Annotated in this window: 53 protein-coding genes and 2 tRNA genes (1 of these 55 running past the window's edge); 34 read left to right on the top strand and 21 right to left on the bottom strand. The window is 61.7% G+C overall.

Annotated elements, in window-relative coordinates; genetic code table 11:
- The 7 genes from RBA40_RS30190 to RBA40_RS30160 form a co-directional block, all read left to right on the top strand.
- Nucleotides 1-549, top strand: the 3' portion of a protein-coding gene (locus tag RBA40_RS30190) for a hypothetical protein (RefSeq protein ID WP_306652322.1). The gene continues 381 nt to the left of window position 1, outside the view; the window shows 549 of its 930 coding nt (coding positions 382-930); its start codon lies beyond the left edge, outside the window; it ends in the stop codon at nt 547-549.
- A 25-nt stretch (nt 550-574) separates the two neighbouring features.
- The gene (locus RBA40_RS30185; protein WP_306652320.1) at nt 575-1,015 is read left to right on the top strand and encodes a hypothetical protein; all 441 of its coding nucleotides are present in this window, start codon (nt 575-577) and stop codon (nt 1,013-1,015) included.
- A gap of 148 nt (nt 1,016-1,163) precedes the next feature.
- Entirely contained in the window at nt 1,164-2,288 is a 1,125-nt protein-coding gene (locus RBA40_RS30180; protein WP_306652318.1) for an acyltransferase family protein, read from the top strand.
- 904 nt (nt 2,289-3,192) lie between these two features.
- Entirely contained in the window at nt 3,193-4,191 is a 999-nt protein-coding gene (dusA, locus tag RBA40_RS30175; protein ID WP_306652317.1) for a tRNA dihydrouridine(20/20a) synthase DusA, read from the top strand.
- 500 nt (nt 4,192-4,691) lie between these two features.
- Entirely contained in the window at nt 4,692-6,443 is a 1,752-nt protein-coding gene (locus tag RBA40_RS30170; RefSeq protein ID WP_306652315.1) for a methyl-accepting chemotaxis protein, read from the top strand.
- A gap of 121 nt (nt 6,444-6,564) precedes the next feature.
- Nucleotides 6,565-6,906: an energy transducer TonB gene (locus tag RBA40_RS30165; RefSeq protein ID WP_306652314.1), complete on the top strand. Its 342-nt coding sequence runs from the start codon at nt 6,565-6,567 to the stop codon at nt 6,904-6,906.
- Between the two features lie 128 nt (nt 6,907-7,034).
- Nucleotides 7,035-8,258 (top strand): MFS transporter, encoded by a 1,224-nt coding sequence (locus tag RBA40_RS30160; protein ID WP_306652313.1) that lies wholly within the window; start codon nt 7,035-7,037, stop codon nt 8,256-8,258.
- Nucleotides 8,259-8,266: 8 nt separating this feature from the next.
- Here the strand turns inward: RBA40_RS30160 and RBA40_RS30155 are convergent, their stop codons facing one another.
- Entirely contained in the window at nt 8,267-10,312 is a 2,046-nt protein-coding gene (locus RBA40_RS30155; protein ID WP_306652312.1) for an acyltransferase family protein, read from the bottom strand.
- Between the two features lie 240 nt (nt 10,313-10,552).
- On the bottom strand, nt 10,553-11,044 hold the full coding sequence (gene soxR, locus RBA40_RS30150) for a redox-sensitive transcriptional activator SoxR (protein WP_306652310.1): 492 nt from the start codon (nt 11,042-11,044) through the stop codon (nt 10,553-10,555).
- Nucleotides 11,045-11,127: 83 nt separating this feature from the next.
- On the opposite strand from soxR, the gene RBA40_RS30145 reads away from it, so the two are divergent.
- Nucleotides 11,128-11,466, top strand: coding sequence for an antibiotic biosynthesis monooxygenase (locus RBA40_RS30145; RefSeq protein WP_306652309.1), 339 nt, complete (start codon nt 11,128-11,130; stop codon nt 11,464-11,466).
- Here RBA40_RS30145 and RBA40_RS30140 read toward each other — a convergent pair.
- From RBA40_RS30140 to RBA40_RS30125, 4 genes are all read right to left on the bottom strand, one after another.
- Nucleotides 11,451-12,275 carry a DUF4349 domain-containing protein gene (locus RBA40_RS30140; RefSeq protein ID WP_306652308.1) on the bottom strand — a complete coding sequence of 275 codons (825 nt, stop codon included), beginning with the start codon at nt 12,273-12,275 and terminating at the stop codon, nt 11,451-11,453. The genes RBA40_RS30145 and RBA40_RS30140 overlap by 16 nt on opposite strands.
- Nucleotides 12,276-12,464: 189 nt before the next feature.
- Complete coding sequence (locus tag RBA40_RS30135) at nt 12,465-12,686, bottom strand: hypothetical protein (protein WP_306652306.1); 222 nt, start codon at nt 12,684-12,686, stop codon at nt 12,465-12,467.
- Between the two features lie 81 nt (nt 12,687-12,767).
- Entirely contained in the window at nt 12,768-13,478 is a 711-nt protein-coding gene (locus tag RBA40_RS30130) for a hypothetical protein (RefSeq protein WP_306652305.1), read from the bottom strand.
- Between the two features lie 2 nt (nt 13,479-13,480).
- The gene (locus tag RBA40_RS30125) at nt 13,481-13,891 is read right to left on the bottom strand and encodes a hypothetical protein (protein WP_306652303.1); all 411 of its coding nucleotides are present in this window, start codon (nt 13,889-13,891) and stop codon (nt 13,481-13,483) included.
- Between the two features lie 433 nt (nt 13,892-14,324).
- Between RBA40_RS30125 and RBA40_RS30120 the strand changes: the two genes are divergently transcribed.
- The 5 genes from RBA40_RS30120 (at nt 14,325) to RBA40_RS30100 (ending at nt 31,068) form a co-directional block, all read left to right on the top strand.
- Nucleotides 14,325-16,358, top strand: coding sequence for a peptidase domain-containing ABC transporter (locus RBA40_RS30120; RefSeq protein WP_374710565.1), 2,034 nt, complete (start codon nt 14,325-14,327; stop codon nt 16,356-16,358).
- 7 nt (nt 16,359-16,365) lie between these two features.
- Nucleotides 16,366-17,787 carry an HlyD family type I secretion periplasmic adaptor subunit gene (locus RBA40_RS30115; RefSeq protein WP_306652300.1) on the top strand — a complete coding sequence of 474 codons (1,422 nt, stop codon included), beginning with the start codon at nt 16,366-16,368 and terminating at the stop codon, nt 17,785-17,787.
- Nucleotides 17,784-19,073, top strand: coding sequence for a glycosyltransferase family 4 protein (locus RBA40_RS30110; RefSeq protein ID WP_306652299.1), 1,290 nt, complete (start codon nt 17,784-17,786; stop codon nt 19,071-19,073). Before RBA40_RS30115 ends, RBA40_RS30110 begins: the two co-directional genes overlap by 4 nt.
- A gap of 885 nt (nt 19,074-19,958) precedes the next feature.
- Nucleotides 19,959-29,642: a putative Ig domain-containing protein gene (locus RBA40_RS30105; RefSeq protein WP_306652298.1), complete on the top strand. Its 9,684-nt coding sequence runs from the start codon at nt 19,959-19,961 to the stop codon at nt 29,640-29,642.
- 166 nt (nt 29,643-29,808) lie between these two features.
- The gene (locus RBA40_RS30100) at nt 29,809-31,068 is read left to right on the top strand and encodes a glycosyltransferase family 4 protein (protein WP_306652296.1); all 1,260 of its coding nucleotides are present in this window, start codon (nt 29,809-29,811) and stop codon (nt 31,066-31,068) included.
- 58 nt (nt 31,069-31,126) lie between these two features.
- Here RBA40_RS30100 and RBA40_RS30095 read toward each other — a convergent pair whose 3' ends face one another.
- The 6 genes from RBA40_RS30095 to RBA40_RS30070 all read right to left on the bottom strand — a co-directional run bounded on the left by RBA40_RS30095 (nt 31,127) and on the right by RBA40_RS30070 (nt 36,549).
- Entirely contained in the window at nt 31,127-31,537 is a 411-nt protein-coding gene (locus RBA40_RS30095) for a tellurite resistance TerB family protein (RefSeq protein ID WP_306652295.1), read from the bottom strand.
- Nucleotides 31,538-31,859: 322 nt separating this feature from the next.
- The gene (locus tag RBA40_RS30090; protein ID WP_306652292.1) at nt 31,860-32,924 is read right to left on the bottom strand and encodes an acyltransferase family protein; all 1,065 of its coding nucleotides are present in this window, start codon (nt 32,922-32,924) and stop codon (nt 31,860-31,862) included.
- A 335-nt stretch (nt 32,925-33,259) separates the two neighbouring features.
- Nucleotides 33,260-33,335 (bottom strand) — tRNA-His (locus tag RBA40_RS30085).
- A gap of 101 nt (nt 33,336-33,436) precedes the next feature.
- Nucleotides 33,437-34,345: a glutamate racemase gene (gene murI, locus RBA40_RS30080; RefSeq protein WP_306652291.1), complete on the bottom strand. Its 909-nt coding sequence runs from the start codon at nt 34,343-34,345 to the stop codon at nt 33,437-33,439.
- Nucleotides 34,346-34,377: 32 nt separating this feature from the next.
- A complete protein-coding gene (locus RBA40_RS30075) occupies nt 34,378-35,919 on the bottom strand; it encodes a fumarate hydratase (RefSeq protein ID WP_306652289.1) in 1,542 nt (513 codons plus the stop codon).
- 15 nt (nt 35,920-35,934) lie between these two features.
- Nucleotides 35,935-36,549, bottom strand: a complete 615-nt coding sequence (locus tag RBA40_RS30070; RefSeq protein ID WP_306652288.1) for a YqhA family protein — start codon at nt 36,547-36,549, stop codon at nt 35,935-35,937.
- A 292-nt stretch (nt 36,550-36,841) separates the two neighbouring features.
- Here RBA40_RS30070 and acs point away from each other — a divergent pair, with 292 nt between their 5' ends.
- On the top strand, nt 36,842-38,842 hold the full coding sequence (gene acs, locus RBA40_RS30065) for an acetate--CoA ligase (protein WP_306652286.1): 2,001 nt from the start codon (nt 36,842-36,844) through the stop codon (nt 38,840-38,842).
- Between the two features lie 79 nt (nt 38,843-38,921).
- Nucleotides 38,922-39,012: transfer RNA gene (locus tag RBA40_RS30060), tRNA-Ser, on the top strand.
- Between the two features lie 56 nt (nt 39,013-39,068).
- Here the strand turns inward: RBA40_RS30060 and RBA40_RS30055 are convergent.
- From RBA40_RS30055 to RBA40_RS30025, 7 genes are all read right to left on the bottom strand, one after another.
- A complete protein-coding gene (locus RBA40_RS30055; protein ID WP_167075929.1) occupies nt 39,069-39,299 on the bottom strand; it encodes a helix-turn-helix transcriptional regulator in 231 nt (76 codons plus the stop codon).
- Between the two features lie 77 nt (nt 39,300-39,376).
- Nucleotides 39,377-39,562, bottom strand: coding sequence for a hypothetical protein (locus tag RBA40_RS30050; RefSeq protein ID WP_306652284.1), 186 nt, complete (start codon nt 39,560-39,562; stop codon nt 39,377-39,379).
- Nucleotides 39,559-39,891 (bottom strand): hypothetical protein, encoded by a 333-nt coding sequence (locus RBA40_RS30045; protein ID WP_306652282.1) that lies wholly within the window; start codon nt 39,889-39,891, stop codon nt 39,559-39,561. Before RBA40_RS30045 ends, RBA40_RS30050 begins: the two co-directional genes overlap by 4 nt.
- Entirely contained in the window at nt 39,888-40,487 is a 600-nt protein-coding gene (locus tag RBA40_RS30040; RefSeq protein ID WP_306652280.1) for a hypothetical protein, read from the bottom strand. The genes RBA40_RS30045 and RBA40_RS30040 overlap by 4 nt, the downstream gene beginning before the upstream one ends.
- Before the next feature lie 223 nt (nt 40,488-40,710).
- Entirely contained in the window at nt 40,711-41,547 is an 837-nt protein-coding gene (locus RBA40_RS30035) for a helix-turn-helix transcriptional regulator (RefSeq protein ID WP_306652278.1), read from the bottom strand.
- Nucleotides 41,544-42,119, bottom strand: a complete 576-nt coding sequence (locus RBA40_RS30030; protein WP_306652277.1) for a hypothetical protein — start codon at nt 42,117-42,119, stop codon at nt 41,544-41,546. Before RBA40_RS30030 ends, RBA40_RS30035 begins: the two co-directional genes overlap by 4 nt.
- A gap of 195 nt (nt 42,120-42,314) precedes the next feature.
- Nucleotides 42,315-42,464: an Arc family DNA-binding protein gene (locus tag RBA40_RS30025; protein WP_306652276.1), complete on the bottom strand. Its 150-nt coding sequence runs from the start codon at nt 42,462-42,464 to the stop codon at nt 42,315-42,317.
- 145 nt (nt 42,465-42,609) lie between these two features.
- Here RBA40_RS30025 and RBA40_RS30020 point away from each other — a divergent pair, with 145 nt between their 5' ends.
- Entirely contained in the window at nt 42,610-42,867 is a 258-nt protein-coding gene (locus RBA40_RS30020) for an Arc family DNA-binding protein (protein WP_306652274.1), read from the top strand.
- Between the two features lie 170 nt (nt 42,868-43,037).
- On the opposite strand, the gene RBA40_RS30015 is transcribed toward RBA40_RS30020, so the two are convergent.
- Entirely contained in the window at nt 43,038-43,757 is a 720-nt protein-coding gene (locus RBA40_RS30015) for a S24 family peptidase (protein WP_306652273.1), read from the bottom strand.
- 82 nt (nt 43,758-43,839) lie between these two features.
- Between RBA40_RS30015 and RBA40_RS30010 the strand changes: the two genes are divergently transcribed.
- The 10 genes from RBA40_RS30010 to RBA40_RS33630 all read left to right on the top strand — a co-directional run bounded on the left by RBA40_RS30010 (nt 43,840) and on the right by RBA40_RS33630 (nt 51,273).
- Nucleotides 43,840-44,382, top strand: coding sequence for a helix-turn-helix domain-containing protein (locus RBA40_RS30010; protein ID WP_306652271.1), 543 nt, complete (start codon nt 43,840-43,842; stop codon nt 44,380-44,382).
- Nucleotides 44,383-44,569: 187 nt separating this feature from the next.
- Nucleotides 44,570-44,923 (top strand): hypothetical protein, encoded by a 354-nt coding sequence (locus tag RBA40_RS30005; protein WP_306652269.1) that lies wholly within the window; start codon nt 44,570-44,572, stop codon nt 44,921-44,923.
- A 7-nt stretch (nt 44,924-44,930) separates the two neighbouring features.
- A complete protein-coding gene (locus tag RBA40_RS30000; protein ID WP_306652267.1) occupies nt 44,931-45,947 on the top strand; it encodes a hypothetical protein in 1,017 nt (338 codons plus the stop codon).
- Nucleotides 45,944-47,449 carry a DEAD/DEAH box helicase gene (locus tag RBA40_RS29995; RefSeq protein ID WP_306652266.1) on the top strand — a complete coding sequence of 502 codons (1,506 nt, stop codon included), beginning with the start codon at nt 45,944-45,946 and terminating at the stop codon, nt 47,447-47,449. The genes RBA40_RS30000 and RBA40_RS29995 overlap by 4 nt, the downstream gene beginning before the upstream one ends.
- On the top strand, nt 47,446-48,405 hold the full coding sequence (locus RBA40_RS29990; protein ID WP_306652263.1) for a toprim domain-containing protein: 960 nt from the start codon (nt 47,446-47,448) through the stop codon (nt 48,403-48,405). The genes RBA40_RS29995 and RBA40_RS29990 overlap by 4 nt, the downstream gene beginning before the upstream one ends.
- 504 nt (nt 48,406-48,909) lie before the next feature.
- Nucleotides 48,910-49,116: a hypothetical protein gene (locus RBA40_RS29985; RefSeq protein ID WP_306652262.1), complete on the top strand. Its 207-nt coding sequence runs from the start codon at nt 48,910-48,912 to the stop codon at nt 49,114-49,116.
- Nucleotides 49,113-49,601 (top strand): hypothetical protein, encoded by a 489-nt coding sequence (locus RBA40_RS29980; protein ID WP_306652261.1) that lies wholly within the window; start codon nt 49,113-49,115, stop codon nt 49,599-49,601. The genes RBA40_RS29985 and RBA40_RS29980 overlap by 4 nt, the downstream gene beginning before the upstream one ends.
- A 90-nt stretch (nt 49,602-49,691) precedes the next feature.
- Entirely contained in the window at nt 49,692-50,558 is an 867-nt protein-coding gene (locus RBA40_RS29975; RefSeq protein WP_306652259.1) for a ParB/RepB/Spo0J family partition protein, read from the top strand.
- 188 nt (nt 50,559-50,746) lie between these two features.
- Entirely contained in the window at nt 50,747-50,893 is a 147-nt protein-coding gene (locus RBA40_RS29970; protein ID WP_306652257.1) for a hypothetical protein, read from the top strand.
- On the top strand, nt 50,893-51,273 hold the full coding sequence (locus RBA40_RS33630) for a phage protein NinX family protein (protein ID WP_374710564.1): 381 nt from the start codon (nt 50,893-50,895) through the stop codon (nt 51,271-51,273). The genes RBA40_RS29970 and RBA40_RS33630 overlap by 1 nt, the downstream gene beginning before the upstream one ends.
- A 178-nt stretch (nt 51,274-51,451) precedes the next feature.
- Here the strand turns inward: RBA40_RS33630 and RBA40_RS29965 are convergent, their stop codons facing one another.
- Complete coding sequence (locus RBA40_RS29965; protein WP_306652255.1) at nt 51,452-51,748, bottom strand: hypothetical protein; 297 nt, start codon at nt 51,746-51,748, stop codon at nt 51,452-51,454.
- 515 nt (nt 51,749-52,263) lie between these two features.
- Between RBA40_RS29965 and RBA40_RS29960 the strand changes: the two genes are divergently transcribed.
- The 8 genes from RBA40_RS29960 to RBA40_RS29925 all read left to right on the top strand — a co-directional run.
- The gene (locus RBA40_RS29960; protein ID WP_306652254.1) at nt 52,264-52,422 is read left to right on the top strand and encodes a hypothetical protein; all 159 of its coding nucleotides are present in this window, start codon (nt 52,264-52,266) and stop codon (nt 52,420-52,422) included.
- Nucleotides 52,419-52,778 carry a hypothetical protein gene (locus RBA40_RS29955; RefSeq protein WP_306652253.1) on the top strand — a complete coding sequence of 120 codons (360 nt, stop codon included), beginning with the start codon at nt 52,419-52,421 and terminating at the stop codon, nt 52,776-52,778. Before RBA40_RS29960 ends, RBA40_RS29955 begins: the two co-directional genes overlap by 4 nt.
- Nucleotides 52,779-52,852: 74 nt before the next feature.
- Entirely contained in the window at nt 52,853-53,101 is a 249-nt protein-coding gene (locus RBA40_RS29950) for a hypothetical protein (RefSeq protein ID WP_306652252.1), read from the top strand.
- A 46-nt stretch (nt 53,102-53,147) separates the two neighbouring features.
- Nucleotides 53,148-53,477 (top strand): HNH endonuclease, encoded by a 330-nt coding sequence (locus RBA40_RS29945; RefSeq protein WP_306652250.1) that lies wholly within the window; start codon nt 53,148-53,150, stop codon nt 53,475-53,477.
- Nucleotides 53,478-53,684: 207 nt separating this feature from the next.
- Nucleotides 53,685-54,101, top strand: coding sequence for a hypothetical protein (locus RBA40_RS29940; RefSeq protein ID WP_306652248.1), 417 nt, complete (start codon nt 53,685-53,687; stop codon nt 54,099-54,101).
- Complete coding sequence (locus tag RBA40_RS29935; protein ID WP_306652246.1) at nt 54,046-55,800, top strand: terminase large subunit; 1,755 nt, start codon at nt 54,046-54,048, stop codon at nt 55,798-55,800. The genes RBA40_RS29940 and RBA40_RS29935 overlap by 56 nt, the downstream gene beginning before the upstream one ends.
- Nucleotides 55,801-55,803: 3 nt before the next feature.
- On the top strand, nt 55,804-57,144 hold the full coding sequence (locus RBA40_RS29930; protein ID WP_306652245.1) for a phage portal protein: 1,341 nt from the start codon (nt 55,804-55,806) through the stop codon (nt 57,142-57,144).
- The coding region (locus tag RBA40_RS29925) for an HK97 family phage prohead protease (protein ID WP_306652244.1) at nt 57,119-57,671 on the top strand (553 nt) is incomplete at its 3' end. The genes RBA40_RS29930 and RBA40_RS29925, both read left to right, overlap by 26 nt.

Raw genomic sequence — 57,671 nt, 5'->3', positions numbered from 1 at the left:
CCGGCGCCGGCGCTTGACAATCGGATGGCGGCGCCCCCCGGCAAGCAGGCGCAGCTCACGTCGGCGGCGCTCTCCACTGCCGCGGGCATGGCGGTGGCGACCTCGGCGCCGGATGCCCTCAACAGAAAACTGATTGCCATCGTGGGCTGGCAGGAAAAGAGCTGGGAATGCCGTCTCGCGCCTGATGAACAGACCATTTGCACCGGGCGCGGGGGTGGGGGAGGCGGCGACAGCGGTGGCGGAGGTGGCGGCGGCGGCGCACCCTACGGCGGCACCGGCTGGACGCCCGGCGATGGCGCTCCCTCCGGCGGCGGTGGAGACGGCGGTGGAGACGGCGGTGGCGGAAACGGCGACAGCTACGGCGGCGGCCCGCGCTACCCGACCAATTTGCCCACGCGCATGAGTTGCCTGTCCGCTGCGAGCGAAACCTTCGAGATCATGCGCGATCAGGTGTGCACCATGGTCCGGGATCCGACCATCTGCATGGAGCAGAACTTGTTGCTCTTTCAGCAGCTGTGGCAAGAATGCATTGCCAGGTTCCCCCATTAAGCCTTCGCCTGTGAGGAGAAAGACCATGATTTCCATCGGATCGGATGACCTTCGACGCATCCAATATTTCATCTTCGCGGTCCAGCGGCTCAACGGCATCGCCAACGTCCTTTCCACCTGGATGGGGAATGGCACGATGACCGCCTGGGATGGCACGCCGGCCCGCTTTGCCGACTGCGAAGCGACGGCGATGGTGTATTTCGATGCGCGCGCCGGACAGGAGGGGCTGCGGCGCGACTATCTGGCGGCACTGCGGGCTGCTCGCCAGATCGACCAGACCCTGGCCGCCTTCCTGGCCGGCGGCGCGCAGGGCGACCTGAATGCCTTGCTGGAGCAGGCCAGCGCGGCGCTGAACCAGTTTGCGGGCATGATCGAGAGGCTGCCGGACTACCCCGGCGCGGAAATGGACGCCCCCGCATTCAGGACCGAAGCGCGCCACTGCTTATCGCTGCGCCAGTCTGCATAGCGCACGGTGGCCGGTCGCGGGCGGCGCCTGCCGTCCGCCGCCTCCGGATAAGTGCTGCGCAGCCGGTTCGTGTTGGCTTATCATTGTCATCCCGGCACGGCGCGCTGCGCGCGACACGCACTTTCCCAACTCAACCAACCAAGATGGTATGCCCCCGAACAATGCTTTCATCCGCGCCAGCGGCCTGGATACCTTGCGCGCCGTCGCCATTGCGCTCGTGTTGATGTCTCATTATGGTGGTTTTGTCAGCGGCAAAGATACCTTCGGCGTGGTGGGCAGCGTCGGCTGGACCGGGGTGGACCTGTTTTTCGTGCTCAGCGGCTATCTGATCGGCAACCAGATCCTGTCGGCGATCGCGCGCAAGGAAGCATTTTCGTTGAAGGCGTTTTTCGCCAAGCGCCTGCTGCGTACCTTGCCGAATTATTACTTCATGCTGGCCTTGTATTTTCTGCTGCCGGGCTTGCTCGGCGGCTCCAGCACCCCGCCGCTGTGGCAATTCCTTACCTTCACGCAGAATTTCGGTCTGGCTTATGGGCAAACGTTTACCCATTCCTGGTCCTTGTGTATCGAAGAACAATTTTATCTGGCGCTTCCCCTGGTGACGCTCGCGGTCGTGCGCTGCAAGCGGCCGCTTACCGTCGCCTGGTGCCTCATCGTCGGCGCCATCGCCGCCGGCATGCTGGCGCGCGGCAGCGCTTTTGTGCTGCACGAGTACGATGCGTTTTCGGCGCAGACGTATTACTCCACCTGGTGCCGCTTCGACGAATTGCTGCCGGGCGTGGCCATCGCCATGCTCAAGAACTTTCATGGCGCCCTGTACGAAAAGATACTGGCAAAGGGCAACCTGCTGCTCGGTGCCGGGCTGGCCGCCGTCGTCGCCACGCTGTATTGCGTGAAACAGGAATGGCCCGATACGATGCTCTCGACCACCTTCGGCTTTTCGCTGGTTGCCATCAGCTACGCCCTGCTGGTCATGGCGGCGCTCAGCCCGACGTCGCTGCTCGGCCGCGTGCGCGTGCCCGGCGCGACCCAGCTGGCCCTGTGGTCGTACGCCATCTACCTGATCCACAAACCGATCTTCATGGTCGCCGCGCCGCGTTTGCGCGACATGAAGATCGATGTCAACGCGCCGCTGACCGTGCTGCTGCTGTTCGCCATCAGCATCTTCGCCGGCTGGCTGCTGTTTCGCTGCGTGGAGACCCCGTTCATGCAGTTGCGCGCGCGCTGGTATCCCTCGCAGCGCGCGCCGGCGGGACTGGTGCCGGCGGCCTGACGAAGGGGCGTGCGTGGCTGGACGGGAAGCAATCGATCCGGATTCGAAGGGAAACCACGGACGTAAAAACCCGCTCGGGAAGCTTGCTTCGGGAAGCGGCAACTTCGCGGGCGCAGGCGCTGCCGGTGGCGCGGCCGGCTGGGGAATGGTGATGATGGGCGGCGGCCGCACGTAAGCTTGCGACGTCGGTTTCTCCGCCATCGTTGAGACCGCAAATATGGCGCCAATGTTGGCAAGGCCAAAGCCGATGACCCACTTGACAATATTTTTCATGTCTTTGTGCATCTCGGCGCGCATTTTTTCCATCTCGGCGCGCAACTCCCCTATTTGCCTGGCCATGTCGGTACACAGTTCGGCAAAGGCAGTGCGCAGCTCTGCGAAGCCAGTCTTCACGCTGACATCGACATTCGCCAGGCGCGCATCAACCCGCGCCTCGGAGGCGTCGAGCTTTGCATCGATCTCGTCGTTGGGGTTGTCATCTGCACTGCCATTCCTGTTTGCGGAAGAGTATGCCTTGCCTGGCGCGCTTTGCCACCATCGGTATCATGTTCGACAGCGCCAACCGCGAAACGTTCGCCCGGCTTGAGCTTGCCGGTTTCCTCGGGGTGCCCGACGATCAGGCGCCGGAATGTAATAGAATTCAGGCTGCGGCCATCCTGGCAGGTAGCCGCATCCATGTCGGACCCGAAGCGGCGCGCCCACCCGGCCGCTATGGGTTTTTGTCGGGAATGATTTGCTCGCCGACTTGTGGCCCGTCCGGCGCACATCAGCCACCCAGCTTCCGTTCCTCTTTCCAATAAACGCCACCCGTCATTTCTCCGTCCTGAGCGCGCAGGAAACCACACTGCCGCACACCGAGCATGAGTGACGGAGCGATACAAGCGCAATAATAACGAAATATAGTATGAAATCAAGCACTTACCGAAGCAGAAGAGTCTCTGTCGCGCCCATGATGGACTGGACCGACCGGCACTGCCGCAAGTTCCACCGCGAGATCACGCGCCATACCTGGCTCTACACCGAGATGGTGACCACCGGCGCGCTGGTGTACGGCGACGTCGAGCGCCATCTGCGCTTCAATGAAGAAGAGCATCCGGTCGCCCTGCAGCTGGGGGGCAGCGATCCGGCCGACCTGGCCACCAGCGCCAAACTGGGCCAGCAATGGGGCTACGACGAAATCAACCTGAACTGCGGTTGCCCGTCCGAGCGGGTGCAGAAGGGCGCGTTCGGCGCTTGCCTGATGGCCGAACCGCAACTGGTGGCCGATTGCGTGAAAGCCATGCGCGACGCCGTTACCATCGACGTCACCGTCAAGCACCGCATCGGGATCGACCGCAACGAGGAATACGGTTTCGTGCGCGATTTCGTCGGCACCATCGCCGATGCCGGCTGCAATACGTTCATCGTGCATGCGCGCAATGCGATCCTGAAGGGCTTGTCGCCCAAGGAAAACCGCGAGATTCCGCCGCTCAAGTACGAGGTGGCGTACCAGCTCAAGCGCGAGTTTCCGGACCTGGAAATCATCATCAACGGCGGTATCAAGACGTCCGACGAGATCGCGCTGCACCTGGCGCATGTGGATGGCGTAATGATGGGGCGCGAGGCCTATCACAATCCGTATGTCATGGCCGAGTACGATGCGCGCTTTTACGGCGACACGGCGCCGGTCAAGACGCGCGAGGAAGTGCTGGCCGCGATGATCCCTTATATACAGGCGCAGCTGGAGCAGCATGCGGCGCGCGGCTTGAAACTGAACACCATCACGCGCCACATGCTGGGGCTGATGGCCGGGCTGGGTGGCGCGCGCAGTTTCCGCCAGGTGATGTCCGACCCGAAGCGCCTGGCCGCAGCCGATCCGCATCTGTTGCTGGAAGCGGCGGCCGGGATGCGTCGGGCGCCGTAGCGTCGGGCGCCGTAGCGTCGGGCGCCGCAGCGCCGGCCGCCGCAGCGCCGCGCCGCATGGCAGGAGCGCAGGACCGGGCCACGTCTCCCCCCGCCCGGCAGCCACGCCTGCCACCCTCGCTTTCGCCACCACCGCATGCCCGGCCTTGACTGGGCATGCGCGCTGTCTTCCCCCCGCGCTCTGTAGTTACATCCATAAAACTCTCTCAATTGCGCATATGCATTTTTGCTTGCTATATAGCAAAAAATGCCTCTATAATCCCTTCATCTTTTGCCCGTTTTGTGATTTGCGGCAACACCAATTTGCCTGTTGTTGCACTGAAACAATTCGTTCTCAAATCAACTTTTTTGCATGCGCAGTCACTGTTTTGATTTATCCTAAATGGAACGCAGATAGCCAGCGTTTCTTCAAAGACAGCATCAAGCCGGTCCCAGCAGGACCGCACAGTACGCGCGGTGACCCTGACTAATCGATCAACCGTTCCATAGAAAAGACGCGAAATGAATTTATCCAACATGAAGGTCGGCACCCGTTTAGGTCTTGGATTTCTCCTGGTCCTGTCTTTTCTGGTCGCGGTCACCATCGTCGGGATCATCAGCATGGCGCAGATCCAGGCCCGTTTGGATAACGTCGTCGGCGTCAACAATGTGGTGACCCGTCTGGTGATCGACATGCGCACCAATGTCAGCGAGCGCATCGTGTCGCTGCGGATCCTGACCCTGATGACCGATTCGGGCGACATGGAACCGGAAATGAAGCGCATCAAGGAACAGACGGCCAAGTACGATGCCGCCCAGAAAAAACTGAGCGAGAAATTCGCCAGCGGCGCCTCGGCCGAGGAAAAGAGCTTGCTGGCTCAGATCAAGGAACATGAAGCGCTGGCCATGCCGGCCCTGGCCAAGGCGTCCGAACTGTGGATGGCCGACAAGGCCGAAGACGCGACCCGCGTGATGATCAAGGAAATCCGCCCGGTCCAGAAAAAATGGATGGACGCGCTGGAACAGCTCGCCGCCCTCGAAGACAAGCTCAATAGCTCAGCCCAGAAAGATGCCGAAAACGGTTTTGAAAACGCCCGCCTGACCATGCTGATCCTGGGCGGCGTCGCCATCCTGCTGGGCGGTATCGCGGCCGTCTTCATCACGCGCGGCCTGCTCAAGCAGCTCGGCGGCGAACCGGACTACACCGCCAGGATCGCCAGCAGCATCGCCCATGGCGACCTGTCGGTCCGCATCGATACCAGCGGCGCCGACAAGGGCAGCCTGCTGATGGAAATGCGCGAAATGCGCAACAGCCTGAAAGACATCGTCGGCCAGGTGCGCGGCGGCACCGAAACCATCGGCACTGCGTCGCGTGAAATCGCGGCCGGCAATATCGACCTGTCTTCGCGTACTGAAATGCAAGCGAGCGCCCTGGAAAAGACCGCCTCGGCCATGGAAGAACTGACCTCGACCGTGAAACAGAACGCCGACAATGCCCGCGAAGCGAACCAGCTCGCCGCCAGCGCCTCGGACGTGGCCCGCAAGGGTGGCGACGTGGTGTCGCAAGTGGTCGACACGATGGGTTCGATCAACGCCTCGGCCAACAAGATTGTCGACATCATCGGCGTGATCGATGGCATCGCCTTCCAGACCAACATCCTGGCGCTGAACGCGGCGGTGGAAGCGGCCCGTGCCGGCGAACAGGGCCGCGGCTTCGCGGTCGTGGCCTCGGAAGTGCGCAACCTGGCGCAGCGTTCCGCGGCGGCGGCGAAAGAAATCAAGACCCTGATCGGCGATTCGGTCGAGAAGGTCGAGCGCGGCAGCAAACTGGTCGGCCAGGCTGGCGTGACGATGGATGAAGTCGTCGCCAGCGTCAAGCGCGTCACCGACATCATGGGTGAGATCGCCAACGCCAGCCAGGAACAGAGCGCCGGCATCGAGCAGGTGAACATGTCGATCATCGAGATGGACAGCATGACCCAGCAGAACGCGGCCCTGGTCGAACAGGCCGCCGCCGCCGCCCAGAGCCTGCAGGACCAGGCCAGCGAGCTGGCGCACGTGGTCAGCATCTTCAAGCTGATCGAAGGCGAAGAAACCCATGTCGCCGCGCCTGCCGCGCTGGCGGCGGCAGTGCCGGCCCGTCCGGCCAAGGCAGCGCCGCTGCGCGTGGCCAAGCCGGTCCTCAAGCGTCCGGCGCCGGCTGCAGCGGCAGCGCCCGCCAGGCCGAAAAAGGCGGCTGCCACGAGCGGCAGCGATGAATGGGAAGAATTCTGATCCGCTTCCCGGCCGGCCCCACAAGCCAGGGCAGGGTGGATGGACAGGTGCAGTGCAAACTGCAGCGTTAGCGCCGACGTGATACAGGCGCGCGGTTGTACCTTATTTCCAGGGAAATTGTATGTTGACCTCTACGCGTTTGATGAGTGCGATTGGCGCCTTGCTGGTGTGCGGCACCGCCGCGGCGGCCGAAGTACCGGCCAGTTTCGATGCCGGCAAGTGCAAGGCCGAGTATCCCAAGGCCTCGCTGATGAACGAGGAACAGGGCACGGTGTCGATGTCCTTCCTGGTCGGCCCGGACGGCTCGGTGGTCGAATCGAAGCTGGAAAAAACCAGCGGCTTCAAGAATCTCGACAAGGCCGCCATCAAGTCGATCAGCGCGTGCAAGTTCAAGCCGGGCACCAAGGATGGCGCCCCGGCCCAGACCTGGACCAAGGTCGACTACGCCTGGAAGCTCGACTGATCGCTTAGCCACCGTTCCACGCGACCAGCCCGCCCGGGCCGGTCGCCGCGGCAGCGCGCTCCTGCGCTGGCGGCAAAAAATAAACATTGCCGTTTACTTATTTCTGACGTGCATGTATGTTCGCGCGCATGCACATCAAACTCCTCATTGCCGCAGCCTGCTTGCTGGGGCTGTTCTCGACCATCGGCGCGGCGCTGCCATATCCCATCCTGCCGCCGCTGTTCGCCTCGGGCGCCAGCAACGGCCTCAATTCCTTCCTCGGGCTGCCGCCCAAGATGCTGTTCGGCCTGGCCCTGACCATCAATCCGCTCGGCCTGCTGATCGGCAATACCTTGCTCGGGCCGCTGTCGGACCGCTATGGCCGCCGCCCCGTACTGATGGTGACCACCTTCGGCGCCGCCCTCGGCCATGTGCTCACGGCGCTGGCGCTGCTGCTCGAATCGTATCCGCTGTTTATCCTGGCCCGCTTCGGCACCGGTCTGCTGGAAGGCAACGGCGCCGTGGTGCGCGCCATGCTGGCCGACCGCCTCGAGGGCGAGCTGCGCGTGCGCGCGCTGTCCTGGCTGAACGGCGCTTTCTACCTGGGCTGGCTGGCCGGACCGCTGCTGGCCGGCGCCACCGTGGTGTGGGGCATCGCCGTGCCATTCTGGATCGCCGCCGGCGCGCTGGTGCTGACCACGGCGCTGGTGGCGGCGGTGCTGCCGCGCGAGACGGCCTCGCTGGCCACTACCTCGTGGTGGTACGTGGCGCGCCACCAGCATGCGTTTCACCTGCTGCGCCACGCCGACCTGCGCAAGCTGTTCATCGTCCAGTTCGCCTATACCTGCGGGGTGACGGCGTTTTACGAATTCTATCCCCTGTGGCTGGTGGAATTTCCCGGCTACGGCGCGCCCGGCATCGCCTGGATCACGGCCGGTTTGTGCGCGGTGATGACGTTTACGGCCGTGTTCGCCGGTCGCCCGAGCCGCATTGCGCCACTGCAGCGGGCCGCCTGGAGCGCTTTTGGCGGCGCCGCCGCCATTGCCGCGCTGGCGCTGGGCAATGTGTGGCTGGGATTGGTGGCGATCGTGCTGTTCGGCATTCCGAATGCGTTTTATAACGCCATCGTGCCGGGCTGGTGCGCCGAGCGTTTCGGCGCCCTGGGGCAGGGTGCGGTGATGGGTTTGCTGTCGACCACGTTTTGCCTGGCCAATATTGTCATGGCGCTGGTCGGCTCGGTGCTGACCCTGGTCGATACGCGCCTGGTGCTGATGCTGGGCGCGGTGCTGTCGGCCTGGGCCGCGTGGCGCCTGCTGGGCTGGCGCGTGCAGATGGCCGGTCCCGCCGCGACGGGCGGGACCGGCGAAGGCTGAGCGGCGAATCAGCCCGCCGGTGGCGGCTTGACCAGGGCCGTCGGCAGCGGCTGGGTGACCGCGTTGGCGCCTGCCGGAGCGCGCAGCATGGTCGGATCGAGGAAGCTGGCGGCGCGCCGGCTGTAGGCGGGACGCATGTGGATGGTGTCCGTGTACAGCGGCGAACCGGTCTCGTCGAGCACCGGGCAGACATTGTCCTTGCACATGAACTGGGCCGGTTCGATGACGATGGCGCCGGTGTCGGCGGCAATCGCGGTCAGGCGGGCGAGCGGGGCGGCGTTGCGCTGGCGGTAGTCGGCCAGGTCGAACACGGGCACCTTGGGCACCGGCGCGATGGCGCCGAAACGCGAGCCGGTGTACATCGACTGCGGATCGAAGGCGGAACCGGACGGCGGCTGCAGCACCAGGAATACGCGCTTGCCGTTCTTGCGCAGGTTGGCCATGCTGGCGCGCAGCGACTCGTAGGCCAGTTCCTGCGCATCGGCCGCCGGGAAGGTTTTCTTGAGCGCGCCCTTTTCATACAGCAATTCGTGCTGGCCGGCGTTGAAGTAGCCGTACCAGGCCGCGCCCACCACCACGGTGTCGACTTCCGGGCTGTTGGCCAGCGCGTAGGCCGCCTTGACCGTCTTCGGACACAGCGGGAAGCGGAACTGCGGCAGGCGCACCGTGTGCTCGATCGGCGGGCAGCCGCCGGCGGTGGCAAAGATGACGCTGCTGAAGCGCGCCGGATCGCTGGCCACGGCGTGTTCGATGCGCGGGCCGTACTGCTGCACCACGGAGTCGCCCAGGAACACGGTCAGGCCCGGACCGCGGCTGACGGCTTTCTGGAACACCACGCCGTCGTAGCGCATCGGCGCCAGGGTCGGGCCGGGGAACTGGCTGTCGTTCAAAGCCGCCAGATACGGCTCGGCGCCATGGGTATCGATGCGTTCGCGCAGCAGGCTGGTGCTGATCGTCAGACCGAGCACGGCAATGGCGACCATGCCCAGGCCGAGCGACCAGGTCGTGCGGCTGCGGTCGCGCCGTTCGCGCAGCGGGATTTCGACCAGGCGGTAGGTCAGGTAAGCGAGCACGAAGCCGGCGCCCACGAGGACCAGCTTGACCACGATCGGCGGCTTCTGGCCGTAGATGATGTGGCCGTAAGACAGCAGCGGCCAGTGCCACAGGTACAGGGGATAGCTGATCAGCCCGATAGCGACGGGCAGGCGCCGTCCCAGCACCAGGCGGTTGAGCAGGGCGTTCTTGCCGGCCAGGATCAGCATGCAGGCGCCGCCGACCGGCAGCATGGCCCACCAGCCAGGGAATACCGACTGCGCATTGGTCAGCCAGAAGGCCAGGCCCAGCAGCAGCGCGCCGCCCAGCGACAGCGCCGTGCCGTGCCGCTCGAAGCGCTGCGGGTGATGCAGGTGCAGGTAGGCGACCACGCCGCCGGCCATCAGTTCCCAGAAGCGCGTGAGCGGCGAAAAGAACGCGGCCACCGGATGGTCGCCCACCAGCAGCACGTTGGCGCTCATCGAGATCACGAAGATCACGCCGGCGACCCACAGGAAGCGCAGCTTGCGCGAGAACACCAGCCACAGGATCAGCGGCCACAGGATGTAGAACTGTTCTTCGACGCCGAGCGACCACAGGTGCAGGAACGGCTTGGTGATGCCGTCGTTGTCGAAGTAGCCCGCTTCATTCCACAGCACCAGGTTCGACACGAAGAGCGTACCGGCCACGGCGTGCTTGCCGATCTGCTGGAACTCGCCCTGCAGCAGGATCACCCAGCCGAAGGCGAGGGTGGCCAGCATGACCACGGTCAGGGCCGGGAAAATACGGCGGATGCGGCGCACGTAAAAGTCGGCGATGCTGAACGTGCCCTTTTCGAGCTGCGAAATCAGGATCGAGGTAATCAGGAAGCCGGAAATGACAAAGAAAATGTCGACGCCCACGAAGCCGCCGGCGAACCAGGTCGGCCAGGCATGGAACACGATTACGGCGATGACCGCCAGCGCACGCATGCCATCGATATCGGGCCGGTAGGCGAGGGCGCCTGCGTGCGCGGTATGCAAATTGGTTTGAATGACTGTCTCCAGGAGGAATTGAGTAAATAACAATGCCGACAACACGCGCATTATAGAGGAAGCGCTCCGGCGGGTTGTAAATAGTTCAATCCAGTGCGCGTGTAAAGATTGTCGAAAACACCCTGTGTTTTGCCCTTTCTATTGGTTCGACAGCGCGCGTCGGGCGGCGTTCCCATTGTAAGGCGCCGGGCGCGCCGCGATCAAAGTGGGGTGCCCGTTCGGGCTTGCTCAGCCGGGCGCGTCGTCCTCGTGCGCGCTCTGGCCGATCCAGATGCGGTGCGGTCCCGGCCCCTTGCTGGCCAGCTTGTCTTGCGGATTGCGCAGCCGGCAGCGCTCCAGCGAGAGGCAACCGCAGCCGATGCAATCATCCAGGGTGTCGCGCAGTTTCTTCAGTTGGGCCATGCGCAGGTCGAGGTCCTGGCGCCATGCGGCCGACAGGCGCGCCCAGTCGTCGCGGCTGGGCGCCGTGCTGCCGAGGGTGGCCAGCGCGGCCTCGATCTCGGCCAGGCTGATCCCCACGCGCTGCGCCACCCGGATGAAGGCGATGCGGCGCAGCACGTCGCGCGTGTAGCGGCGCTGATTGCCGCCGCTGCGCGCGCTGGCGATCAGGCCCTTGGTTTCGTAGAAATGCAGGGTGGACACGGCCACGCCGCTGCGGCGCGCGACGTCGCCCACCGACAATGTCGGAAACGCTTCGCCCGGTGCGAATTTATCTGGCACGGAAGACTCCTTGACCTCAACTTAACTTGATGTTTTAGACTGGCTTGCATTGGTTCGGCAACCATTCTAAAGGAGAATTTCGCATGGCAAGGAACACAGTCAGGAACCCGTCCGACGGGGTATTTCGCATCGATAAATTTGTCGTGCCGGAAGCGTCGCTGACGGCCTTCGTGGAGCAGATGCGCCAGATCCAGGCGATGTTCGAGCGCCTGCCCGGCTGGCGCCAAAAGCATTTATTGACGCAATATGCCGGCACCGGGGAATTTAATGTGGTGACCATGGTCGAATGGAAGACGGCCGCCGCGATGGCGGTGGCCCAGGAAATCGTGCAGCAGCAATTTACGCAGGAGGGGATCGCACCGGCCCAGGTGCTCGAGCGCCTAGGGGTGCGCTCGGACCGCGGGTTCTACATAGCCGCTTGAGCGCGGCGGGCCTTGCGCTTGCGGTAAAGCTTGCGCAGCCACAGGAACAGAGGCAAGCCGACCAGCAGCCATGGCAGCACGGCGACGGTCACGGTGATCAGGGTCGCGAGGCTCGACATGAGCACGCGCCCCGATTCGCCGGCCGCTTCCACCACCGGCGCGGCCCAGCTACCGGCGGCGGCCAGCGACTGCGGCACCAGGGTCACTTCGACGCGGGTGGTTTCGGTCTGTCCTGCCAGCGCCTTGCGCTTGCCCTGGATGCTGTCGAGCTCAGCCTGGATGGTGGAAAGCTGCTTTTCGGCGGCCAGCACCTCCTCCAGATTGCCCGAGCGTTTGGCGAGCAGGTCCAGGATGCGGGTTTTCAGTGCCGTCAGGTTGGCGATCCGGGCATCAACGTCGATCACCTCGCTGGTCAGGTCTTCGCTTTCGCGCTGGTGCTGCCGCAGCTTGCCGTGTTTGAGCAAGATGTCGAGAAAGCTGTCGAACGCGTGCGGGGCAATCCGCGCGGTCAGCGTGGCCTGGGCCGGGTTGTACGGGCCGCCGCCCCGGTTCTGGTCGGCCCTGAGCACCACGCAGGCGAGCTTGAGGCAGGCTGCCTGGATGGCGTCGAAATGCTTGTCCAGATCGGCCTCGGGCGCTTCGAGCAGCAGCTTGTGCCGCGTGGCGATGTAGCGTCTGGCCGCTGGCGTGTCGAGCGCCGCATCGGCGGCCTTTCTTGAAAGCTGTTGCGCGCTGTCGGCACTTTTTCCGAGGTTTTGCGAACAGGCGGACAGCAAAACGACAATGGCGACACCGAAAAGAAATTTCATGGGAGGGGCGGGAAATGGATGTTGAGGGAATAATAACATCACGCCCATGCCTGTCCCTGGCCAGCGCAGGCTGGTGCGTCCGCGGCGGCTGCGCGGGAACGGGCTGGGCCGCCTCGGATCATTCGGGCGGTCCCCGTCATGCCGGTAGTCACCCGGCGGCAATCGCGTACTGCCTGCCGGTGGCGCAGGCTAGCTGACGGCGGCGGCGCGCAAGCGGCGTGCGGCCTGGCGGCGGTCGTAGCTTTCGATCAGCGCGTCCTGGGCGACTTCATCGCCGATGCCGCGCAGTTTGAGAAAGCGCTGGGCGGCATCGCTGCCGAAGGCGCGCTGCAAGGCAATGGCTTCGTGCAATTGCGCTGCGGTTTCGAGGTCCTGGCGACGTTCTTCGTGACGGCGGTCTGCATCGTCCATGTTGTTCTCCTGGTTACTGTATTGAATTTATAGCACGCAGAGAAAATGCATGCTCGAAATACGCGTATCGAACGCGGGTGCTTACGCGAACGTCAGCAGGCCGGCGAAACGGATGGCGAGTGCATGCAGGGGCGAGGAGACCATGGGTGCCGGGCTGTGGGTACTGTCGGTGCCGCAGTTGCCGCAGTAGTGGCGCCGGTGTGGCGTTTGCGCGAAACTGCCCAGGTCCAGATGTGGATGGCCGCAGCGTGCGCAGTCGACGCAGCCGGGCGCCGGTGCGCCCGATGCCGCCCGTGTGTAGGCCAGCAGGGCGGGCGGGGTGATGTTGACCTGGACGATGCCGGTACCGGGAAACAGTGCGCGGTCGCCGCTGCTGCAAAGCGCCACTGCCGCGCAGCGCCCGGACGGGGTGGCCTGCACTGCGGCGGGCACGCTGGCCAGCTCCATGGCGCCACCCGGAGCCCGCGAAACCGTCACGCTGGCGCAGGCCGCCAGGTCGATCACGGGCGGACGCAGGGCGTAGCCCATTTTTTCCGCGTGCCGCGCGCAGCGGCGCTGGCCGCCGTGCGCCAGCGCGGCCAGGTCCGCCTTCACGCCCCAGTACGTCTGATGCGTGCGGCACCAGTGGCGCGCGGCGCCGTTGCGGTATTTGCCGGCCGCGACCAGCACGCAGGCGACCAGCGCGTCGTCGCCTTGGTCGGCAGGAAAGTGTCCTGAAAGCTGGCTGGTGGCCACCGTGATGTGCCCGACCGTGGCCTCATGCGGCCAGCAGATGCCGGCAACGTGCTGCAAGCTCAGTCGGAATGGGCGATATACAGGTCGCCCTTGCCGTCCGGCAGCCAGGTTTCGGCGATATCGGAACTGACGTCGAAAAAGCCCACGCCGTGTCTGGCGGCGAGCCGGGTGACGGTGGCGTGCGCTTCGTCGATCTGGTCCCACGAAAACGTGATGTAGATGAGCGACTTGCCGATGGTGTAGTCCGTGCCGGAACTTTCCTCATCCTCGCCGGCCAGGTCTTCGAGCGCCACGGCCGGGAAGGTTTGCACGATCTCGGCGTAGAACGCTTGCAGCGCCGGGCTGGCGACGGCCGGGTCGGCGTAGGAATGGCCTTCACCCCATTCGGCTTGTTCGTCATACCAGGCCAGGAAAGCCTCGCGCTTCTTGGGTGCGGCTTCCGGGGCGAAAACCATCAGGTCGTAACTCATGCGTGTGGGCCTCCAAAGTTGACATGCGCCGGACGGCACGTGCGGTATTGTAGTCGACCGGCCGCCGCCCGGCGCCGCTCGCAGCTGATTGACGAGGGGGGCTGCAGCGGTTTCAGCGCCTTCATGTTGTCGAAATGCCATCGACCCTCTATTTTTTCGAAGTAATAATGCATTTTGTCAATAGCTACTGAATGGAAATATTTATTTTTATAAAAATGAAATCTGACGCAAATTGCAGGTATCGTTCTGGGCCAAATTTGTATTTATTTCTGCTTCGGCAGCTCACTCGGAAGCGCAGTTTTTTATGAACCACAAAGAAATACAGGCAGACGCCTTTTTCTGGGCGTTGCAAGGTATTTGCGCGCTTCACCGACAGCCTTTTTCCCTCGAACTTGCGCAGCAACAGCTGGCCGCCCCGCATACGGTCGCGTCATTGACGCAGGCCGCGGGCGTGTATGGCTTCGATGCGACGCTGCGCAAAGTAAAGACGGGCAAGCTGCAGCACGAAGCGTTTCCGCTTGTGGCATGGCTGCAAGCGCCGCCCGGCGGCGACAGTGGCGCCAGCGCCATGCCGGCACTGATCCTGCAGGCCGACGGCGCCAGCGTGCTGATCGTGGAAGCAGGCGATCCCGCTCCCAAGCAAATGACCCTGGCCGATCTGGCCGTGCGCTACCTGGGCCAGGTGACCCGCATCGCTCCGCGCGACGAGGGCGGCGCCGATCCGGACAGCGAAGCGGACACCCTGAAGTCGCGCCGGTTCGGCTTTCGCTGGTTCATCCCGGAACTGATGAAGCACAAGCAGCTGTGGCGCGAAGTGCTGCTGGCCTCGCTGGTGATCCAGCTGATCGCCCTCGCCACGCCGCTGTTTACCCAGGCGATCATCGACAAGGTGGTGGTGCACCACACCCAGAGCACCCTGATCGTCATTGCCATCGGCATGGCGGTGTTCGTGCTGTTTTCGGCGGCCCTGTCGTGGGTCAGGCAATACCTGGTGCTGCACACCGGCAACCGGGTCGACGCCGTGCTGGGAGCGACCGTCTTCGAGCGCCTGTTCAAGCTGCCGCCGATGTATTTCCAGCACCGCCCGACCGGCGTGATCGCCGCGCGCATGCAGGGTGTCGAAACGATCCGCGAATTTATCGCCGGCGCCGCCGTGACCCTGGTACTGGACCTGCCGTTCTTGCTCATCTTCGTGGCGATCATGTTCTATTACAGCGTCACGCTGACCTTGCTCGTGCTGGCCATTCTCAGCGTGATCGTGGCGCTCAGCGCCATCGTCGCGCCCCTGTTCCAGACCCGCCTGCAAGAGCAATTCCAGCTCGGCGCGCGCAACCAGGCGTTTCTGACGGAATATATCGCCGGCATGGAGACGGTGAAATCGCTCCAGCTCGAGCCGCAACTGAACAGTAAGTACAGCGGCTACCTGGCCAGTTACCTGGCGGCGGGCTTTTCCACGAAACAGCTGGCCAATACCTATAACTCGAGCGCCAACCTGCTCGAGCAACTGATGAGTTTGCTGATCCTTGCGATCGGTGCCTACACCGTCATGCACGACACCCACTTCACGATCGGCATGCTGGTGGCGTTCCAGATGTTTTCGGGCCGCCTGTCGCAGCCGATGATGCGCCTGGTGGGCTTGTGGCAGCAATTCCAGCAGGCCAGCCTGTCGGTCGCGCGCCTGGGCGACCTGATGAACGCACCCACCGAGCCGTATTCCCTGGTTCCTTCGCGCGACGGCAGCCGCAAGGGCCAGGTACAGATCGACGGGCTGGCGTTCAAGTACGCCGAGCACCTGCCGCTGGTCTACGAAAATCTGTCCCTGTCGATCCAGCCCGGCCAGACCATCGGCATCATGGGGCCGTCGGGTTGCGGCAAGAGCACCCTGGCCAAGCTGCTGCAGGGGTTTTACCAGCCGAGCGCGGGGCGCATCGTCATCGACGGGGTCGATATCCGCTATCTGTCGGCCAACGAGCTGCGCAGCCACTTCGGGGTCGTGCCGCAGGAAACCGTGCTGTTTTCCGGCACCATCTACGACAACCTGCACATGGCCAGCCCCGACGCCAGCTTCGAGCAGATCGTCGCCGCCTGCAAGATGGCCGAAATTCATGGCGCGATCGAAGCGCTGCCGCAAGGCTACCAGACCCAGATCGGCGAGCGCGGATCGGGCTTGTCGGGCGGGCAGCGGCAGCGTATCGCCATTGCGCGCGCGCTGCTCAAGCGCCCGACCATCCTGGTGTTCGACGAGGCCACCAGTTCCCTCGACGGCCCTACCGCCGAGCAATTCGCACACACCATCAACGCGCTGCGCGGCAAGATCACGATGCTGTTCATTACCCACGGCTTGCCGAAGGGCTTGCAGGTCGACGCCATCTACCGCCTCGGCGCCCAGGGCGCCCAGCGGGTGGCGCTTGCGAGCGCACTGAACAACACTAGCGCTGCCGCCGATGCGCGTCATCCCGCAGCCTGAGGATCCCATGACTGACACAACTTCCCCGATGGGCCCGTCGCTGGCCCAGCCTGACGGCGCGCGCCCGAGCGCCCAGGTCATCGCGCTGCGCGTGCCGAGCCGCTGGCACGATCCGCTCGGCCTGATCCAGGTCAACGCGCCGGACCGGAGCCGCCGCATCGTTTTATGGATCGTCTCGGTGCTGGTGCTGGTGCTGATTGTCTGGGCCGCCTTCGGCAAGCTCGACATCATCGCCAGCGCCGACGGCAAGCTGGTGCCGCAAACGCTGGTCAAGATCGTGCAGCCGGCCGAGGCCGGCGTTGTCAAGCAATTGCTGGTGCGCGAAGGCGACAAGGTCAAGGCCGGACAGGTGCTCGCACGCCTCGACACCACCCTGGCCAGCGCCGACAAGAGCGGCATTGCCAACGACCTGGCGGCGCAGCAGATGCAGACGCGCCGCATCGAGGCCGAGTTGAGCGGCAAGGCCATGCTGCCCAAGGCCGGCGACGATATGCGCCTGTATGCGCAGGTGCACGCCGAATACGCCGCGCGCCGCAAGGCCTTCGCCGACAGCCTGGAACACGAGAAAGCGCTGCTGGTGAAAGCGGCGCACGAAATGCGCAGCGCCCGCGAAACCCTGGCCAAGCTGGAGCAGACCCTGCCGTCGTACCAGGCCGCGGCGAAAAGCTTTTCCGATTTGTCGGCGGACGGCTACGTGCCGGCGCTGCGCAGCGCCGACAAGCAACGCGAAGCGACCGAAAAGGCCAAGGACCTGGACGCGCAAATGTCCACCGTGGCCGCGCTCGGCGCCACCATCTCCGCCCAGGAGCAAAAGGTCAGCCAGCTGCGCAGCAGCTACACGAGCGAGCTGGAAAAGGAACTGGCGGCGATCCGGGCCCGCATCGGCCAGTTGCAGCCGAACCTGGACAAGACCAGCTACCGCGAAGGCCAGATGGAATTGCGCGCGCCGCAGGACGGAGTGATCAAGGACCTGGCCACGACCACGGTCGGCGCCGTGGTGCAGCCGGGCTCGGTGGTGCTGACCCTGGTGCCGGAGGGTGAACAGCTGTTCGCCGACATCAACATCAAGAATGAAGACGTGGGTTTCGTGCGGGTCGGCCAGCGCGCGCAGATCAAGCTGTCGGCTTATCCCTTCCAGCGCTTCGGCATGCTCAAGGGCGAAGTGGTGCACGTGAGCGCCGACGCCAGCGAGCCGGCGCGGCAGGGCGGCGCCGAGGCGCAGGAAGGCGCTCCGGTGCCGGCCATGGCCAGCTACAAGGCGCGCATCCGGCTCGACCAGCAAAGCTTGAAGGACCCGCAGGGCAGCGTGCTGCGGATTACCCCGGGCATGCAAGTCATGGCCGAGATTAACCAGGGCCAGCGCACGGTGCTGGAATACCTGCTTTCTCCTGTAAAAAAGGCGGTCTCCGAAGCGGCGCGCGAACGATGAGCGCCGATACGATTACCCTCACCGCGCTGCCGCCGCGGCGCGCGCAGCGCATCCTGTTCATTCACCAGAATTTTCCGGGCCAGTTCGGGCGCATCGCAGCCAGCCTGGCGCGCGATCCGCGTTACGACGTGCTGGCGGTGGGCAAGGATGGCTGTCCCGGACTGCCCGGCGTGCGCACCGTGGCTTACCAGCTGCACCGCGAGCCGGCGCCTGCGACCCACCACTACGCCAAGCCGTTCGAGGCGGGCATCCTGTATGGCCAGGCATGCCTGCGCCTGCTGATCACGGTCAAGGAAAAAGGCTTCGTGCCGGATGTGATCATTGCCCATCCCGGCTGGGGCGAAACCATGTTCGTCAAGGAAGTCTTTCCGGACGCGCGGCTGATTCATTTTTCCGAGTTTTACTATCACCCGGACGACGCCGACGTCGGCTTCGACCCGGAGTTTCCGAGCACGATCGATGACCGGGCGCGGGTGCGCGCGAAAAACGCATTGCAGTTGCTGAACCTCGAAGCGTGCGACCTGGCCGTCGCGCCGACGCAATGGCAGAAAAGTCTGCATCCCAGGGCCTACCACGACAAGATTCATTTGATTCACGAAGGCATCGATACCGACTTCATGCGGCCTAATGCCGATGCCGTGTTCACGCTGCCCAACGGCAAAGTGCTGCGCCCGGGCGACCCGGTGCTGACGTATGTGTCGCGCAATCTGGAGCCGTATCGCGGCTTTCACGTCTTCATGCGGGCGCTGCCGCAAATCCTTGCCGACAATCCCGGCTGCGACGTCGTGCTGGCGGGCGGGGCCGATGTCAGCTACGGGGCGCACGCCGCCGACGGGCGCAGCTGGCGCGAGACCATGCTGGCCGAGGTGAAGGTCGATCCGGAGCGCGTGCATTTCCTCGACTGCATCAGCTATGCGCGCTACCGCGACCTGCTGCAAGTGTCCGCCGCGCACGTGTACCTGACCTACCCGTTCGTGCTGTCATGGTCGATGCTCGAAGCGATGGCATGCGGCTGCCTGGTGATCGGCTCGGACACGGCGCCGGTGACCGAGCTTATCCGCGATGGCGAGAACGGCTTGCTGGTCGATTTCTTCGATACCGCTGCGATTGCGGCAACGGTGGGCCGGGCGCTGCAAAACCCGGCGCCGCTGCGTCCGCTGCGCGAGCGCGCCGTGCAGTCGATCAGGGAAGGTTACGGCGTCGACAAAGGGATCGCCGGATACCGCGCCCTGATCCGGACGGCGCTGGCCCAGGCCGACACCGGCGAGGCGCCGCTGCAAGCATGATCGATATCCGACCGGTCACGCTCATGAACAGGAAAAATGAAATAGCTGATACCTCGGTTCGGGCGCCTTTTTTATGGAGCGCGCCAGCCGCGGGATCGTAGTAACCGTCAATCTTTAATGTAAATCAGGCGATGCCGGAACATTTTCATTGCCGCTGTCCCCTTACTGGAAAATACAATGTCAACCAAGACTGATGCAGCACAGGTGCCATTTTCACGTGGCCAAATCGAGGTAATTATCAAGAAGCTCACGAGCATGAATTTGTGGGATTCAAAAAACAAAAGCATCATCGATGTCACCAAAATGGCTGCCCAGCCAGTAGGACTGTTTGTTCCGGTGTATGCGCTGGTGGTTCAGTTCATTCGCGAGAATGCTATTAGAGGAGGGAAAAAACTCGACAACGACACCGCATATTGGTTTTCGATGGCGCCGGATATTCATCGCGATAACCGAACAGTTGACGGCGTCAATTACATACGCGGCGTCAGCCAATATGGACTTGAATTAAACGGCAAGTTCGCCAACATGACGCAAGTCCAGAAAGATGCCGCGCTTCAGGGGACTTCGAATGCCATTGCTGCCAAGGTCATTAACGACGTGATCGCTAGCAGTGGCATTCCGCAATTCGCGACAATGCTGAACAATGACATCAAAGGTGCGATTGAAGGAAAATATCCGCAAACCATTGGCGGGTGGGGTGGCGTTTTTTATTACTGGAATGCCCCGTTTAATGCCCCTGATGGGGGGCCGTCAACCGTCGGCAGCGAAGTCAACCGGACATCAAGGCAAGAATTTTTCTGGGATAACGGAAATGCGATTGCGGATATCGGCATATCACTGCTGAAGGCGCTTAACGAGGCAGACTCGTTTATCGGAATGACTCTCATGAATCGTACGATAGCGCGCGGCTGGCCGGAGCTGATGTCCCGGGTGATCGACGCCATCGGCACGGCAAGCCACGCTTCCGCTCCGCCTGACGTCCAGAAATCGATGACGAATGCGGGGCTGTTGATCATGCTTGGACGCGTGATGGCCTTTAAATTCGCACCCGGTCCGCATACCGATAATCCGACTGCTACCAGCTGGACAGTTGTGTCGACAACAAGAACGTCTGACGGCGCCGTGGTGACCTACAGCGACGGCACCGTTATCAGACAAAATCTGAATGATTTGGAATGGTCAAAAAGCGGTACGCGCGGGTGGGTACGGCATTTGCCGGACGGGCGGCTGTTGTTTTCCTCGCATAACGCGGACGGCACGACCGATACGGCGCAAATCGCCGTCGATGGTTCCATCCAGATTGTGGCCGGCGTCGGCGCTCACCTGGGCGATGAGGTGCTCGCGGGCGGAAAAGGGATGGATACGTTTACGTTCCTGCCTTCCGACGGCGGCGCTGCGATGGCGCCGTCGACGCAATCGATTGGCGACGCCGACGGCCTCGGTTCCATCCACATCGGCGACGCCATCATTACCGGCAACGGCGCCAAGCTGGTCGGCAACGGCCGCACCTGGGTCGACAGCTCCGGCGTTCGCTACCAGTTCGATCCCGTCGGCGCGGGCGGCCAGGTCGGGAAAATGCTGCTCTCCGGCGGCGTGCTGGGCGAGGGAAAAATCGCGATCGATGAATTCGATCTCGGCAAGGCAATGAGCGAGAAGGACGGTTACCTCGGCATCAAGCTGGGTGAACGCATCAGCATCGCCGCCAACACCGGCGCCAGCTTGTTCGATTCGGCCGACGCGCCGGCCAATACCTCCCTCAGCCCGACCGGCAACATCCAGGCATTCCGCATTGCGGTCGCCGGCATCAGCGATGAAGACCGGATCGTCCGCGTGAGCGGCACCGGCGGCAGCTTTTCCAATGTCTACCTCAACATTGGCGACGGCATGCTGGACATGAGCGGCGGCCCGGTCAACGTGGTCATTCCCGCAGGGCGCGACAGCGTGGAAGTCGGCTTGGTGAATGGCGGGCCGCCCGGCGTGGGGCGCACCGTGAGCCTGGTCACGAGCCTGGTCCAGCCGAACCGGCCGGACGACGTTCCTGTCAGTAACGCACTCACGGTGTCTTTCACTGACAGTATTGTGAAGGCCGCAGACAACTTCGATGTCTGGGCTAACGAACAAGTCGCCGGCGGAGGTAGGTTCGGGGCGCCGGGCACGCCTGCATATACGGGTTACCAGGGCAATTATAATTCTCCGAATCCCCGCAACTTTCGTATCAATGCCACGGCGCCCCACGTCGTCGTGACTGGACACGACGGTGATAACTTTGTCACAACCAATGGTGCGCAAGGCATCCTGATGGTCGGCACGGGAAAAAACCGTGTGTATGTCAACGGGGAAGTCAGTATCAAGCAAGCCATCAGCGATGCCAATACCGGTGTGGCCACGGGACAAAAAGGCATGTTGGTCAGTACCGGAAACGGTAACAATACCGTGGTCGGCGGCAACGGCAACGACCTGATCACCGTCGGTGGCGGCAACAATGTTGTTGTGCTCGGTCCTGGTAACAACCTGTTTGTCGGGGGTATGGAGCTGGACAATGAATTTGCGCTGCCCGATCTGAACTGGAATCCTAACCTGACTGCCGCCGGCCATTTCATGATTACTGGCGCCTATCTTAACCAAGCAAGATTTCCGGCGGGGAAAGATATCGATCTGGCCACGTACGATGGCAACTTGTTTGGTTATACAGGCCCGATAACCGGGGGCCACGATCACCAGCTGCCGCTCGGTTTTGGCGACACCACCATTTTTGGCGGAAAGGGCAATTCGCTATTCTATCTGGGGAACGGGACCAACTACGTCGATGCGGGCAGCGGCAATAGCACGGTCAAGGGGGGCATGAGCAACGACACGATTTTCGGCGGCACCGGTAACGTTGTGCTGATGGGCGCGGGCGGTGACGACTACATTACGCTCGAATCGGGCAACAACTGGGTAAGCGGAGGCTCGGGCAACAATACCATCATCGGTGGCGATGGCGATAGCGTGATTTGCGCCGGTGGTAGCGATAACTGGGCCACCAAGGAAAAGGGCCACAACCTGGTGTACGCTGGCGATGGCGCGACCGTTGTTCGAGGCTCTGGCGGCAAGGATACCCTGATCGGCGGCGCCGGCAAGACTACCCTCTTCGGCGGCGCCGGCGAGGAATACATCGTTGCCGGAACGGGCAACACGTCCATCGTGGGCGGCGCCGGGCGCAATACCCTGGTAGGCGGAAGTGGCAACGACACGATTTTTGCCGGTACCGGCGAGACTACCATCCGTGGCGGCGGCGGCCAGGATTTCCTGAGCGGTGGCGATGGCACCACCTTGATTTATGTCGGTGATGGCGGCACGCCGGCGGCGAAAACCGCGGCGCGCGCCGGCAAAGGCGCAACCACCATCCATGGCGGGGCGGGCAACGCCCTGATCTTCGGAGGCGAGGGTGCCAACGTGCTGCACGCCGGCTCCGGCGGCGGCGGCACCAGTACCGACGACTTTACCCAGGTCATGGCAGGCAGCGGCAACACCACCATCCACGGCGGCGCGGGCGTGAACCATCTGATCGGGGGCGACGGTAACGACATGATTTATGGCGGCGGGGGTGGCACCAGCGCTATGCCGACCACGTTGTCTGGCGGTGGCGGCAACGATACCCTGGTCGCCGGCAGCGGCTTTAACCGCCTGTTCGGCGGCAGCGGCCCAACCACGTTCGTGGCCGGCAAGGATGCCGGCTCGTTCACGATCTACAGCACCGACGGCGCCGATATCCTGCGCTTCGACGACTCGTTCAAGCCGGAAGAGGTGAGTGTTGTCGCCGTGCCGGGCGGGGTCGAGATATCAACCGCGAATGGCTCGATCAAAGTCGACGGCGGCCTGCAGCGCGTCATCTTCCCGGGCGGCGAAACGTCGCTCTACGCCATGCGTAACCAAGGTTTCTCGCTCGGTGGCGCAACCTATTCCGCGCTTGATGTGACGTTGCCGACGCTGCCAGTGATTGCGGGTGCTCCGCTGCAGACTGTGACATTGATGGGCGGTGCCGACCTGACGGCCAGGGGCAACAATATCTCGAGCGTCATCCGGGCCAACAGCGGCAACGATACCCTGGTCGGCGGCAGCGCCAACGATACCCTGATCGGCGGCAGTGGCAAGAATGAATTCGTCGCCGGCACCGGCAACAGCACGATGGTGGCCGGCAGCGGCGCCTCGCGCTTCGTCGTCAATTTCGGCAGCGGCAATGTCACCATCCAGCAGAGCCAGCGCGGCGACACCTTGCAGTTCGGCCCAGGCATCCGGGCGGCCGACGTCAAGGTGAGCAGCAGCGCCGGTGCGGGCGGTATCTCGATCGTGACGTTCCAGATGGCCGGCGGCGCAACGGTGGTCGTCGAAGGGCATGCCGTCACTGGCATACTGGGCAACATCGCCTTCGTCGACGACGCAGCCAGCACCGTCAGCGGCGCGCTGTTGCAGGCCGATCCTGGCGCGGTCACGGTGACGTCGGCGGCCGGCATGGCGCTGCCTGCGGGCGCGGTGGCGCTGACCCTGACCGGCAACGCATCGGTGCTTGCCAGCGGTAATGAGTTCGACAATATCCTGCGCGCCAATACCGGCCGCGATACCCTGGTCGCAGGCGCCGGCAGCGATACGCTCGTCGGCGCGGGCGCCGGTTCGGGTGGCGTGGCGACCTACGTGCCGAGCGCGGACGGGATCACCACGATCGCCGCCAGCGTGGCGGGCGAAGCCATCGCCTTCGGTGCCGGCGTGCGCGTCGGCCAGTTGTCGGCCGGGCTGGAACTGGCCGCGGACGGCAGCAAGACCGTCAACATCTTTTCCGATAGCGGGGCGGTGGTGGTGGTGCAAGGCGACAAGGCCGGCAATATGCTCGACACGCTCAGCTTCGCCGACGGCAGCAGCATCGGCCTCGACGCGCTGGTACTGCAGTCGAGCGCGCGCGGTCACATGATGTATTCGGCGGTCAGTCTCGCGCTGCCGGCGGGAATGGCGCAACTGCAGCTGACCGGCAGCGCCAACCTGAGCGCGACCGGCAGCGCCGCCAACGAGTTCATTCTGGCGAGTGACGGTAACGATACCCTCAGCGGCGGTGGCGGCAACGATACCCTGGTCGCGGGCATGGGCAACAGCGTGCTCAACGCCGGTAGCGGCACCAATACGCTTGTTGCCGGGATCGGGCAGACGACCATGAACGGCAATGGCAAGACCGCCGGGGCCGGCATCACCACCTACGAATACGATGCCGGTGACGGCCTCACCACCATTGTCGATGGCGGCGCGGGCGATATCCTGGCCCTCGGTGGCGGCATTGCCGCCAGCGTGGTCAAGGTGATGCGGACGGGCAATGATTTGCAGCTCATGATTGAGGGTAACAAGGCGGTGATCGTCAGGGATTACTTTCTGACGGCGGTCCCCACCTTGGGCAAGATCGTGTTCGCCGATGGCACGTTCCTGGATCAGCCCGCGATTGTCGTGCAGGTGGAGATAGCGGATGGCACCGTGGGCAGGGATGTTCTATATGGTACGGTCGGCGCCGATGTCATCCACGGCTTCGACGGCAACGACTGGATCAGGGGGAATGAAGGAGACGATCGTCTGTACGGCGGTAACGGCAGTGACTTTCTGATCGGCGACTTAGGCGACGACACGCTCGACGGTGGTGCTGGGGTGGACTCGCTTTCCGGCGGAGGGCACAACGATGTTTACCTGTTCGGCAAGGGCGATGGACAGGATCACGTGTACGGGAACCCAATTTCTTATGGTGAGCCCAATGCCGCAGACGCCGGCTCGTCTGAGCGTCTCAATACGATCCAGTTTAAGCCCGGCATCCTGCCATCGGATGTGACATTCCGGCGCGCTCCCAACAGGGTCGGGAGTGACACTGACTTGCATGATCCGTTTCATGCGCTCGAGCTGTCGATTCGCGGCACCGACGATAAAATCACTGTCGAAAATCTATTCTTCGGTGACTCGTATGGCTCCGCCCACTATCTGACGCAAGTGCGTTTTGACGACGGTACCGTCTGGAGTCCTGCCTTTTTGCAGGCCTCGGTGCTGCTTCCGAGCGATGGCGACGACCACATTACCGGCACCCGGAATGGCGACCACCTGACCGGCGGCAAGGGAAACGACACCCTGCGTGGCGTTGGCGGCAGCGATACCATGGACGGCGGCAGTGGCAACGATTGGCTCGACGGCGGTTGGTTCGACGACGGCGGCAAAGATGTCTTCTTATATGGGATCGGTGACGGACAAGATACGCTGGAGGCAGGTTACCACCGTCGGTATGGGAATAATGTTCTACGCTTCAAACCTGGTATTGTCGCTGCAAATGTCATCATCCAGCGCAATCCTACTGATCTCGTGATCTCGTTCGCGGACAATACCGATTCCGTGACAATCACGGATGTTTTCTCGGATTCGCATGACTATGAGTCGGCGTTGAAGCAGATTCAGTTTGCCGACGGCACCATCTGGGACGCCGGAACGATCCGGTCGTTCCTGATGACCGCCACGAGCGGCGACGACCGGATCGGCGGCTATAGTACGGACGACCTGATCGATGGTGGCATGGGCAATGATATTCTCCACGGGGGCGGGGGCAACGATACCTTGCGCGGTGGAGCCGGCAATGACACCTTGTACGGCGGAGGGGGCGCCAACGTGCTTGACGGCGGTGCAGGCGATGACCGGTTTGAAACCCACCATTCCAGTAATGACATCTATCTTTTCGGGCGTGGTTCTGCGCACGATACCATTGATCTGACGTCGTTGGACATGTACCATTCGGGCCTCGTTCGCCTGGGCAGTGATATTGCCGTGGGCGATGTCGCTTTCGTTCGTGTGGGCAATGACCTGATTATCACGCTTCCGGGCACCGATGATTCCTTGATGATTGAAAAGTTCTCCACGCACAAATTATCGCTGCAATTTGCCGATGGAACCATTTTCAGCGGCTCCGATCTCTTCCTGAAAGCCGAAGTGCGCACCAATACCGCGCCGCAAATCAACGGCTCGTTCGGGTGGTTGCAGGCCAGCGCCGGGAGTCTGTTCAGCTATACCATTCCGGATGGCTTGTACACCGATGTCGACAGCTGGCAACGGCTGACCTACAGCGCGAAGATGCAGGATGGCTCGCCCCTGCCGGCCTGGTTGAGCTTCAATCCGGCCGAGCGCACCTTCTCCGGAACGCCGGATGCGGACGCCGTGGGCCAACTCAGTTTCGTCGTGTATGCCAGTGATGGCACTGCCGCCACCGGCAGATTCGTGACGATGCACATCGGGCCGCCCGTCCCCAACGAGGGGCCGACCCTGTCGAGCGAGCTGGGCGACCAGATCGCCCAGGCGGGCGTGGCATTCAGCTATATCGTGGAGGCCGACGCCTTTGCCGACCCCGACAGCGGCAACAAGCTGACCTTCAGCGCCACCCTGCAAGACGGCAGCGCATTGCCGGCGTGGCTGCATTTCGACGCGGCCACGCGCACGTTCAGCGGCATGCCCGCCGACCTGGCCACGTTCTCCGTGACGGTCACCGCGACCGATGCCGGCGGCCTGAGCGCGAGCGATGTGTTCGACCTCGCCGTGCAACCGCAGGCGTTCGACCTGAAGGGTACCGCTGGGCAGGATGTGCTGACCGGGGCCGCCGGCAACGACAAGCTGCACGGCCTGGCCGGCAACGACACCTTGAACGGCGCCGAGGGCGACGACCTGCTCGACGGTGGCGAGGGCGTCGACCGCATGGAAGGCGGCGCCGGCGACGACCGCTACATTGTCGATGCCGCGGGCGACCAGGCCATCGAAGGTGCAATACCGGACTACGACACGGTCGAGGCGAGCGTAAGCTACACGCTGGGCGCCAACCTGGAGGTGCTTGTGCTGACCGGCAGCGCCAATATCGATGGAACCGGCAACGACTCGTACAACGATCTGAGAGGTAATGACGGCAACAACCGTCTCGATGGCGGCGCCGGCGGCGACGGCATGGAGGGCCGTGACGGTGACGATACCTATATGGTCGATTCGGCGGACGACCGGGTGACCGAATACGAAGACTACGGCGTGGACACGATCATTCGTTCGGCCAACGTCAACAGCGTGTTGCCTTACCACGTCGAAAACCTGGTCCTGGCCGGGACCGCGATCAGCGGTCGCGGTAACGACGTCAACAACGTCATTACCGGCAACGCCAGCGCCAACAGATTGTATGGAATGGGCGGCAACGATACCCTCAGCGGCAAGGGCGGCAACGATACGCTCGATGGGGGCATTGGCAACGACACCTATCTGTTCGCCCGCGGCGATGGCCAGGACAGCATTGACGCCCTGGACGCACTGGGTGCCAGCGACGGCGTGCTGTTCGGCGCCGGCATTGCCGATACCGATGTCATCGCGATGAGGTCGGCCAACAACCTGGTCCTCAAGATCAGGGGAAGCACCGACCAGATCGGCGTTACCGACTACTTTGCGGCCGATGTGGTATCGAACGGCCAGCCGTCCGACAAGAAAATCGAATCGGTCAAGTTCGCCAACGGCGTGGTGTGGAATCAAGCCACGATCCAGGCGAACGTCGATGCCTACGCCAGCAACCGTGCGCCTGTGCTGGGCACGGCCTTGCCGGCACTGCAGGCCAAGGTCGGCAGCATGTTCACGTATGCGGTCCCGGCCAACACCATGACCGACCCGGATGCCGGCGACAGCGTCACCTACAGCGTCAAGATGGCCAACGGCGCGGCACTGCCGGCGTGGCTGGGCTTCGATGCGCTCTCGCGCACGCTGTCCGGCACGCCCGCCAGCGCAGATATCGGCACCGGCACGCTGCAGTTCGTGCTGTCGGGCGCCGACCGTTATGGCGTCACCGCCAGTCACACCGTGACGATGAAGATCACCCTGCCGAACCGCACACCGGTGCTGGCGGCGGCGCTGCCCGACAAGACCGCGGCGCAAGGCGCGGCCTTCAGCTACGCGGTGCCGGCGGGCGCCTTCACCGATCCGGATGCGGGCGACACGCTGAGCTACACGGCGACCCTTGCCGATGGCACGGTTCTGCCGACGTGGCTGTCGTTCAACGCGGCCACCCGCACCTTCAGCGGCATCCCGATCGCCAGCGCAACGCTCAGCATCAAGCTGAACGCGAAGGATGCCGCCGGCCTGAGTGCGTCGGATGTGTTCGATCTGACGGTCAGCCTGCAGAACCTGGTGGTCAACGGCTCGGCCAACGCCGACACGCTCGGCGGCAGCGACGGCAACGATACGCTCAACGGCCTGGCCGGCAACGATACCCTCAACGGTGGTGGCGGCAACGACACGCTCGACGGTGGCGTCGGCGTGGACCGCTTGGCTGGCGGCGCGGGCAACGACGTTTTCGTGGTCGATGGCACGACCGATGTCGTGCTTGAAAACGCCAGCGAAGGCAGCGACCTGGTGAGAGCCTCGGCCACCTACACCCTGAGCGCCAACGTGGAAAACCTGACCTTGCTGTCGACCGCGCTGATCGACGGTAGCGGCAACGCGGGTGACAATGTGTTGACGGGCAACGCCGCCGTGAACACCTTGTACGGCCTTGGCGGCAACGACACGCTCGACGGCGCGGCCGGCGCCGACAAGCTGTTCGGCGGCGCGGGCAACGATGTCTACATCGTCGACAATGCCGGCGATGTGGTGACGGAAAACGCCGGCGAGGGCATGGACCTGGTGCAGTCGTCGCTCGCCTACACGCTGCCGGTCAACGTCGAAGCCGTGCGCCTGACGGCGCTCAGTAACGTCAACGCGACCGGCAATGCGGTCGACAACCTGATCATCGGCAATGCCGGCATCAATGTGCTGAACGGCCTTGGCGGCAACGATGTGGTGCAGGGCGGGGATGGCGTCGATACCCTGACCGATACGGCAGGCAACAACCTGCTCGATGGCGGTAACGGGGCCGACATCCTGACCGGCGGTATCGGCAAGGAATTGCTGATTGGCGGTGCCGGCAACGACACCATCACCAGCAGTACCGGCGCCGATGTGATCGCCTTCAACCGCGGGGATGGACAGGATATCGTCAATGCCAGCACCGGCAAGGACAATACGCTGTCGCTTGGGAAAGGCATCCTGTACGCCGATCTGCTGTTCAAGAAATCGGCCAACGACCTGATCCTCGTGACGGGGGCCAGCGAGCAAATCAATCTGAAGGATTGGTACCTCGGCACGACCAACCGCAGCGTGGCCAACCTGCAGATGGTGATCGAGGGTACGAGCGATTACAACGCGGCTTCCACCAACAAGTTGAATAACAAGAAAATTGAGCAATTCAACTTCGATGGTCTGGCAACCGCGTTTGACCAGGCACGCACCGCCAATCCGGCATTGACGAGCTGGGCATTGTCTTCATCGCTGCTCAATTTTTACCTGAGCGGCAGCGATACGGCGGCCATCGGCGGCGACCTGGCGTATCAGTATGCGAAAAACGGCACGCTGTCGAACGTCTCGCTGACGCCTGCGGCGGCCATCCTGGCCAACGCATCGTTCGGCACGGCGGCGCAAACCCTGCAAGCCGGAACGGCGCTGCAGGATCTGTCGCCGCGCCTGATGTAAAAGCGTATTGCCCGTCCGGTCTTTCTCTGCCTGCCTGCATGGTGGGGGAAGCCGGGCGGGTGTCGGCGCTGTTTTGCACTTGCATGAGTATTGGCGAGTTTTCGGACCGGTCCCGGCTGGTAAGATGCTCGATCTCCATCACGCAGGCGAGCGCACCACCCGACCTATGACACCCACACCAGTCCAGCCTTTACAATCCGGCGCGCCGCGCGCGCGCCGCATTCTGTTCATTCATCAAAACTTTCCCGGCCAGTTCAAGCGCATCGCGTCGCACCTGGCGCACGATCCGGCGTACGACGTGCTGGCGATCGGCAAGGATGGCTGCCCCGGCTTGCCGGACGTGCGCACGCTGACCTACAAGCTGCACCGCGGCGCGGCCAAGGAAACCCACCACTACGCCCGGCCCTTCGAGGCCGGCATCCTGCATGGACAGGCTTGCCTGCGCGTCTTGCTGGCGATGAAAGAGAAGGGCTTCGTGCCGGATGTGATCATCGCCCATCCGGGCTGGGGCGACACCATGTTTGTGCGCGAAGCGTTTCCGGATGCGCGGCTGGTGCATTTTTCCGAGTTCTACTATCACACGGACAATGCCGATGTCGGCTTCGATCCGGAGTTTCCCAGCACAATCGACGACCGCGCGCGGGTGCGCGCGAAGAACGCGCTGCAATTGCTCAACCTGGAAGCGTGCGACATTGCCGTGGCACCTACCCAATGGCAGAAAAGCCTGCACCCCAAGCCCTACCACGACAAGATCGCGCTGATTCACGAAGGGATCGACACGGCCTACCTGCGCCCGAATCCCGATGCCTCGTTCACGCTGCCGAACGGCAAAGTGCTGCGTCCGGGCGACCCGGTGGTGACGTATGTGTCGCGCAATCTCGAACCGTACCGCGGCTTTCACACTTTCATGCGCGCGCTGCCGAAGATACTGGCGGATAACCCGGACTGCGACATCGTGCTCGCCGGCGGCGCCGACGTCAGCTACGGTTCGCGTCCGGCCGACGGCCAGACCTGGCGCGCCAAGATGCTGGCCGAGGTCGCCATCGATCCGGATCGCGTGCATTTCGTCGACCGCATTGCCTATGCGCGCTACCGCGACCTGCTGCAGGTCTCGGCCGCGCATGTGTACCTGACGTATCCGTTTGTGCTGTCGTGGTCGATGCTCGAAGCGATGGCTTGCGGCTGCCTGGTGATCGGTTCGGACACCACGCCGGTGACGGAAATCATCCGCGACGGCGAGAATGGCTTGCTGGTCGATTTTTTCGATACGGACGCGATTGCCGGCGCTGTCAGCCGGGCCTTGCGCGCGCCCGCGCAGTTCGCGCCGCTGCGCGCGCGGGCGGTGGATTCGATCAAGGCGGGGTATGCGGTCGAGGAAGGCATCGCCGGCTACCGGCGCCTGATCGACGCGGCGCCGGCGGCGTAACGACCGCCGGCAAGAACCGGGCGCTTACCTGCCGGCACCGGCGCGCCGGTGACCAGCGTCATGCCCGCGCCGGCACGCGTCCGCTGAAGTTGGTCTCGGCGCACCACAAGGTGCTGGCGCGCGCCAGCAGCACCGCTTCGGCATCGGCCAGCCAGCCATCGGCGTCGGCGATGCGCCACATGGCCTGCATCAGTTGACGGCGCAAATCCGGATGGCGGATTTCGTCGAGCAAGCCGTCGAGCATGGCGCCATCGATGCGTACCTCGCCGTGGAATGCCGAGGTCAGCATGTCCTGGCAAAGCTCCTGCAGCAAGGCTTTGAAGCCGGGCCGGTCCAGGTCGATGTGTTGCAGGATCTTGCTGCTGTCGAGGGCGGCAAGTTCGCTTTGCGCCAGATTGCCGTCGACCACCATCGCCAGGGCGAGAATCCGGCCGGCTGCTTGAGGGCTATCTGTTTCGTAACGACGCATTGTGCTACTCCATGTAGTGAAAAAGGTGAGTGGAACTTGTCCACCCAAAAATTATATGGGAGCACGATATAAAGAAAAACTCGATTAATCCTAATTCAACCATCGATATTTTCGATGTGTTTGTGCGCGCTTGCTCCTGCTGGCTGCGCGCGAAACGCAGTATGCGTGGTTGAAATTGGGTACTGGGGCTGGTGGAGCGGGGTTATGCGATTACCACGCAGCGGCGCATGCGCCATCCGGCGATCATCCGGATGGCGCGGTGCGACGTGTTGGCCGGAGGGGGAAGGGCGCGGCATCGCGCCCCTTGCATTGCCTGCGTTGCTTACACGATGGGAGCGGCCGCGGTGGCCGCGGTCGCTGCGGGGAGCGGGCGCCGCTCGGCCCACTTGCGGTTCAAATACAGGCGCATTGGATTCTCGAAAAGAAAGTAGGACGCCGCGCCTACGGCGATCGCCGCCACCAAACCGGCCATAGGCGGGAAGCGACCCTCGATGACCGCGTAGTAAATTGGCTGCTGCCACAGGTAGAGCGAAAATGAGCAGACGCCGAACCACTGCATTACTTTGCTTGACAGCAGTTGCCTGACAATCTGCGGCGTGCGCTCGAGATGGTTGATCGTGTATGCCAGGCACAGCGGGCCTACCGTGTATTGAAGCCGTTTATGGGCAAAAATCGAGTAGCAGGCGATTGCCATGATGAAGCTCAGGACCGGCAGCCATGGGGGACTTTCGCGCAGCCATGTGGCTTGCGTGCTTGCCGCGGTAACGCGATAGGCAGCAGCAGCGACCAGCCCGATTGCGGCGGACTCGCTACGCAGGAACCATGGCGTTGCGCCGGCGGGCGGGTGCGAAGGGTAGTAGGCGTTGACGGCCATGATCGCGGCTGTACCGGCGAGCAGGAATGCCGCGCCGGCGTACCTGTTCTTCAGGTTGCCGACCAGCAGGGCGCCCGCCGCCAGGAACATGTAGCTGTGCTCCTCGACGCTGAGCGACCACAGATGCCCGATCGGCCAGGCGCGATGCCAGATGCTCATATCGGCCGGAAAGTAGCTGCACAAAAAGGCGAAGGTGGAGAGCAACTCGCCGCGCGATGCCACATGACGCACCGGTTGCAGGAAGGCCGCGTAGAGCGCCATCGCAATGACAAACAGCCAGAACGTCGGAAACACCCGGCTCATCCTGCGCACGAAGAAATCCTTCAGCGGCACCTTCTTGATAAACAAGAGATTGCCCATCAAGAAACCGGACAGCACGAAGAAGAGTTGTACGCCGAACCCACCCAGCCAGGGGAGTTCTTGCGTCCATTTGAAGTGCGATACCAGGACGGCGATGATGGCCAGGCCGCGCCAGCCATCGAGGCAGGGGATATGTTTGGTGGGACTGCTCATGTGTTCGCCGCCGTGTCTGTGGATGAATCAAGCAAACACACGTGGCTATTGCATTGACAAATTGTTAATAATAATGATGATCGGCCGCACGAGCGATCATCTGCTGTATCGTCTGAACGTGGAACGCCGATGCGTGGCGCCGCCGAACGTGCGTTGCACGCGTAGCGATGGTTCGAGTTGTTGAGCCGCGGCTCGTCGACTGGCCCGTGCAATATCGCACGCGCATTAAAAAGCCACCTCGCAGGTGGCCATGTCGATGGGAAATTTGAAACCGCTGTCAGATGCGCATTGTGCAATGCGACTTCACAAAAGAGTTTTGATTTCAATGCGAACGATGGGGTGGCTGATGGGGCTCGAACCCACGACAACAGGAATCACAATCCTGGACTCTACCAACTGAGCTACAGCCACCATCGAATCTGCATTTTGTTCGTATGCTTCCCGAACAGAAAAAGATTATACAAACATCTGAGCGAACTGGCAAATCAAAATGCAGGGAAAGCGAAATATTTTCAAATTACCACTTCGAGAACGGGCGCATCGACGCCCAGCAAGTTGGCAAATGCGACCGACAGCGCCGTTCCGCTGGCGCTGGTATAGCCTTGCAGGGTCGCTGCGGCGGCAATGCCGACGGCAGCCACGGCGACGTTGACGCTATCTGGCACCGGTGCGTCATCGCTGCCTTGATTGAGCAGTCCCGCGCTACCCAGCAGACGTGCCAGTTGCCGCGCCACCGCGTCGCCGGTGTCGATCACCACGATCTCGCGCGCTGTCGCCGCGGCGATGACCTTGCCGATTGTCGAGAGCACGAACGGATAGTGCGTGCAGCCCAGCACCAGCGTATCGGCCCCCTGGTCGATCAGCGGCACCACATACCGTTCCAGCAATTGCCGGATCGTGTCGGCGCCCAGGTCGCCCAGCTCGATCTGATCGACCAGGCCGGGGCACCCTTGCAGCAGGAACTGCGTACCGCTGGCCGCGTTGATCTGGTCGCGCAGCAGCAGGAACTTGGCGCCGGCGATGGTCACGCTGGTCGCCAGCACGCCCACCTTGCCGTTGCGCGTGGCCGCCGCGGCCGGCTTGAGGCCCGGCTCCACCCCGACGATGGGCATGTCGGGATAGTGCGCGCGCAGCACCTTGATGGCGGCCACCGTCGCCGTATTGCATGCCACTACCAGCGCCTTGGCGCCATTGGCCACCAGAAAACCCGCAACCGCCAGCGAACGCTCGGCCACCATGCTTTCCGGCTTGTCGCCATACGGCGCAAAACCGGAATCGGCGAAGTACAGCAAATGCTCATGCGGCAGCTGCGCGCGGATATGGCGCAGGACCGACAAGCCACCCACGCCGGAATCGAACACGCCGATCGGCGCGGTAGCCGGCGCGGTAGCCGGCGCGGTAGCCGGCGCGGTAGCCACCATGGGGACGCTCGCGTTTGTCACTCGTTCGTCACTCAGGCCACGCTGACAGGAATCTTGCCAACGCTCGACAAGGACTCAATCTTCGCAGCCCATTCCTTTGGACCGGTGTTGTGCACCGAAGTTCCGTTGGAGTCGACCGCTACCGTGACCGGCATGTCGATCACATCGAACTCATAGATCGCTTCCATGCCCATGTCGTGAAAGCCCAGCACCTTGGCGCTCTTGATCGCCTTTGACACCAGGTAAGCGGCGCCGCCGACCGCCATCAGGTAGGCCGACTTGTGCTTCTGGATCGATTCAATCGCCGCCGGACCGCGCTCGGCCTTGCCGATCATGGCGATCAGGCCGGTTTTTTCGAGCATCATGTCGGTGAACTTGTCCATGCGGGTGGCGGTGGTCGGACCGGCCGGGCCGACCGCTTCATCGCGCACCGGATCGACCGGGCCCACGTAATAGATCACGCGATTCTTGAAGTCGACCGGCAATTGCTCGCCCTTGGCCAGCATATCCTGGATGCGCTTGTGCGCGGCGTCGCGCCCGGTCAGCATCTTGCCGTTCAACAGCAAGGTCTGGCCCGGGGTCCACGAAGCGACTTCTTCCTTCGTGAGGGTGTTGAGGTCGACGCGGCGCGATTTTTCGGTGTCCGGGGTCCAGTGCACGTCCGGCCAGGTCGACAGTGCCGGCGGCTCGATGTAGCTCGCGCCCGAGCCGTCCAGCACGAAGTGCGCGTGGCGGGTGGCGGCGCAGTTCGGGATCATCGCCACCGGCTTGGAAGCCGCATGGGTCGGGTGCATCATGATCTTGACGTCGAGCACGGTCGTCAGGCCGCCCAAGCCCTGCGCGCCGATGCCCAGCGCATTGATCTTGTCGCACAGCTCGATGCGCAGTTCTTCGGTCTTGTTTTGCGGGCCGCGCAGTTTCAGTTCGTACATGTCAATGTCGTCCATCAGCACTTCCTTGGCCATCAGCATGGCTTTCTCGGCGGTGCCGCCGATGCCGATCCCGAGCATGCCCGGCGGACACCAGCCCGCACCCATGGTCGGCACGGTCTTCATGACCCAGTCCACCAGCGAGTCGGACGGGTTGAGCATGACGAACTTGGACTTGTTCTCCGAGCCGCCGCCCTTGGCCGCGACCTTGACGTCGACGGTGTTGCCTTCGACCAGTTCCATGTGGACCACGGCCGGCGTGTTGTCCTTGGTGTTCTTGCGCTCGAACTGCGGGTCGGCCACGATCGAAGCGCGCAGCTTGTTGTCGTCGAAGTTGTAGGCGCGGCGCACGCCTTCGTTGACGGCGTCGGTGACGGTGCCGGAAAACCCTTCGAAGCGCACGCCCATGCCGATCTTGAGGAACACGTTGACGATGCCGGTATCCTGGCAGATCGGACGCTTGCCCTCGGCGCACATGCGCGAATTGGTCAGGATCTGGGCGATCGCGTCCTTGGCGGCGTCGCTCTTTTCCGACTCGTAGGCGCGCGCCAGGTGGGCGATGTAATCGGCCGGGTGGTAGTAGCTGATGTACTGGAGAGCGGCCGCAACCGATTCGATCAGGTCTTCCTGCTTGATGATAGTCATGAGATTCTCGTTAGCTTAGTGGGGTGTCTTGGACTGGTTCTGGGTGCCGATCATGATGCGGTCGGTGTAGGCGATGGCCAGCGCCGAGAGCAGGAACACGATGTGGATCACGGTCTGCGCGACCAATACCTTGGGGTCGTACGCATTGGCGTTGATAAACGTCTTGAGCAGATGGATCGACGAAATGCCGATGATCGCCATGGCCAGCTTGGTCTTGAGCACCGATGCGTTGACGTGCGAGAGCCACTCCGGCTGGTCGGGATGGCCTTCCAGATGCATGCGCGAGACGAAGGTTTCGTAGCCGCCCACGATGACCATGATCAGCAGGTTGGAAATCATCACCACGTCGATCAGGCCCAGCACCACCAGCATGATGGTCGCTTCGTTCAGTTTGGTCGCCTGCCTGGCGCCCGGCACGGTAACGGCTTCAAAGATATGCTGCAGGGCCGCCTCGTTGCCGAGTACGGCACCGATCAGGTCCTTGAGTTCAACCCAAAAATGGAAAACATACACGCACTGCGCCAGGATGAGCCCCAGATACAGCGGCAATTGCAGCCAGCGGCTCATGAAAATGAGGTTGTTCAAGGGGGTCAGTTTCTGACGTTCTTTCGGTAAAATCGGTTCAGACATAAATGCTTGGCTCCAGAGTAAAGCAAAAATTTTCGCTGCGTCATTTTACCAGCGCTTGGCTCCGCTGCAGATACCTGCCTGGGTCTGACAATGTATTGATCTGGCGCAAACCACATGCAATCGCCTCGGCGTGAATATTGATCTTGTCTTAAATGCAAGTGACCATACCGCTTCTTGGCGCTATCCATGTTTTAATGTCTCGTTGACCTTATTCGCTGATTTGCAACGTAAGGGCGCAGTAAGCGAGCGGGACTATGGTTTTAGCAAAACAACACCACCAATGGAGACCAGCATGGCAGCAACAGATTCCACCCAGCAGGACAATCAAGGCTTGCAAGAAAGCCGCGTGTTTGCGCCGCCGTCCGACTTCGTCGCCAACGCCGCCATTTCCGGGATGGATGCCTACAAGGCGCTGTGCGCGGAAGCGGCCGGCGATTACGAAGGTTTCTGGGCGCGCCTGGCGCGCGAGAATCTCGAGTGGCACAAGCCATTCACCTCGACCCTGAACGAAACCGATGCGCCGTTCTACAAATGGTTCGAGGACGGCCAGCTGAACGTGTCGTACAACTGCCTCGACCGCAACCTCAAGAACGGCAACGCCGACAAGACCGCGATCATCTTTGAAGCGGACGACGGCACCGTCACGCGCGCGACCTACCAGGAGCTGTACGAGCGCGTCTGCAAATTCGCCAACGGCCTCAAGGCGCGCGGCATCAAGAAGGGCGACCGCGTCATTATCTACATGTCGATGTCGATCGAAGGCGTGGCCGCGATGCAGGCCTGCGCGCGCATCGGCGCCACCCACTCGGTGGTGTTCGGCGGCTTTTCGGCCAAATCGCTGCAGGAGCGCATCATCGACGCCGGCGCGGTGGCGGTCATCACGGCCGACGAGCAACTGCGCGGCGGCAAGCACCTGCCGCTGAAAAGCATCGTCGACGAAGCGCTGGCGCTGGGCGGCTGCGAGAGCATCAAGAACGTGATCGTCTACAAGCGCACCGGCGGCAACATCGCCTTCACCGAAGGGCGCGACCTGTGGCTGCACGAGCTGGTGGCTGAACAGGCGGCCGAATGCGAGCCGGAATGGGTGGGCGCCGAGCATCCGCTGTTCATCCTGTACACGTCCGGCTCGACCGGCACCCCGAAGGGCGTGCAGCATTCCAGCGGCGGCTACCTGCTGTGGGCCGCGCTGACCATGAAGTGGAGCTTCGACATCAAGCCGCAGGACGTGTTCTGGTGCACCGCCGATATCGGCTGGGTCACCGGCCACAGCTACATCGCCTACGGCCCGCTGGCGGTGGGCGCGACCCAGATCGTGTTCGAAGGCGTCCCGACCTACCCGAACGCCGGGCGCTTCTGGGCCAACATCGCCAAGCACAAGGTCAGCATCTTCTACACGGCGCCGACCGCGATCCGTTCGCTGATCAAGGCGGCCGATGTCGACCCGGGCGTGCATCCATCCAAATACGACTTGAGCAGCCTGCGCCTGCTCGGTTCGGTGGGCGAGCCGATCAATCCGGAAGCCTGGATGTGGTACTACAAGAACGTGGGCGGCGAGCGCTGCCCGGTGGTCGACACCTTCTGGCAGACCGAAACGGGCGGCCACATGATTACCCCGCTGCCGGGCGCGACGCCGATGGTGCCGGGTTCGTGCACCTTGCCGCTGCCGGGCATCATGACCGCGATTGTCGACGAGGCCGGCGCGGACGTGCCGAACGGGCAGGGCGGCATTCTGGTGGTCAAGCGGCCGTGGCCATCGATGATCCGCACTATCTGGGGCAATCCGGAACGCTTCAAGACCAGCTACTTCCCGGATGAACTGGGCGGCAAGATGTACCTGGCTGGCGATGGCGCGATCCGCAACAAGGATACCGGCTACTTCACGATCACGGGCCGCATCGATGACGTGCTCAATGTGTCGGGCCACCGCATGGGCACCATGGAAATCGAATCGGCGCTGGTGGCCAATCCGATGGTGGCCGAGGCGGCCGTGGTGGGCAAGCCGGACGATACGACCGGCGAATCGATCTGCGCTTTCGTGGTGCTCAAGCAGGCACGCCCGACCGGGGAAGAGGCCAGGAAGCTGGCGCTGGAGCTGCGCAACTGGGTGGCCAAGGAAATCGGCCCGATCGCCAAGCCGAAGGAAATCCGCTTCGGCGACAACCTGCCCAAGACGCGCTCGGGCAAGATCATGCGGCGTTTGCTGAGGGTGCTGGCCAAGGGCGAGACCATCACGCAGGATGTCTCGACACTGGAAAATCCGGCCATTCTGGAGCAGTTGAAGGAGGCCTCGTAAGGGGGAGGTGTAAATTTCTTCATACTTCGCAGAATCTTTGCTATAATCTGCGGCTTCGTGAAAGCGAAGATGTAATGCAGGAGAGATGGATGAGTGGTTGAAGTCGCACGCCTGGAAAGCGTGTATAGGTTCATAGCCTATCCGGGGTTCGAATCCCCGTCTCTCCGCCAAAAATAGCAAAAAGCCCCTATGACAGGGGCTTTTTCAATTCTACCTACCCACCTTTCTACCCACCATGCACCAAAGGGCTTTTGATTGCGGATTGCGGCCGCGACGCTGCGATGCAAGCGGCCTGCCAGCACTCAATTTCTGCGGAATCCCAGGCCACTGCCTTTTCGCCAATGTGGATGGGCGCCGGGAAAGTGCCAGCCTTGATCCTCTTGTAGATCGTGGTGCGGCCTAAGCCGACCAGCATGGATACATCATTGAAACGTAGAAACTTTTTGGGGTGGGTCATCGGGTAAATCCTTGTTCTGTTGATCGTCGGCCATTGGGCACGCCCTTGGGCTGTCGGCGTTATGTGGGCGCGGTGGGTCATGGCGCCGTCCGTGTCATGTCGTCCAGCTCGTCGGCCACATCGGCCGCCATGCTGGCGCAGGTTTGCAGCGCATCCGCCCGGCTCTCCGGCTGCAAGATCGGGATCGCCGCCAGCAGCGCGCTGATCACATTGGCCAGGCCGGCCAGGCGTCGTATGGCTACTTCGTCGACAGTGGCGCTCATGCTTTTCTCGCTTTCGGATGGGGTTGAATAGTGGGCCCGATCCCGGCGACACGCCGCAGCTCGGATACCGGTATGCCGGAATAGTCGGACATACGCAGCAGCCACCCATCCTGTATTTCGCGGTGGCCTTGACGGCAACGGGTCGCCGAGGATGCGTCGACACCGATGGCCGTGTAGATCGTCGTCCGCTGAACGTTAAGCGTGCGGCCTATCAGATCGATCATCGCGTCAAATGGTGAACGCGATGTCTGCCATGTTCCTGCCGGCCAGCCTTCCAGCCGATAGGCAGGTTTGCCGTCGATCTGTTTGCACTCCACCACGGCGATCATTCTGCACCGCCCTTCGTCGCTGCCAGGTAGAAAAGGTGGGCGTTGGTAAAACGGCCGTGCCGCAGGCCATCGAACCAGGCTTTGTGCAGCGGCCCGCCGTCGAGGCGGTCCAGTTCGGACGGCTGCGTATCAGCAAATGCACGCCATGCCGCTTCGTCGCCGCCCATATCCGACGGCTTGAGGTTCGGATAGGCGCTGGTGATGCCCTCGCTGCGCACCTGCTGCACGATGTCGAAAAGTGTCGGCGCCAGCGCGCCGCGACCGTTCAGCATCAAATCGAGTTCGCGCACCAGCTCGTCGTGCGCGCCGGCTGCTCCGAGCCCGTCGCGCAGCCGAGCGCATTCGCGTTTGTGGTCAGCCGCGTAGTCCGCCAGCCCAATTACGCCGCATTCAGGAATCGACTCGATGTGTTCGGTCGCCATGCCGTCGAACGCATTCCAACAGGCCGCCAGACGACGTGCATCTGCCGGGTTGTTAGCCAGCGCGACCTCGCGCATGCGGTTCTCAGCGTTGGCGCCGGCCGGCATCAGCCAGGCGTCGCCAAGAATGACGTTGATTCGGACCTGCAGGAGGCCCTGGGTATGCTGGCCGCTCATGTTGCACTCCCGCTCACCAAGTGCAGGGCAGGGCGCTTGCTGCGCGGGCAGAGTTCTGCATACTTTTCGACCACAAGCAGAATCGTTTCCCTGTTGTTGCCGCTTGCAGGCACCGCGCGGTACGCCGCGAGAATGCGCTTCTCGTCTCGCGTAAGGTGCGCCTCACCAGTGGCCGCTATCAGCATCGCCGGCTGGAGGCGACGTTGGGGCTTAGTCGGGCCGCTCATGGCGTCGATCCCTTCATAGCAGTGAGCCTCGCATGCATGCTGTCTCGCTCCGACTCCAAGAAACCTCCGGCATCCTCAACGATGATTCGCCCCAACTTGGCAAAATCCAAGATCAGGCCCAGGCGTGTCCGGATCGCTGCGGGGTCGGTGTCTTCAAAATCGGCCAGCGCCACGATGGCGCTAATCATCGGATGAATGCGGTTGTTGACGAAACAAACAGCAACGCCCGCAATGTTGACCGCATCGCTTGCGCAGGCAATCGCTTCCTGCTGCACTGGAGGCGCGGCGGCGTTGCTGCCTTCGCTGGCGTGGGAAGAGGTGTGTTCTGGCATACCACTTGGCACGGCAAGTTCTTGATAATCGTCGTATCGGGCGGCGAGCGATGGGCTGAAGTCGGAAATACTGCATCCCAGCATCTTCGCAAATTGAGTGGCCGCCTCGATATTCAGAGGAATCTTCCCGTTTAGATATTGGCTTAACGCGCTTTGGTTAAAGGGCAAAAGATCGGCTGCGTACTCTTGCGAGTAAGGCTCGCCACCATCACGCTTGCGATTCTGCCAGCCAACAAACATCTCCTTCAACTTGGCAGCGTCGCTTTTGGCTTCTTTGGCGGTGACTGGCCTTTCTTGGCCAGCTATGAGCCATTCGAGCTGTACATTGCAGGCGGTCGCCAATGCCTGCAACGTCTTGAGCTCAACCCCGTTCGATGGGTGGTTGAGAACCCGATTGACGGTCGGCTGTGGTACACCGGAGGCGCGCGCCAGAGCGCTCTGCGACTTGAAGCCGGCGGTCTTCCTTGCCTCATCGAGCCGAGTTCCAATCGTCGCCATCATGATGCCGCTCCCATGTCGTACTGGAGTGGTAGGCAGGCGAGAATGCGAGCGCGGCAGGATGGGGTGAAGCGGTCGATGTTGAACAGCGCCTCCTCGATGCGGATGTCGCCGAACCAGGCGCCACATTGGACGGCGACAAGTGGGAGATCGTCGCCGAGGCCGATCTGGCCGCCACGGTAGATCAATGCTGGCGCTGGATCGCGTTGCAGCTCGGCGGGAAACGGAGGGGGGTAAGCATCCCGCGCTGGCGGGAAAACGGCTTCTGGTTTTACCCATGGTTCGATCATGAGCAGTGTCAGCGCGCCCTGCCACTTGGGGAACTGCGCCACGTCGGCCCGCCGCTCATCGGCCAGGCGCTCCGCATCTGCAACCGTGGTCTGATACCACAGCACCTCGCCCTGGGCGTTGATGATGTTGCAGCGCGGTTCGTCGCGCTCCAGGGGATGCACCAGATCCACTTCATCTGCGCAGCCACTAAGCGATGCTGGGGTGCATGTCAACAATAATGACACATTTGCACTCGCTGCTTGCGTATTAAAAATAGTGATGTTAACATTCGTTGGTCGGGTCATTTTATACTTTCAAAAGGTTGCACTGATCCACGCGGCCCCGGATGCGTCAACATCCTGGACCACCGCCACCTGGCTCTACCCAGGCGGTTTGTATGACTGGAGGACGGCTTGCCGGCCGTCCTCAATCAGTCAATTCTTGAGGCGATGTAATTGCCTTCTATCGTCCGTTTGGACGAGCTATTTCCAAAATTTTCCTTATTGCTTGATGCCTTTTTTCTTGGTGTCGTCAAGGCGCTTGATAATTTCAGCGTTGAGACTGCGTCGATTTTCAGCTGCTCGGTCCGCTAACCATTGCTTCAGTTCTGGGGGCAACCGAAGACCGAAGGGCTTAATTTGGCTTGCCATTTTTTCCTCAGGGGATGATTACACGCTGTAATGATTACATCATGTAGCTATCAGGTCAAGTCGTTTTTGATTACACTGTGACGCTATGTCAAACCCAAATTACACTCGTCCCGCGACCTCGCACATCGCGCCCTTCGGCGTTCGAATGCAACCTGATTTAAAGGCGAAACTCGAAGCCGCTGCTACTGCCGCTGGGCGTAGTCTCAATGCTGAAATTGTTGCCCGGCTTGAGCGAACCCTGACCGAAGATGAAGTAGGAAACGTCGCAAACTCGCCCCATTTCATGGCTCAGTTCATTAGTAGAATTGAGGAAATTGTCGAAAAGCATGGCATCGAATATGTTTTCCCGGAAGTCGATAGCAAGGGCCGCCAGCGTCGTGTCAAGCCCCCAAAGGCCGAGTAGTCTTGCACTTTCCTGCTTTCGCTCAAGGTCGCCGTTTCTTATCTGTGGTTAAGTCTGTCAGAACTTTAGCATATGGTTTATATTGTGGTCAATCATTAGGTATATATTTTTCTGATTGGGCAAAAAAAGAGCGCCAAAGGCGCTCTGAGTTGTTGCATATGGGTTAGACGCTAAAACGTCTCGCTTTTCTTCATCACGACCCTCCCAACGATTATGCAGTCATCCCCTCGGCAGATCTTCCGATGGTACTTACGCTGGTCAAGATTGTCGGACGTTAGCCACCACTCGCCTGCATCGCGTGACAGGCGCTTGATTACGGCTTCGCCTTCGTAGTTCACGGCGAATACGCCTCCATCAACAGGCGTCGTGTCGGCCGTGTTTATGATCACGATATCTTGCTCGTGCAAGGTTGGCTCCATGCTTTCCCCGTGAACCTCCGACGCCACCAGGCGCTCGACGTTATAACCTTTTGCGCTCAGCCACTTTCGAGTCACCATTAACCCGCCACCGTCACTATGATCAAGTTCGGTCTGGAAGCCTCGAATACCCGCCGACAGGCGAAGGCGAACTTTTCGGACTCGCACGAACTCGCGAGATTCTTCAGCGTAACTCATCGCTGCGATTAGGTTGCTCGCCGCAAAAGAGTCGGTAATCTGCGCGCTTTCCGTTGCGCCTTTGTCAAAATACATCCACTCAAGACCGAGGTCGCTCTCGAGTTTACGCGCATTCTTCTCAGTGAATACACGCCCGTCTCTATAGGTGGGGGAAAGCAGCTGGGATACGCGTGCTTCGCTCCAGCCACTCGCGTCACAGAGCCGTTTCCTGATGCCACCATAGGAAATGTCGAGAAGATTAAGCAGGCGTTGCCGTCGATGTTCGTATATGTCCATAACCGAAGTGTACCTCAACTAAATCATTTGGTAAATTAGCAAATGGTTGCGTGTGACTTTAACGTATGGTAAAGTTTGACCTATGGAACTTCTCGACTACTTAAACGCCCTCCCGGTGGAAGCCCGAAATCCTTTTGCCGCTCGCTGTGGCACGACATTTGGGCACTTGCGAAATGTCGCCTACTCAAACCGGCTGTGCCGAGAGGCGCTTGCAATTGCGCTTGAGCGTGAGTCAGGCGGTGCGCTGACTGTCGAGCAGTTGCGTCCAGATGGCGTTGACTGGGCCTACATTCGTGGAAGCTCGGCATCGCCCGCTGAAACGGCGGATGATGCGCTCGGCTGCGCGGCTACCGCCTTAAGCCATATGCGGCAAATACGCAACCGCCTCGGCATGTCTCAAACAGACTTGGCAAATGTTCTTGGGGTAGTCCAGGCCAGCATTTCCCACTACGAATCAGGTGTGGCGTTGCCTTCACCGCAGGTTGCAGCGCTACTGATCAAGTACGCCGCGACCTCGGGCGTTTCGATCACGTTCGACGACATCTACGGGCCGAGTCCCCTGGTGTGTCGCACCGAGATTGAGCCTGTCGCACGCACGCCCCCGATCACCGCCAGCGCACCCTAATTACACCTGACCTGAACCAAACGCCGATCGGCTTTCCGCTCGGAGCGTGGACCCTTTACGCCCAAATTTTGGAGAGCAGCATGAAAACCATCATCAAACGCACCGTCATCCAGCTGTACTGCCGCAAGCTGATCAAGGGCTCGACGGTCATCCGCGCGTTCAATCGCTTCGAACTGTGGGGCGCGTAATGGCTGACCAATTTCTTCAACTGCCGGAGATTCGCAACACTGCCGGCGCATCAGTTCAGCCCATTCTGGCGCTCCGCGATGGGCACAAGGATTTTATCGTTCTCGTCCAGAGCAATGACGGCGAGTGGGACTTCGCAATCGAGTTGCTCGTCTCAACCCTACTGGACGGCGACGACCTGAATCTAGGGATTGACGGCGATGATTCGCGCGGAATGACAATTGCTGCGGACGAAATTCGAAAGCTCACTAAGTTCGTTTTTGACGGCTGGCGGCACCATGGGCTCATGTTCACCTTGAAGGTCGAGTGGGATTTCTTGATGCCGCACGTTGCAATAACGGCTCTCAGGCAGTAGGCCCAACATGAGCGAAATTCGAACACTCAGGCTCGACGCCATCAATATTCTGGCGGGTACTCAGTCACGGGCACAGACCAGCAACGCGACAGTCGAGGAATACACAGAGGCGCTGGAGCAGGGCGTCCAGTTCCCGCCTGTCGTGGTTTTCAGTGACGGCTCAAACACAGGCAATTGGCTGGCCGACGGCTTCCACCGCTATCTTGCACATAAAGCCGCCGGCCTGGTCGAAATCGCGTGCGACATTCGGGTGGGTACTTTGCCCGACGCGGTACTCTTTTCTGCCGGCGCCAACGGCACGCACGGTCTGCCGCGTACAAATGCCGACAAGCGCAGCGCCGTGAAGATGGTACTCGACAACAGCGCATGCGAAGACTGGAGCGACCGCCAGATCGCTCGGCATTGCAAGGTCTCAAATAACTTCGTTGGCGACGTGCGTCGAGCTATCTGTCATCCGATGACAGATGCGCCCCATGTGCGTACCGTCCAGCGCGGCGATTCGACGTACGATTTAAATACAGCGAAGATCGGCAAGCTGCAAGCTGACGCATCCCCGCCGCTACCAATCTCACCAACTAATACGCCGGCCGCTGCGCCGACGCCGTCGATCGCCGCTCCGCGCCCAGCACCAGCCGTATCGAGCGAGCCCGTCGTTGTTACGACTAACTATGCCGCAGACGATATTGATCTTCCGTCAGAGGAGGACGATCACTTCGACCAATTGATCGAAGAAAACAAGGGACTGACCGCAGAGATCGAAGCGCTACGCATTGAGGTGGCTGACCTCAAAGCCCACATAGTCCGACTCACACAGGACGATCTTGCTCGCCAGGTCGACACGCTGACCGAGAAGTGCGCGCGACTGGACAGCTTGGCCCGAAGCCGTCTAGCGGATGTCAATGATGCCCTGGGTGAGGTCGAGAAGAAAAAGACCTTTTTAAAGGATTTGCGCAATGCCGCTGGCATTGGCGAGGACGGAAATCTATTTGAGTTCATTAAACGTGCGGCACGGAGGCCATCATGAGCGAGCAGATACAACTGCGCCCTTACCAGGTCGAGTCAATTCGTTCCGTGTTCGAGAAGATCGCCAGCGGCGTCAAGAATATCTGCGAAGTACTACCTACTGGCGCCGGTAAAACGGTGATCGTTTCGTACTTCATGAAGAAATGCCTGGCGCAAAAGCGCCGCGCAATCTTTGTCGTGGATCGGCTGCCACATATAAAGCAGGCCAGCGACACCTTTGACCGGTACGGCATTCCGCACGGGATTATCCAAGCGAAAAACAAGCGCACTAGGCCGTGGGAGCATATCCAAATTGCAAGCGCGGCCACGCTGAAAAACCGCGACGAGTGGCCGGAGACTGATTTTATCGTTATCGACGAATGCCACACGATTTCGACTACTGTCGCGAACCGCCTGGCCGCCCGCGACACAATCGCAATCGGCGTGACGGCCACCCCTCTAACCAAAGGCTTGGGCAAAATCTACGACTGCGTAGTATCTGGCGTGACGACCAACGACCTGATTGCTGGCCCGGATGGTGGGCAGTCATTCCTGGTGCCTTACCGCATATTCGCCGCCAGCGAGCCAGACATGACCGGCGTAAAGGCTAAGGCGGGCGAGTGGGATATCGATGACACCGCTGAGCGTGCGATGCCAATCATTGGCGACTGCGTGTCGGAGTACCTTAAACACGGCGCCAACAAGAAATTCATCGCCTTCGGATGCAACGTCGCCCACTGCGAAGAAATGCAGCGCCAGTTTGCAAATGCAGGCGTCCTGACCGATCTATTTACCTACCGAACCGACGACAGCGAGCGTGATGCCCTGATCGAAGAATTCAGCAAGTCAGACAGTCGCATCCGCGGTCTGATCAGCGTGAGCGCGCTTAGCAAGGGGTTTGACGTGAGTGACGTCGAGGTCATCATCATGGCGCGCCCGTTGAAATCCAGTCTGTCCGAGCACATTCAGATTCTCGGTCGGGGGCTGCGCATCCACCCAGGCAAGACCGAGCGCATCGTGCTCGATCACAGTGGCAACTGCGTTCGTTTTTGGGGTGCGATGCACGAATTTTTCGAGAACGGCGCCACGGAACTCGATGACGGAACCCGCAAGCCGAAGCCGAAGGCGATGGCCACGGAAAAAAAGCCGCGCAAATGCCCGAATTGCTTTTCGGTGCACGACCCTGCGCCGGCATGCCCGTCGTGCGGCCACGTGTATGCCCGAACAAACGAGGTTCTCCACGCAGAAGGAACGCTGTCAGAAGTGAAGGGCGGGAAGTCGAAGAAAGCTGCGCCGACACCAGAGGCAAAGCGCAACTTCTACACTGAGCTTCGTCAGTTCGCGATCGACAACGCAAAGAGCGAAAGCTGGGTGCTGGCCAACTACAAGGATAAATTCAAAGAGTGGCCGGCGCCAGGCACGAAGGGCTTACCGCCTTCAACTCCTACCCCCGAAACGCTCGGTTGGTTGCATCATAAGCGGATCGCTTACGGCCGCGCCAAGAAAAAGGACGCGCACGCATGAGCGACTTCCTTCAATTCGTCCAGGCGAACGGCATCATCGTGCCGGACAACTTCACGCCTGGCCGCTGGATTCGGTGCAAGACTGAGAGTCATCCGCGCAAGAAGAACGGCAGCATCAAGCTGGCCGACGATGGCCTGGTCGGCTGGTGCCAGGATTACGCCGTGCACGCCGAGCCGGTGATGTGGCGCGCCAGCGATGAAGCGGCCGCGCTCGCCGCGCCGATCGACCGCGCTGCTATCGCCCGCCGCCAGGTAGAGCGCCGCGACGCCCTGTGTGAAGCCACCCTGGGCGCGCGAGCCTATTACGATCGCTGCGCACCGCTGCGCGACAGCCACCCGTACCTGGTGAACAAGGGGCTGGGCGTGGCCGGCTGCGTCGGCCTGCGCGTCGACGCCGATGGCTGGCTTGTCGTACCGATGCTTTACAACGGCAAGATTCTCAGCCTGCAGCGCATTTCGTCGGACGGCGAGAAGAAATTCCACTTCGGCGCCACGACCAAGAGCGCCTATTACGCCATCGAGCGGCCTGGTGCCGCCGTCACGGTCCTGGTCGAAGGCTTCGCTACCGGCCTGACCATCTTTCAGGCTATCCCGAACTGCCGCGTCATCGTCGCTTTCAACGCCGGAAATCTTCCCGTCGTCGCGGAGCGCATGGACCGCTCCGGTATGGGCGTCGTGTGCGCCGACAACGACCATGAGACTGCCGCGCGCATTGGCCGTAACCCTGGCCTTGATGCCGCACACGCAGCCGCCGCGCTGCTGGGCGTCGGCGTCTCGGCGCCAACCTGCAAGGGTACCGACTGGAACGACTACGCCATGGAGCAGATGGAGCTGGCGCTGGAAGGCCAAGCGTTCAGCTTCAGCCGGAAACGCACGGTGCTCCAGATGCAGGCGAGCGTGTTCGCCGACATCAAGCTGAAGGTGATGAGGGAAGCGCGGCTGCTGCGCACGAAGTAGGGCAAGCAGCCCGCATCCGACTTCGTGCGAATTTCGTTCGAAGCCGAATGCGGTACCAGCCGGACGAATTTCGTCGGGCTGATCAAGCCAAGCGAACAGCGCGGCGCCAGGTGGAGCGGACGACACCTCAAAAAACGTGCAAGGGCTTGAATCGGCCCACACCGCGAAAAGACCGACCGCACCGTCGAACACTAAGGCACAGCACAAACAAGGCGCAGAGGGGGCCTTGCCGAGGCCTGAGAGCACAGGCCAGAGCGAACAGAGGTACAGAGTTGGAATGCTTGGCTCGTTTGGCAGGCGCATTCACCAGAGTGCGCCAATCGAACGAGCGAGGGGGCGGCCTGGGCGAGCCGTAGCGGAACTGACCATCCGTGAATACGTCACTTTCGATACAAGTTTTTGCTGATTTTGCTCAGGGCTGGGAACACCTAACCCTCATACGTACCGACTGCGGAGGGGTTCCAACCAACCCCTCTAAATGACAACTATGGCCGAGAGAGACGCATGACGAAAAGCGAACGCCCGATACCGGCAAAGATTGAGCAGCGCCTGATGGAGTTACTGAAAATGAAGGAATTCGATATGCAAGAAGTGAACTGGTGCCGCTCGACGTACTGGGCCCGCCGCGATGACTGGCATCTGATCCTGGTGGCGTGCCACAACGCCGCGCTGGCCCGAACAGCAGCCGAAAGCGTCGAGGTGCGCCCATGAGCAAGCGCCCGACACTCACGCTGCGCTGGCCCGTCAAGACGCCACCGGTGCCCGACATCGTCTTCGTTGACGTGACTGAGGATAGCGCGCCACCGGCACTCAATCCTGTTCGCGTCGCCACGCTGCCGCCGGCGGTGCGCGGGTCCGTAGCACAAGAGCACTACGAGAACGTTCTGCGGCTGCTGGACGGATGGGCCGAATGGATCAGAACTGGTGAACCGATTGCCGAAGGCGCGCCCCGGCAGTGCCTCGGTGCGCCGGATGCTCGCATTCACAGCTTTGAGGACATGGAAATCGAGGTCAACAAGCACCTGGTGCGCGAGGTGCATACGGCTGTTTGGGATCTGTGCGTCATCGAGCGCGAGGCGGTCATGACGCACTACGGCATCAGAACACGCGGCGTCTGGCGCGCGGACTTCGGCAAGGTGTTCGATCAGGCGGTCGACAGCCTGTTCAGGCTACTTAAAGACCGCGTGGCCTGCTGACTCGCCTAAATTCTGAGGCCAGTACAGGGACAGCACCAGCAACACTCAAAAGCGAGGCGGCGTATTCCGCCAATATATGGGAGAAAAAAAATGGGTCAAATGAACGAGTCGGCGCAAGCCAATCAGCGCAGCGAGAAGCCGGCAGTTTCGCTCAAGGTCATGAAAGAGCGCGGCATGCCGGGTGTGTCGACCGTAAAAAGTTGGGGCGTTGATCCGCGCCTGGTGCAATTCGAACCTGGGTTCAATCGCCCGATCAACCGCGAGCACGTCGAGTCGATCAAAGCGTCGCTGCGGGCCGGGAACGAGCTGGACGATATCAAGGTCCGGATCGAGGATGGCGCCATCATTGCCGTCGACGGACACCACCGGGTCACAGCCGCGGTCGAATGGTTGGCCGAGCCTGGCGTGCGCGAGCCTGATGGCGGCTTCCGGCTGGGCGCCAAGCAGTTCCGTGGCGGCGATGCCGAGCGCGTCATCCACCTGATCACCAGCTCGCAGGGCCTGGGCCTAACGCCTTTGGAGCGCTCCGGGCAGTATCGCAAGCTCGTCGGCTGGGGCTGGACGCCGGCGGCAATCGCAGAGGCAGTAGGGCGGTCGGTGCAGAACGTCAGCGACGCCCTGGTGCTCGCTGACGCGAACAGCGACGTGAAGCTCGCCGTTACCGAGAAGCAGATCAGCGCCAGCAATGCGGCGAAGATCGTTCGCCAGAGCGGCGGCCGCGCCGGCGCCGTCATCGCTGAGCACGTCGAGGCCGCGCGCCTCCAGGGCAAGCAAAAGGCCACGGCAAAGCAGATCGCCGGGAACACGCCGAAAGACTTGATCTCTGCAATACGCCGGGAGATGGATAGCGGTGGCACCTTCCGCGCGGAAGAGTTGTGTCCAAGTTTTGCTGAGCTGATCACCTACCTGCGTGGCACGGCGCCCCGGAGCGAGGCCCAAGAATCGAAACGGCGCTGATCGTGCGCCACCTACCAAGGCAATGGTGGTACGTTTGACACGAGCGGTGCGTCGGGGGACTGGCCCAGCAGCGCGAGCGCGCCGCACTCCGTTCCGGCAGTTCGTCCGGTTCGTCCAATACTCGCTGCAGCGATAAACACCCGGCTAGTCGCGCACCGGATATGCGCGTACCTCAAGGAGACCGCAACATGCTGACATTCACTATTTTGCTTGGTGGTATTGCATTGGGGCTGTTCACCATTATCACCCTTAGTGGCATAGTCCTGAGCATCGTCGCTGTGATTGCGGCATCCAACGAAAGCGTGGCGCGGCGCCACTATGAGCATGAGTTGTAATGGACATTCCGGTACTCGTTTCTAATCTGCTTGGGGCGGATCTCGATTATTGGATCGCGCGAGCATGCGGTACGCCGCCCGAGCACCTCCGCATCGAGACAGTACCAGGAACTGATAGCTGCATCTGCATAGATCTGTCCGGGCCAATCCCGACGAGTTTTGACCCATCGACCAACTGGGATGTAGGTGGGCCGATCATTAAGGCAGTAAAAATCGGCCTCGCCCCGCCTACTGGCCTTCATGGCTGGCAAGCGTTTATGATAAGTCGCTTGCCTAGCATGGCGCCCAGGACTATGTTCGGCGCGACGCCGCTAATCGCGTCAATGCGTGCGTACGTGGCAAGCATCTACGGAGACATCGTCTACATCAGCACACGATAATTTATTTCTGTGTGTCATTGACAATTTGGGGAGCTATAGTAGAATAGCTTCCATCGGGATTTTTTGCGCCCGAAAATAAAGAAGCCCACTCCTTTCGGTTGTGGGCTTTTTTGCATTTGGCGCAAAATTCTTCAACATTTTTACAGGTGTTATGGCTGAGAGGGCCGGTGCAGCGCTGCTACTCTGGGGATTTGTGATTTTGGTCACTTATCCATTGCAATGCGTAGATACGAGCTTGGGCGACAAGGTCTGCTATTGGCATGTCCGCAAAAACGAAACGATCCTGCTCTTGAGCCATAGCATCAGAGATAGCAACGCCGGCCTTCCGCAAGCTTGTGTTAAGGCGATCGACAATATGTTGACGGTAAATCTTTGCTTTATTAGGGTCTTGGCCAATTTGACCGACCACGTCATCGGCAAACTCCGGACTTTGATAGTAGTCGACAAGGCAGTTTCGGGCGGTAGTAGCAGGCATAGGCTATAGAGAAACGGTAGTCGCTAGCAATAACGCGATGTTGTCCAAATATACCGAAAAATTTCACCCGATGCGAGGACTCGGCGCAGAGGGTTGACCCAACGTCTCTGCTGGCTTTGCTTCTTTTCGCCGCTCTGAAGGTTGGTTCAAAAGCTCGCGTGCTAGCTGAGCGTCGACGCCCTGTGCCCGTAGCATAAAGAAGGCGGGTTCAAACCCCTAAGCTACGTTGTAGTTTTAGAGCCTTTGTGATCACACCACTAGTGGAAGTGTCAAGACGTCGATTTGTAATCATGCGGTGCTCCGAGTGCGCATAGCACTGATTCAGGGAAGAGGAAAAAAAGAACTGAGAGTTGGTATTGTAGCACTGAGCATAAGCAATACTTGCGTTTTCTATCATACGTAGCTTGGCCGAGTGGCCGAAGGCAACGGGTTGCTAACCCGTACAGTCGAAAGGCTGCGTAGGTTCAAATCCTACAGCTACCGCCATATATGTTGTACCACCCAGCGAGTCCACCATGACGCAGACCACCAAGCCCGACAAGCACCTGGTGAGCGAATACATGGACCAGCGCACGCACGCCGAACACGAGCCGCCGCCCACGCCGGACGAGATACGCCGGCAGCTGGGATGGGGGCTGATCCCGCATAACGATGAGCCGGAAGCCGAGCCATGACGACCAAGACGACAACCATCAGCCTCAAAGTACACAAAGCATGGTGGCTGATGCCGTACCTGCGTGCGCTCGCTCTGTTCCACGCGCTCACCCGAACCGAACCGAACTGGGCGAGGATCAAGCGCCTGATCAACAAGGGCGTCACCGTCCGTGCGGTGTCGGCTGAAAGGCAATGGCTCCCTACAGCGCGCGATGCGGCCTTGCTGTTGGCGGCGGTCGCGCTCAATGCGCTGAGCGCAAGTGCGTCTATCGCATCCCCCGGACACGCCTGGGTCTTGGGATTGTGTGCTGGCATGACATACGGCTACGTGGTCCGTCCGTGGGTGGGGGCGTTTATCAAGGCACGCTGCGGCTAATTGGCCTTTACCACTAGCGCGCCATCGCACTCCAGCGGCGGTGACACTTCCATCAACCACCGAAGGGATAGACCATGAGACTCGCAGCCGACCCGCAGCACCCCGACTACAACGCCGCACGCTTGGGCTCGAACGTGTATTTGGATGGCGTCCGTGTTCACGACTGCGTCATCGCAGACGAAGAAGCCGGATACATCATTCGGCACGCACTCGACGAACAGGGTCGCCTCATCGTTCAGGATGATGAAGTAATGTGCATCGCCGAGCCTGGCCAAGTGCGCATTACGCCGCATTTCGTCACTGCTGTGCGCGCGCCCTCGTGAAGCTGCAAACCCTCAAGCCGCGCGCTGACAGTAAGGAGTAACAACCATGGCCTGGTCCAAGCTATCCCGGCAGGAGCGCGGCTACGGCGCAGCGTGGGACCGAGTCCGCAAGGTAGTGATGCAGCGGGACGGCGGCCTGTGCCAGGTATGCCTCAAGGCGGGCCGCTACGGCGTCATCGCGTACGCGGTCGACCACATCATCAGCAAGGCCAAGTGCGCGGCGCTGGGATGGTCTGACGCACGCACAGACGATCCGAGCAACCTGCAGGCGATCTGCGCACCATGCCACGACATCAAGACCGAGGCAGAGCAAGGGAAGGCCAAGCGGGTGAAGCTTGCCATCGGCGTGGACGGGTGGCCAGTCTCTCCGCAATAGGAGCAGGCAGGGCCAGTGCCCACGAAATCCAACTGCACAAATGTTTCCCATATGCCATGTCATCGGCAGGAATATTCGTTTCCAACAACATTCCATCCGTGGAACAAGCTGGGGCGGGTCAAAACTGTACAAAGTTGCATTTTGTAGGACCGCGCTCTACCCATTTTTTCACACGGTCAAGATAGAAAAACGGTTTTTGGAGGACACATGCCAGGACCAGGCAGGAAGCCCGACGGCCTGAAAGTGGTCGCCGGAACGGAAAGAAAAGACCGCAAGCCTGAGGGGAACGCCGAGCTTCCGATCCTCTCGGACGTGCCGCCGGCGCCGGACTGGCTCCCCAACGCGCATGCGGTCAGGGAATGGAGCCGGCTCGCCGCGATCTTGACGGCAAACCGGCTGTTGACCGAAGGCGGCCTGTCCTCCCTCGGCATGATGTGCGCGCTGCACGGCAAGATCGTCCAGCTGTACGCGGCAGGCGAGGCGCCGACCGCGAGCATGGCCGGCACGCTGCGCAATTTAGCAAACGACTTCGGATTAACGCCGGTCGCACAGGGCAAGGTGAAACCAGTTGGCGAAACAGAAAAAGGGAACAAGTTCGCCGGCAATGGCAAGCGGTCCGCGTGATTACGTAGCGATCGCCATCGAATATGCCCATGCGGCGGTCGCCGATACGGACCGAAAGCGGTTCGGCAAGTGGGTGCGCCTGGCCGCAAAGCGCTTTCTCGACGACCTGAAACGGGCGGAGAAGAAGGGGAACGGGTTCATTTTTGACCCCTGGCATGCGGTCGACGCTTGCGATTTCATCGAAAAACTGCCGCACGTCGAGGGAACATGGGACACCGAGAACGTGGTGATGCACCCATCGCACATCCTGTTCGTGGTGAACCTGTTCGGTTTCCGCAATCAGGACGGCACGCGGCGCTTCACGACCGCGCTATTCGCGGTGGCCAGGAAGAATGCCAAGTCGTTCCTCTGCTCGGCCATCCTGCTGTACTGCTTCTGCTGCGAGACGGAAAACGGGCCGCAGGTGATCAGTGCGGCGACGACGGGTTCACAGGCGCGCATCGTCTTCAACGTCGCCAAGCGCATCGTGGAGAAGCTGGCGGATCTGCGCGAAGCATTCACGCTGGAACCTTTCGCCAACGCGATCGCACGCTACGAAGTCGGCGGCACGTTCAAGCCGATCAACGCCAAGGCCAGCACGCAGGACGGTTTGAACCCGTCGCACTGCGGCATCGATGAGATTCACGCGCACAAGAATCACGACCTGCTGAACGTGCTCAAGTCGGCGGCCGGCGCGCGCCGCAACCCGCTGTTCCTGTACACGACGACCGAGGGCTACGAGAGCCCGGGGCCGTGGGGAGAGATTCGCCACTTCGCGAAGCAGCTGCTTGAGGGCTTCGTCGACGCGGACCACTTCCTGGCGATCTACTTCGCAGTGGACGACGAGGACAAGGGCGAAGGGACGCCGGCGGATGACGACTTCGACGAATCGAAGTGGATTAAGGCCAATCCGCTGATGGAAGTGAACCCACTTCTGATGAAGGAGATCCGGAAAGAGGCGGTCGAGGCGAAGTCGATGCCGGGCCGGCACGCGGAATTCAAGATCAAACGGCTGAATCGGCCGTCGGCAGCGGCCGGCGGCTGGGTCAATCTCGTCAAGTGGAAGGCCTGTACGGGCGCGGTCGACCTGGAACGGCTGCGGCAATACCCCTGCTGGGGCGGCCTGGACCTTGCAAGCACGCGCGATTTGACCTCGTTCCGCCTGGTGTGGAACGTGGAGGGCGTGCTCTACACGCACGGATGGCGGTTCGTGCCGGCTGCGGCGGTGCATGGGCGCACCGAGCGCGGCCTCGTGCCCTACCAGGCGTGGGTGCAGGCCGGGATCCTGATCGAGTCCGGCGGCGAAGTGACCGATTACGACGCCGTCGAGGAATGCGTCCTGGCGGCCAAGGCGCGGTTCAACGTGCAGATGATCGGGTACGACTCTTGGAACGCGAAGCAGCTGGTGCAGAAGCTGCAAGCGGCCGAGGTGCCATTGCAGGAATTCATCCAGGGCGGGAAGAGCTACCACCCCGCGATGCAGGCCTTGGAGCTCGCATATGTCGAGGGCAACCTGGCGCATGGGAACGACCCGGTGCTCAACTGGTGCGCGTCAAACTTGATCGCGCGCACCGACCAGAACATGAACACTGCGCCGGACAAGAAAAAGGCGCCCGAGAAAATCGATGACATCGTCGCATTGCTGATGGCAATCGGCGTGATGCAGACAGCTGAACCGCAAAAGGGTGGCTCCCTCGACGACTACCTTTCGGACCAATAACGCATGAATCTATTTACCAAGGCAGCAGCGGCCGGTGGCCTGGCGTTGAAAAGCGTGTACTTCTCGATCCGGGAAGCCGTCGCCTACCGCGGCGTGCGTGACCTGAACAAGGACATCACGATCAACCTCGGCGACGTACGCAGCGGCACGCCCGGCGTGAACGCGGCGCTGCAGCTTTCGGTGGTCTGGTCCTGCGTGCGCCTGATCGCGGAGACGATCGCCACGCTGCCGCTGATCACCTACGAACGCAAGGTCGTAGCCGGGCGCGAGATCCGCGTGGTGGCGCGCGAGCACCCGCTGTACTACCTGCTGCACGATTCTCCGAACGCCGACATGACGGCGGTTGAGTTCTGGGAAGCGGTGGTATCCCAGATTTGCCTGTGGGGGAACGCGTACTGCCTGAAAAGCTACGGCGCCGCCGGCCGCATCATCGCGCTCGACCCGCTGAACCCGGCCCTGATGACCGTTCGCCGCAGCCAGGACGGCGCCGTGAGCTACATGTACGCCGATCCGCGCGGGCAAAAGGAGTTCACCGAGGGCGAAATTTGGCACATCAAGGGCTTCGGCACCGATGGGCTGGTGGGAATTTCGCCGATCACGGCCGGCTGGCGTTCGATGTCGGGCGCCACGGCGACGGAGAGCGCGTCGGCCAGCACGTTCGCCAACAACATGCGCACCCAGGGCGTGGTGTCGGTCAAGGAATTTCTGAACAAAGAGCAGCGGGAGCAGATGAAAACGAAGGTGATGGGCGCCGTTTTCGGCGACGCCCGCACAGGCCAGCTCCAGCTGCTCGAAGGCGGCGCCGAGTTCACGCAGCTCTCGATGCACCCGGCCGACGCGCAGATGATCGAGACGCGGGCATTCACCGTCGAAGACCTGTGCCGCTGGTTCGGCATACCTCCTTCGATGATCGGCCACGGCACAGCCGTATCGAACTGGGGCACCGGCCGCGAGCAGATCAACCAGAATTTTATCGACTACGTGCTGCGCGCGTACATGAAGCGCATCGAACAAGGCATCACAAAATCACTGATGAAGCCTGCGGAGCGTACGCGCTTTTTCTCGGAATACAGCGTCGAGGGACTGCTGCGGGGCGACAGCGCTTCACGCGCCGCCCTTTACAGCGTCATGACGCAAAACGGCATCTATACCCGGAACTTCTGCCGTTCGCTGGAGAACCTGGAACCGCTGCCTGGCGGCGACGAGCTGACCGTGCAAAGCAACCTGATCCCGCTTTCGCTGCTGGGAAAAATCACCAACACCGCCCAGGCGGCCAAGTCTGCCGTGCTGTCCTGGCTTGGAATCAAGGAAAACGACAATGCAACTCCTCCACAAATCGATTGATCTGGAGCTGAAAAGCCTGACCGACAAGGGAAACTTTTCCGGCTACGGTTCGGTGTTCAACGTGGTCGACAAGGGCGGCGATATCGTTGCCCCCGGCGCGTTCGCGGAAAGCCTGAGCAAGTGGCAGAAGTCAGGCCGAACGGTGCCGGTGCTGTGGCAGCACCAGCCGGATCAGCCGATTGGCGCCTGGGAGGCGCTGAAAGAGGACGACCACGGCCTGCTCGGTGAGGCGTCGCTCTGGCTGGATGACGCGCCGTACGCGCGCCTGGCGCACAAGGGCATGAGCACCAAGACCATCACAGGTCTGTCGATCGGGTACCGCGTCAAGGACTACAGCGTCAACAAGGACACTGGCGTCTACACCCTGCAGAAGCTAGACCTGGTCGAAATCAGCGTGGTCACCAACCCGATGAACGATGACGCCCGCGTAGCCGACGTCAAGTGCATGTTGGAGGCCGGCCGGCTGCCGAGCCTTTCCGAATTTGAGAAGTTCCTGCGAGAGGCAGGCTTCTCCAAATCCCAGGCCA

Origin of the sequence: Massilia pseudoviolaceinigra, assembly GCF_030846505.1 — a bacterium.
GTDB classification, from domain to species: domain Bacteria; phylum Pseudomonadota; class Gammaproteobacteria; order Burkholderiales; family Burkholderiaceae_D; genus Telluria_A; species Telluria_A violaceinigra.
This window is presented reverse-complemented; position numbering and strand designations above follow the sequence as displayed.

Bases quoted from the DNA above. Each gene is read 5' to 3' on its own strand.
- RBA40_RS30055 (WP_167075929.1), bottom strand. From the start codon at position 39,299: ATGACCCACCCCAAAAAGTTTCTACGTTTCAATGATGTATCCATGCTG.
- RBA40_RS30100 (WP_306652296.1), top strand. From the start codon at position 29,809: ATGACACCCACACCAGTCCAGCCTTTACAATCCGGCGCGCCGCGCGCG.
- RBA40_RS30070 (WP_306652288.1), bottom strand. From the start codon at position 36,549: ATGTCTGAACCGATTTTACCGAAAGAACGTCAGAAACTGACCCCCTTG.
- acs (WP_306652286.1), top strand. From the start codon at position 36,842: ATGGCAGCAACAGATTCCACCCAGCAGGACAATCAAGGCTTGCAAGAA.
- RBA40_RS30180 (WP_306652318.1), top strand. From the start codon at position 1,164: ATGCCCCCGAACAATGCTTTCATCCGCGCCAGCGGCCTGGATACCTTG.
- RBA40_RS30125 (WP_306652303.1), bottom strand. From the start codon at position 13,891: ATGAGTTACGACCTGATGGTTTTCGCCCCGGAAGCCGCACCCAAGAAG.
- murI (WP_306652291.1), bottom strand. From the start codon at position 34,345: ATGGTGGCTACCGCGCCGGCTACCGCGCCGGCTACCGCGCCGGCTACC.
- RBA40_RS30035 (WP_306652278.1), bottom strand. From the start codon at position 41,547: ATGATGGCGACGATTGGAACTCGGCTCGATGAGGCAAGGAAGACCGCC.
- RBA40_RS30165 (WP_306652314.1), top strand. From the start codon at position 6,565: ATGTTGACCTCTACGCGTTTGATGAGTGCGATTGGCGCCTTGCTGGTG.
- dusA (WP_306652317.1), top strand. From the start codon at position 3,193: ATGAAATCAAGCACTTACCGAAGCAGAAGAGTCTCTGTCGCGCCCATG.
- RBA40_RS30000 (WP_306652267.1), top strand. From the start codon at position 44,931: ATGAGCGAAATTCGAACACTCAGGCTCGACGCCATCAATATTCTGGCG.
- RBA40_RS30115 (WP_306652300.1), top strand. From the start codon at position 16,366: ATGACTGACACAACTTCCCCGATGGGCCCGTCGCTGGCCCAGCCTGAC.
- RBA40_RS30110 (WP_306652299.1), top strand. From the start codon at position 17,784: ATGAGCGCCGATACGATTACCCTCACCGCGCTGCCGCCGCGGCGCGCG.
- RBA40_RS29980 (WP_306652261.1), top strand. From the start codon at position 49,113: ATGAGCAAGCGCCCGACACTCACGCTGCGCTGGCCCGTCAAGACGCCA.
- RBA40_RS30030 (WP_306652277.1), bottom strand. From the start codon at position 42,119: ATGACCCGACCAACGAATGTTAACATCACTATTTTTAATACGCAAGCA.
- RBA40_RS29975 (WP_306652259.1), top strand. From the start codon at position 49,692: ATGGGTCAAATGAACGAGTCGGCGCAAGCCAATCAGCGCAGCGAGAAG.
- RBA40_RS30075 (WP_306652289.1), bottom strand. From the start codon at position 35,919: ATGACTATCATCAAGCAGGAAGACCTGATCGAATCGGTTGCGGCCGCT.
- RBA40_RS30140 (WP_306652308.1), bottom strand. From the start codon at position 12,275: ATGAAATTTCTTTTCGGTGTCGCCATTGTCGTTTTGCTGTCCGCCTGT.
- RBA40_RS30090 (WP_306652292.1), bottom strand. From the start codon at position 32,924: ATGAGCAGTCCCACCAAACATATCCCCTGCCTCGATGGCTGGCGCGGC.
- RBA40_RS30040 (WP_306652280.1), bottom strand. From the start codon at position 40,487: ATGAGCGGCCAGCATACCCAGGGCCTCCTGCAGGTCCGAATCAACGTC.
- RBA40_RS29930 (WP_306652245.1), top strand. From the start codon at position 55,804: ATGAATCTATTTACCAAGGCAGCAGCGGCCGGTGGCCTGGCGTTGAAA.
- RBA40_RS29950 (WP_306652252.1), top strand. From the start codon at position 52,853: ATGAGACTCGCAGCCGACCCGCAGCACCCCGACTACAACGCCGCACGC.
- RBA40_RS30145 (WP_306652309.1), top strand. From the start codon at position 11,128: ATGGCAAGGAACACAGTCAGGAACCCGTCCGACGGGGTATTTCGCATC.
- RBA40_RS30095 (WP_306652295.1), bottom strand. From the start codon at position 31,537: ATGCGTCGTTACGAAACAGATAGCCCTCAAGCAGCCGGCCGGATTCTC.
- RBA40_RS30015 (WP_306652273.1), bottom strand. From the start codon at position 43,757: ATGGACATATACGAACATCGACGGCAACGCCTGCTTAATCTTCTCGAC.
- RBA40_RS29995 (WP_306652266.1), top strand. From the start codon at position 45,944: ATGAGCGAGCAGATACAACTGCGCCCTTACCAGGTCGAGTCAATTCGT.
- RBA40_RS30135 (WP_306652306.1), bottom strand. From the start codon at position 12,686: ATGGACGATGCAGACCGCCGTCACGAAGAACGTCGCCAGGACCTCGAA.
- RBA40_RS30105 (WP_306652298.1), top strand. From the start codon at position 19,959: ATGAATCGTACGATAGCGCGCGGCTGGCCGGAGCTGATGTCCCGGGTG.
- RBA40_RS30050 (WP_306652284.1), bottom strand. From the start codon at position 39,562: ATGAGCGCCACTGTCGACGAAGTAGCCATACGACGCCTGGCCGGCCTG.
- RBA40_RS30020 (WP_306652274.1), top strand. From the start codon at position 42,610: ATGCAACCTGATTTAAAGGCGAAACTCGAAGCCGCTGCTACTGCCGCT.
- RBA40_RS30185 (WP_306652320.1), top strand. From the start codon at position 575: ATGATTTCCATCGGATCGGATGACCTTCGACGCATCCAATATTTCATC.
- RBA40_RS30170 (WP_306652315.1), top strand. From the start codon at position 4,692: ATGAATTTATCCAACATGAAGGTCGGCACCCGTTTAGGTCTTGGATTT.
- RBA40_RS29990 (WP_306652263.1), top strand. From the start codon at position 47,446: ATGAGCGACTTCCTTCAATTCGTCCAGGCGAACGGCATCATCGTGCCG.
- RBA40_RS29960 (WP_306652254.1), top strand. From the start codon at position 52,264: ATGACGCAGACCACCAAGCCCGACAAGCACCTGGTGAGCGAATACATG.
- RBA40_RS30005 (WP_306652269.1), top strand. From the start codon at position 44,570: ATGGCTGACCAATTTCTTCAACTGCCGGAGATTCGCAACACTGCCGGC.
- RBA40_RS29970 (WP_306652257.1), top strand. From the start codon at position 50,747: ATGCTGACATTCACTATTTTGCTTGGTGGTATTGCATTGGGGCTGTTC.
- RBA40_RS30160 (WP_306652313.1), top strand. From the start codon at position 7,035: ATGCACATCAAACTCCTCATTGCCGCAGCCTGCTTGCTGGGGCTGTTC.
- RBA40_RS29985 (WP_306652262.1), top strand. From the start codon at position 48,910: ATGACGAAAAGCGAACGCCCGATACCGGCAAAGATTGAGCAGCGCCTG.
- RBA40_RS29945 (WP_306652250.1), top strand. From the start codon at position 53,148: ATGGCCTGGTCCAAGCTATCCCGGCAGGAGCGCGGCTACGGCGCAGCG.
- RBA40_RS30010 (WP_306652271.1), top strand. From the start codon at position 43,840: ATGGAACTTCTCGACTACTTAAACGCCCTCCCGGTGGAAGCCCGAAAT.
- RBA40_RS33630 (WP_374710564.1), top strand. From the start codon at position 50,893: ATGGACATTCCGGTACTCGTTTCTAATCTGCTTGGGGCGGATCTCGAT.
- RBA40_RS30025 (WP_306652276.1), bottom strand. From the start codon at position 42,464: ATGGCAAGCCAAATTAAGCCCTTCGGTCTTCGGTTGCCCCCAGAACTG.
- RBA40_RS29965 (WP_306652255.1), bottom strand. From the start codon at position 51,748: ATGCCTGCTACTACCGCCCGAAACTGCCTTGTCGACTACTATCAAAGT.
- RBA40_RS30045 (WP_306652282.1), bottom strand. From the start codon at position 39,891: ATGATCGCCGTGGTGGAGTGCAAACAGATCGACGGCAAACCTGCCTAT.
- RBA40_RS29940 (WP_306652248.1), top strand. From the start codon at position 53,685: ATGCCAGGACCAGGCAGGAAGCCCGACGGCCTGAAAGTGGTCGCCGGA.
- RBA40_RS29955 (WP_306652253.1), top strand. From the start codon at position 52,419: ATGACGACCAAGACGACAACCATCAGCCTCAAAGTACACAAAGCATGG.